Consider the following 55,187-nt stretch of genomic DNA (forward strand, 5'->3'; position numbering starts at 1 on the left):
TCAGGGCAGAGAGGTAATTTTTGTCGGCCGGCAGGGGAAGGGTGCGCTCCTGCAGTTTGTACAGGTCGAAAAAGTGCAGCACATTATCTTTCACGAAGTATAGCTCATTTCCTTTAAAAGCGATGTAAGACACACCCGTGAAAGGCAGCCTTTTCTTATAGTTGCCCAGATTGTCAAATACATAAATACCGCCGTTGTAATCCAGCAGGTATACCATGTTCTGATATTCCCGAATAAACCGTACATCAAAGCGGGCTTTGTCAAGAATGAGGTTGAGCGGAGTTTCGATGATGGGTTTCTGGTAGCGGAGGTCCAGTTTGCTGAGTGTGAAGTCTGATTCGTTGAAAAGCCAGAAGCTATCGTCGGAGGTGAGAGTAGCGGCCTGCACATTACCCATGTAACCCAAGTCTGTCAGGCGTGTGTTGGCGATGGGGCGCATAAAACGATCGAGCAATATGAGCTCCTGCCGGTCTTCGTAAAAGAGAAAGACCTTCATCGGATTCCAGGCTTCAACAGCTGTAATACGACCACGACTTGGCGGCGAAAAAGTGTTGACAGGCTTGCCCAGTGTGTCGAGCACAAACAGATTCTGGCCCGTATCCATCAGGTATACGCTGCCGTTTCGGGCAATCGAAACAGTGGCAGGAGAGGAGATGGCAAAGCTGTGGCTAAAAGTGAGCGTAACCGATGAGTCGGGCTGCTGCGCGGATGCAGGTATAGCCAACACCGCTAGAAGCAGGTATAGCGCTGCGCTCAGGTATAGCCTATTTTTCAAAATACTCCAGTTTAAGGTCCGTACCGTCATATACGCCGTAAGAGCAAAAATTGACCCATTCTCCCAGGTTGACATACCTGCTGTTGCCATTAACCGGCATGTCGAGGGGCAGGTGGCGGTGGCCAAACACGTAGAAATCGTGATGCTGTTCGTTTTCCACTTTTTTGCAGTACTGCATCAGCCATTCTTCTTCGCCAAAAAACTTCTCGTCATCATTGGTGTTGCTGATGCGGCTTCTGCGCGACCACATATTGGCGATGCCTATACCTGCATTGGGGTGCAGCCAGCCAAATAGCCACTGACAGGCTTTGTTATTGAACACTTTCTTGAGCACTTTGTAGGTATGGTCGCCCGGGCCAAGGCCATCGCCGTGCCCGATATAGAATTTGTGACCGCCAAGGTTCGTAGAAATCGGCTCCCGGATAATGGGAATGTTGAGTTCTTCAGGGAAGTAATCGAACATCCACATATCGTGGTTCCCCGTGAAAAAAAGCACCGGTATACCTGCATCAGTCAGTTCGGCCAGTTTGCCTTGCAATCGGATAAAGCCTTTAGGGATAGCATGCCGGTACTCGAACCAGAAATCAAATATGTCGCCTAGCAGCAGGATAGCCGCTGCGTCACGCTTCACGGTGTCGAGCCAGCGTACGATCTTTTTCTCACGGGCAAGGCTCTGCTCGGCGTTGGGCACACCCAGATGAAAATCAGAGGCGAAATATATTTTCTGGCCGGGAGCCAGTTCGTCAATGCGGAAGGTCATCTATCAGAAAAAGTACTAACTGTTTTGGGCCATGAGCGCCCATTACCAATGTTTTTTCGATATCGGCCGTGCGGCTCGGGCCACTCACCAGCGATACCATGGAGGGGAAATTTTCTTTATACTTGTCGCGCACCCGCTGCAGACCGTCTTTGATGTCAGGTACCAATTGGCTGGCTTTTGCCACAATCATGTGCGTTTCCGGATAAATGCTGAGGCGCCTGCCACCGGCATTACCAGAACTCACCAAGATGCTGCCGGTTCTTGTTATAAGTGCTTCGCAGGTAGTGAGGCTAGCCTGGGCCTTTTGTATAAAATCCTCTTCCGTAGAGGTGAAATCTATACCTGCCTGGTAGAGAATGTTCTGCAAGTTAGGTTCCCAAACGTGCAGGAACTCGATCTGTTGCTCTCTTTTTAAATTGAAAAGCTGATCGAAAAAGTCCTCCTCATCTTCGCAGTATACAAACAGGCCACTGTTGGCAATAAAAGCTTGCGCAAAGGCAATAGAATGATCCTCTGCTAGTGGTTGGTGCAGCGGTGAGCTGAAGTCGGGGGTGGGAGGCAGAAAAGGCGCTGACTTAGCCAGCGCCTCTCTAACTCTTCTTAATACAATTTCTTTCGATTTTGCTTCGTACATGCTCGGAGTTTATCAAGCAGTTCTGCTGTTGATGGTATCGTTCGGGTCAGCAGGTGCATCGTTTTGCAGCGGAGTACCTGGCACGCTTCCGTTGCCATTTTGCTCCGGGTGCTCTGACTGTCCAACTTCGATCGGATGCTTCTCCTGGTTTACTTCGCTTTTTGTTTTGCTGCGGTCCGTTCCGGCAGTGTGTGCCTGGTAGGTCGTCAGCGCATCAAAAGGTCGTTTGCCAACCAGTCGCTCTAGATCACTCTGGAACAGAATTTCCTTTTGCAACAGCTCCTGCGCTACTATCTCTAACTCTCTTGCCTTGTCCGTTAGCAACTCTTTGGTGCGTATGTAGGCAGTTTCAATAATGTTGCGTACCTCGTTGTCAATCGTTTCGGCGGTAGCTTCAGAGTAAGGCTTATTAAAGGCCATATCCGTCTGCTTCGAATCGTAGAACGATACATTGCCGATCTTCGAGTTCATGCCATACATTGTCACGATGCTGTAAGCCATTTTGGTAATTCGCTCCAGGTCACTCAAAGCACCTGTCGAGATCTTGCCAAACACGAGCTCTTCAGCGGCACGTCCACCAAGGGCCATGCACATCTCGTCGATCAACTGTTCTGTGGTATACAGGAACTGCTCTTTTGGCAAGTACTGCGCATACCCCAGCGCGGCAACACCACGTGGAACAATACTCACTTTTACCAATGGATCGGCGTGCTCCAGGAACCAGCCGGCAATGGCGTGACCCGCTTCGTGGTAGGCTACAATTTTCTTTTCTTCCGGAGAAATGATCTTGTTCTTTTTCTCCAGACCACCGATCACACGGTCAATGGCATCATTGAAGTCTTGTTGGTCTACTGCCTTCTTATTGCGGCGAGCGGCGATCAGAGCAGCTTCGTTACATACGTTGGCAATCTCGGCACCGGCAAAACCAGGTGTCTGAGCAGCCAGCTTACGGGCATCTACATCAGCAGACAGGGTAAGTGGCTTCAAGTGCACATCAAATATTTCGGTACGGCCATTAATGTCTGGTTTGTCGATACTTATCTGACGGTCAAAACGACCCGGACGAAGCAGAGCTGAGTCGAGTGTGTCAGGGCGGTTAGTCGCTGCCAGGATGATTACACCTGAGTCAGTGGCAAAACCATCCATTTCTACAAGCAGAGAGTTCAGTGTATTCTCACGTTCGTCGTTACCACCTGGCGTAGCGCCACGGCTACGGTGACGGCCAATCGCGTCAATCTCGTCAATGAAGATGATACAAGGCGCTTTGGCTTTTGCCTGCTTGAACAGGTCACGCACACGGGCGGCACCCACACCTACGAACATCTCTACAAAGTCAGATCCTGACAGTGAGAAGAATGGTACGTCGGCTTCACCGGCTACTGCTTTCGCAAGTAAGGTTTTACCTGTACCCGGAGGGCCTACCAGGAGAGCACCTTTCGGTATCTTACCACCCAGGATCGTGAATTTGCTAGGGTTCTTGAGGAACTCAACAATCTCCTGGATCTCTTCTTTTGCTTCTTCCAAGCCGGCCACGTCCTTAAACGTAATCTTAACCTTGTTTTCAGCATCGAACAGGGCAGCTTTTGACTTGCCGATGTTAAAGATCTGACCACCTGCGCCACCCGCTGTTACGCGGCGCATCAGGAACCAGAAACCAAACAGTAACAGGATCAGGAAACCCCACTGGAAGAAGAAATCAGCGAAGCCTGTACGTGTCTCAATGGTATAAGGGACACGGTTCTCGCGCGGAATTTCTGCCTGCAGCTTTTCGTAATCTTCTTTAAAAGATTCTGCCGTGATGATGGTGAAGTGGTAGTGCGGACCTTGGTCCATACTGCCTAGGGTGCCACGGCTGGACAGCTCGCGGCTATACTTCTCATTCTGCAGGGCTTCATCCTTCAGGTATACCTCCACGATCTTGCCGTTCACGATGGTCAGTTTTTGCACATCGTTGCTGAGCAGCATTTCCTCGAAGGTCTGCTGGGTGGTTTCTACAGAGGCGTTGCTCTTGTTAAGCCAGGTAAGTCCGAAAATAAGCAGGATGAGCACCGCCAGCATCCACAACTGCATAGTTGGCCGTGGGGGCGTCGGGGGGATCATCGGCTTTTTCTTTTTATTATTCCCTTTATTATTTTTTTCAGCCATGAATATGTTGTTTCAGGATAAATGAAATACAGAGAGCCGTCCCGTTTTGTTTTAGGAACTCTCTGCTAAGCTTAGGCATCTTCTATACGGCGGATGCCTGCATCGCCCCACAATTCCTCCAGCGCGTAAAACTCGCGTTTATCTTTCAAAAACACATGCGCTACCACATCTACGTAGTCAAGCAGGACCCACTCCTTGTTGGTGCGGCCCTCGCTTTGCCAGGGGTTCTGACGAGTGGCTTTGTATATTTCTTCTTCGATAGACGATGCGATAGCATCCAGCTGTGAGTCGGATGATGCAGATGCGATTACAAAGTAATCAGATACGGCATTTTTGAGGGACTTCAGGTTAAGAACGACGATATCGTACGCTTTCTTTTCCTGCATGCCTTTTACTACAAGCTCTGCCAATATGTCTGAATTGGCCTCAGCCTTGGTTTCTTTCATTTGTACTACTTAATTTTGATTTACAAAAGTACTAAATTCTGTTTAATGTATGGTGCCTAATACGCTGTTTATGGGCCAGCAGCTGTTTTTTCTGCCGGTTTGTAAATCCACCAACTCAGAGGCTCAGCAGCTACTCCTCAAAAATGAAGCCACAGAGGGTTGTGTGGTGCTAACTGACGAGCAGACCCAGGGTCGCGGTCAGCGGGGTAATACCTGGGAGGCAGCTCCCGGCAAAAACATCACACTTTCTGTAATTCTGTCACCCGTTTTTCTGGCTGTCAGGCACCAGTTTCACCTCAATATGGCGATTTCGCTGGCGGTGCTTGACCTGTTACGCGAACAGGGGCTGGAGCAGGCTCGTGTTAAATGGCCCAACGACCTATACTTCGAGGACAGGAAGCTTGGCGGGATTCTGATGGAAAACACAGTTACCAGTCAATCCATACAACACAGTATAGTGGGGATTGGTTTAAACGTAAATCAGCTTCATTTCGGAATCGGCACAGCCACTTCGCTGGCAGCCGAGGTAGGTACGCAACTCGACGTGAAAAGATTGGTGAACAGGCTGCTCGAACTGCTCGAAAAACGCTACTTAGAGCTGCGCAGTGGAAAAATTGACAAGCTCAAGTATGAATACCTGCAGGCGCTTTTCCGCTACCAGGAAGAACACGGGTATCAGATTGGATTGGAAACGGTGCAGGGCCGGATTATGGGAGTGGACGAAGACGGCAGGCTGGCTCTAGAAATTGAGGGCGAGTTGCGCTACTTCGGTTTTAAAGAAATCGCTTACCTTATTTGAAGCTGAACTTTCTGGCGGCCACCATTTGCTGTGGTTCAGGGTCGGCTGGCATAAGTGGCATTTTGAGCGAAACCTTCATGGTGCTGGCGCCATAACCTGAGCTTAATCGGGGAGCCTGTATGTGGTGGTCGGCCAGTTTGACCGGGAAGTCGGTGAGCAGTTGCCAAGTATTTCCTTTCTGTATAAGTGTGCCGGTAATGGTTCTTTTCTTTGCAACGCCATGTATGGTTAGTATACCTGCAGCAGTTACCCTTGCTTCTCCTTTCGCTGAAACCGGGCCTTTTTCGGTGATCCTGCCTACAAAGGTTGCCTTCTGAAAGCGGCCGCTTTGCATGTACTTATCGTTGAAGCGCTCGTGCATGAGCGAGTTCATGAACTGGAATGAGGTGATGGGAACGTCGAATCTGAATTTGCCCGTCTCCAGGTCAATCAACCCGTTGGCGGACTCGGAAGTGCCCTTGATCAGGCTGAGTGGTGCGCCGGCCTCAAACACAATCGTGCCAATGCCCTTATAGGTGCCTGTTTGGGCCTGTGCCTGCGGGAGTAGCCAGTACAGGCTGCATACAACTAGGAGTAGCTTTTTCATACATGCCTCGCCTTCTCTTCGGTTAAGCTTTCCTTCTATTTATTTAACTTATCTGAGCAGAGATAGTTGAACCTGTTTACTAAAAATAATTGCGCTCTGAGCAATTATTCTCTTGTTAGTGTCTTAAGTCGCTGCTCAATTTTTGTTTTTCAAGCACTTCAGGTATGGCTGTCTTACTTGGTTCAAAGGGCAGACTTTTCGCCTTTAGCTATTTATTATAAAAAATATTGGCTCAGCCCGAGTACTACTGAGTAATAGAATTAGTCCAATAAACTGCTTGTTTTTGATGTAACGGGGCATTTTTGCTTGAGTTGCACATTTTCTATAGATAGGGTTATAGTTCAATCAGATTCTTTTTATCTTTATAAATTGCATTTGAGCCTTTTCTGGTTTGTTGGGTTGGTTTTGAAAACATAATAGCACGATGATTGTTTTAAGATTGCTATTGGTTGTGTATAGTATAATAACAATATTCGGCGCGGAAAATGATGTGGGGAGTGACTGGGTTGGGGTTCAATTTAGGTCGTTGTAACACAGGGCCTGCTATAGTTGCTTTGGCTGGATGTGATGCAACCTCTGCTACAGGTATAGGGTCATGGTGGTGCAAAGGGTATTGAAAGGCATGGTTCTTGATAATATCTGAGCACAGCCAAAAACAGTAAAAATTTCAGGTATAGTTATTTGTATTGTGTCCTGTATTTTTAATTAGATTTTTTCTATTTACTATATTTTGGTATATCTTTGACATCCTGCCAGCAAGTGGCCAGGACCTTTTGAAAAGCGAGGTGTGATATATGAGAACTTTTACAAGAATGATAATAGTGGCTGTCTTTGCGGTTTCGCACTTGGCAGCATACAGTGTAATGGCCGACGGTCGCTTAAAAGAGGCAGGTGTGTTTCCGGTAAATACCGGAGGCAACTCAGCCTGGAAAGCTATACCTGAAAAGAAAGCCGAGGCGAATGTACGGGCTGAGAACGCCAGGACTGCTACCTGGGTTAAGAATTATACCAAGAACAAAAGCAGAAGCCTGTACCTGACCGAGACGGCCTATGCCGGTTCTTCACAGTTTGTGATCAATTCTTACATGGCCTTCATACCATCAGCCGAGCGCCAGACGCCTTCGATCAATGCTTACCCGAACCCTTCGCGTGGCATTACCCGGGTACAATTGTCGCAGGTGGGGATGGCCGAAAACTACAAGCTGAAGATCTCGAACACGATTGGGAAGGTGATGGAAACACACGAACTGCCGGTGACGCACTCCAATGTTTTCATCCTCGATATGACAGGATATCCGGCTGGTGTGTATTTTTACAGTCTGCTCGTGAACGATAAGACCGTGGAAACGAAGCGTTTGATCCTTCAGAAATAAAAGGGAGCTATACCTGTTATGAGAGCGGGAGCCAGTTGAGAGACTGGCTTTTTTTTATTGCAGACTCGCCAAAGGTGCGCAGGCACCAATTTATTTAGTATTTTCGACGCTGAATATTTGTAAATTGCTATGACGGATTATCGCAAGATAAACAACCTCGTAGGCTGGCTCGTGTTTTTGATCGCGACCGCCGTGTATGTATTGACGCTGGAACCTACTGCCAGTTTCTGGGACGCGGGTGAATTCATCGCCTGTTCTTATAAGCTCTTAGTGCCGCACCCTCCGGGGGCACCGTTTTACCTGCTGGTAGGCCGTATGTTCTCCATGTTCGCCAGCGATCCAACGCAAGTAGCCTGGTGGGTAAACCTTCTTTCTGCGCTCTGTAGCTCGTTTACTGTCCTGTTCCTGTTCTGGTCCATCACCATTCTGTCACGCCGATTATTGGTGAAGCAAGAGGGTGTAGCGCCTGCTAAAGGACAGACTGTACTCATCATGGGAGCCGGCGCTGTTGGCGCGCTTGCCTATACCTTCACGGATTCTGCTTGGTTCTCAGCAGTAGAGGCCGAAGTATACGCCATGTCGTCTTTCTTTACCGCCATTGTGTTCTGGGCCATGCTGCGCTGGGAATCGAAAGTGGGAGAATCGCTTTCTGACAAATGGCTGATTTTGATCGCCTACCTGATCGGCCTTTCGATTGGTGCTCACTTGCTGAACCTGGTAGCTATACCTGCTCTAGCCTTCATATACTACTTCCGACTGTACAAACCAACCTGGAAGGGCGGAATCATTGCTTTTATGATCAGTGCCGTGATTGTAATGGCTATTCTGTGGGGCATTATACCTGGCCTACCGACGCTGGCGGGTAATGTGGAGGTGTTCTTCGTGAATTCAATCGGCCTGCCTTTCGGTTCGGGTATCATCTTCTTTGTAATCCTGCTGGTGGCAGCCATCATCTATGGCATCCGCTACTCTATCCAGCGCAATCTCCGTGTGCTGAACACAGCTATCCTGTGCTTCACGTTTGTTCTCATAGGTTACTCATCCTACATGATCATTCCGATCAGATCGTCTTACAACCCGACTATTGATGAGAATGAACCGGATGATATCCTTAGTTTCGTGTCTTATCTGAAGCGGGAGCAGTACGGCGACCGTCCGTTGCTGTACGGGCCGCAGTACAATGCTCAGCCGGTTGCCCAGGAAGAAGGAGCGCCACGCTATGTAAAGGGCGAAGACAAATACGTTATGACAGGTCGCAAACTGGAGACAGTGTACGACAGCAAGGACAAAACCCTGTTGCCCCGCATCTACAGCGACAATCCGCAGCACCTGCAGGAGTATAGAAAATGGATAGACTTACCGGAAGGGCAGACGCCAACGTTTGGCCAAAACCTGAGCTTCCTGTTGCGCTACCAACTGGGCCACATGTACTGGCGCTATTTCCTCTGGAACTTTGTAGGTCGCGAGAGCGATGTGCAGCAGTCGGGCGTGCTATGGTTTGGCAAACCGACCGATGGCGTTCCTGACCGGGTGGCCAACAGCAAGGCACGCAACACTTTCTATCTGTTGCCACTTGTTTTGGGTATTATTGGTCTGATCTTCCAGATACGCAAGAACGAGCGCGATGCCTTAATTGTGGGCCTGCTTTTCTTCTTTACAGGTATAGCCATTGCCTTATACCTGAACCAGCCGCCTATTGAGCCTCGAGAGCGAGACTATACCTTTGCGGGTTCCTTCTACGCCTTCTCTATCTGGATCGGTTTGGGTGTGCTAGGTATAGCCGAGTTGCTGAACCGTGGTCTGCGAAACGTGACGACCAGTGGAGCCATTGCAACCATTATAGGTCTGGCAGTGCCAGGCATACTAGCCGCAGAAGGCTGGGACGATCATGACCGCTCCAACCGCTATCACTCCGTAGACTCCGCTAAAAACTTACTCGATTCGGTAGCACCAAACGGCATCTTGTTCACGAATGGCGATAACGACACCTTCCCGCTGTGGTATGCGCAGGAAGTTGAGGGATACCGTACCGATGTGCGCGTAGCCGTACTCAGCTACCTGAACACCGATTGGTACATCGACCAGATGAAGCGCCAAGCATACAAGTCCGAGCCATGGCCGCTGACGTTGGAGAACGAAAACTACCGCCAGGGCACCAACGATTACCTGCCATACGTGGAGCGACAGCAGGTAGCGGCAGGTATAGACCTCAAGCAATTCGTGAGTCTGGTTCGTCAGAACCATCAGGCACTGCAGGTGCAGGCCGGCAGTGGTAGTACGCTACTGAGTTTCCCGACCAAAAACTTCTTCCTGGATGTAGACCAGGCCAAAGTAGCACAGGAAGGCTTTGTTGCTAACGATTACCAGGATCAGATCATTGACCGTATGCAGTGGACCATTAACAAGTCGCTGCTCGAGAAGAAGCACATGATTATCCTGGACTTGTTGGCCACAAACGAATGGGACCGTCCGGTGTACTTCTCCACAACTGTGAACAGCGCCGACTTTATGGGGCTATCGGAGTACTTCCAGCTCGAAGGTCTGGCATACCGCGTAGTGCCTGTTAGAGTGAGCAGCGAGGACGCGCCAGGCTTCCTGAACAAGGAGTTGATGTATAAGAACATGATGAACTTCAGCTTCCGAAACTTCAACGATCCGAGCATCTTCTATGATGAAAACTACTTCCGCTTCGCGGCTAATGCCCGTGACAAGTTCGGCAAGCTGGCTGCTGAGTACCTGATGAGCGGTAACAACGCTCGTGCCAAAGAAATAGTGGACCACTGCTTTGAGCAGCTGCCGCCAAGCACCGTTCCTTACGACTACTATACACCGCAGTTTATTTCCATTATGGCGGATTTAGGAGAAGAAGAGCGTGCGAAGAACCTGTGGGAAGACATGGCCAAAAACTCACGTGAGGCAGTGGACTACTACCTGGAAAAAGGCGCTCTGTTTGACATGGAGATACAAACGAACCTATTTATCATGCAGCAGCTGATTGGCGAGGCCCAGGCCATCGGCGAAGAGGAGAAAGCAAAAGAGTTGCAGGATGTGTTTGTACAATATCTGCAACGCATGCGCCGTTAAACAAAATAGAGAGTTAAACAGTACAAAAGCCGAACCCGTTTCTGTGTTCGGCTTTTGTTATTTCTGGGTACCTGCTTTATCTTCAAGCTAATGAAACAGATAAGTCTTCTTGCCTGCCTGTCAATGCTGCTACTGCTCTCCTCATGCGGCAGTTCAGACATTGCCTATGCGCCAATGTACCGCGACAGTGCGCCCGCTGCCCCCAAAACAGAGCAACCCGAAGTTGTGTTGCAGTATGGCTACTACAGCACACCCGACAGCCTGCACCTCATTCTCCGCTTTGAAGAACTCCGGCAATTGCTCGACCTGACCCAGACTGCCGATCGCGTAGACTTTACTATCCGGTCAGGTAGCACGGAGCGGGATATGCTTCTGCTGCGAGACACAGTGCAGGTACTGCCACAGTATAGAGTGGCTTCAAACGGAACATTGGAAGTGCCGGTGACAGTGCCTGCTAAATATGTAGCAGCAGGAAACTCCATGCAGGTACGGCTCTGGATGAAACTGGCCGGGCAGGAGCGCCTTGGTGTATCGCACCGGTTAGCACTTAAACCTGATATGCTGCAAAAGGATTTTATGCTGCTACAGGTGCGAACGAATGCGCCGGTATTACGTGGTTTTGCCACTACTTCCGACAGCCTATACCTGTGGCAGCACAGCGACACCAATGGTACTGCCACTTTTACGACGAAGCAAGTAGATTATACCTTGCAGCCCGCATTACCCCCAATGTCAACGCGTCAGGAAACTTTGCCTGAAGTGCCTCAGACTACTGGGGACACGCTGTCGATGGCAACGCTAGATACTATTCAGCTGGAGAAGGAAGGGCTATACCTGCTACGCACCGGCTCGGGTGCTACACAAGGCCTTGTGGTACAAGGAGGCACTTTCCCGCTTATTACCCGCGTGCAGGATATGATCACTCCACTCATTTATCTGACTACCTCAGCTGAGCGGGAGGCGCTCTATAATACCCAGGACCAGAAAGCGGCCCTGGATGCCTTCTGGTTGAAAATTTCGAAGGACAAGAAGCTGGCCCGTGAGTTGATCCGGGCGTACTATACCCGCGTGGAGACAGCGAACAAGCTCTATACCTCATTTAAGCCCGGCTGGGCGACCGATCGCGGCATGATCTACATCATTTATGGCAAACCGCATAATGTGAGCATCAGCACCGATTCAGAGACCTGGATCTATCGCGAATCAGAGGCGACGCCCTATGTCAAGTTCGTATTTACGAAAAAAGAGAATAACTTTACCGAAAATCACTTTGAGCTGGTACGGAACCGTGAATACGAGGAGAACTGGTACAGCACTGTAGCAAGATGGAGAGCAGGAATAACAAATTTGTAGGTGGAAACCGCTATGGCGGCCCCAGAACTCCGAAGGAGGATAAAATGGAAATGATCTTTGGCCTCAGACCAATCATAGAGGCCATGCTGGCCGGAAAGGTGCTGGAGAAGATCTTTGTACAGAAGGGCGCCCGTAACACGAACGTGGATGAACTGCTTGACCTGGCGAAAAAGCACGATATACCTGTTGCCAGTGTACCAATCGAAAAGCTCAACAACCTGACCCGCAAAAATCACCAGGGCGCAGTTGCCCTGATCTCAGCGATCACCTACATGCCGCTGGATGAGATTGTGACTTCACTTTTTGAGAAAGGCAAGAGCCCGCTGCTGCTTATACTTGACCGCATCACAGACGTGCGTAATTTTGGTTCGATAGCCCGTAACGCAGAGTGTATGGGCGTGGATGCCATCGTTATACCTAGCAGAGGAGGCGCCCAGATCAATGCGGATGCGATCAAAACTTCAGCCGGAGCCCTGCACCTGGTGCCTGTGTGTCGCGAACCAAACCTGAAACACACGATCGACTACCTGAAGGATTACGGTGTGCAAATCGTAGCCTGTACAGAAAAGACAGAGCATAACCTGACCGATAACACCGTGGACTTCGTTGGCCCGACTGCCATTATCATGGGCAGCGAGGAAGACGGTATCTCGCCGGAGTATCTCAAGCGTGCCGATGCTAAACTGCGTATTCCGCTGATAGGCCAGATCGGATCACTCAATGTGTCGGTTGCCACGGGTATCATTCTTTACGAAGCCATGAGCCACCGTCTGCGCGAAAGCGGTTATTCAAGCCAGAACACTTTTGAACCGAGATAAGGCATAGCTTACCTGAAGCCAATAAAAAAAGGGGAACGCTGACAGCAGCGTTCCCCTTTTTTTATTAACTATACCTCAAGAGGTATAGCAGTAGGTATGCTAAATATATTCAGCGCCTTTTTTTGACTTGGCATCCGACATAAATTCCTTTACTTTCTGCTCTTCGCTCAGGCGGCAGATCATCAGCACATTGTCGTGCTCGGCCACAATATAGCCTTCCAGCCCCTCAACCACCACCAGGCGGTCTTTCGGTGTTTTGATGATACAGTTTTTGGTGTCGTAGAGCATCACATCGCCATCTATCACGTTGCCTGCCTCGTCTTTCTGGTTAATGGTATAAAGGGAGTTCCAGGTGCCCAGGTCGGACCAGCCGATATCGGCCAGCACCACATACACATTATCCACCTTCTCCATAATGCCATAGTCGATGGAAATGTTGCGGCAGTGGGAGTATGCTTTCACAATAAAATTAGCTTCCTGAGGCGTGTGCAGACTTGTTGCGCCTTCTTCAAAAATCTCGCTTATTTCAGGCAGGTATTGTCTGAAAGCCTTCATGATGCTTTGTACATTCCAGATGAAAATACCGGAGTTCCATACGAAGTCGCCGCTGTTGAGGAACATCTGTGCCAGCTCCAGGTTCGGCTTCTCGGTAAAGGTTTTCACCTTTTTGATCGTCTGTGAGTCGTCGTCGATGTACTGGATATACCCGTATCCCGTGTCAGGGCGGCTTGGTGTGATGCCGAGTGTGATGAGCACATCGTCGCTATCTGCTGCTTCCACCGCTTTTTTAATGACCTGAGTAAAGGCATCCTGCTTCAGCACCACATGGTCCGAAGGTGTTACGATCAGGTTGGCGTTGGGGTTGATCTGCGCTATTTTGTACGAAGCGTAGGCAATGCAGGGAGCGGTGTTGCGCCCGATCGGTTCGAGCAGGATCTGGTTATCGCTCAGTTCCGGCAACTGCTCTTTCACCAGATTTTCGTAGTCGCGGTTGGTCACCACAAAAATGTTTTCGGGTGGGCAGATGTCCTTAAAACGATTCATGGTCATCTGCAGCATGCTTTCGCCTACGCCCAGTACATCATGAAACTGCTTTGGGAAATCGGTACGGCTAAATGGCCAGAAGCGGCTTCCGATACCGCCTGCCATAATGACCACATAAGTGTTTTCGTTCATGTCTATATAAGTCCTTCTTTCAGCAAATCGTGGAGGTGCACAAAGCCCTCAAATTTGCCTGCTTTAGTGACAATGAGTTGCGTGATGTTTTTTTGTTGCATGATAGCCAGTGCTTCAGCCGCATAGGTTTCAGGCTCTATGGAGAGGGGAGATGCCGTCATGATATCTGAAGCGCGTATACCGTCTATTGAGTCATATTTGTTCAGCATACGGCGTAAATCGCCATCAGTTATAATTCCCACCAATTCTTCTGTTCCGTCCTTTACCACAGCAGTGGCACCCAGCCTTTTAGATGAAATTTCGATAATAATATCCTTCAGTGCGGCGTTTTCAGAAACCTGTGGGGCCATGTTCTGGCGGAAGATATCATCCACTTTCAGGTATAGGCGCTTGCCCAGTGAGCCACCCGGATGCAGCGTGGCAAAGTCGGCACTGCTGAAACCACGGGCCTCCAGCAGGCTGACAGCCAGGGCATCGCCGAGCGCGAGCGCAGCCGTGGTGCTGGTAGTAGGGGCCAGGTTATGCGGGCAGGCTTCGCGCTCTATAGTAGCATTCAGCACAAAGTCTGCGCTCTTGGCCAGGTATGAGTCGGTACTCGAAACCAGGGCTGCCAGCTGCGCGCCTTTGCGTTTGAGCAACGGAACAAGTACCTTTATCTCAGGCGTGTTGCCGCTCTTGGAGATACAGATCACAAAATCGTCGGGCTGGATCATACCAAGGTCGCCGTGAATGGCATCGGCAGCGTGCATAAAAAGCGCAGGCGTTCCGGTCGAGTTGAGGGTGGCGACAATTTTGGTGGCGATGTTAGCGCTCTTACCTATACCTGTCACCACGACACGGCCTTTGATGTTCAGTATGGCTTTGACACAACTTTCGAAGCTTTCGTCGATAAAATCTGCCAGTCTGGCGATTGCCTCGGCTTCGTCGGTCAATACTTTTTTTGCTGTAAGGGCTATATTATTAAGAAGATTCAATTTAAATTTGTGTTAAAGGTATCCTAAGGGGATACGTTGCTGTACAGTTAAATTTCTGATTTATTACATGTCTACCAAACAGGAGATCAATCTCAAAAACAAATTAAAGGAAGTTTTTGGGTATAATCAATTTAGGGGCAATCAGGAGTTGATAATAAACAACATTATCAACGGAAAGAACACCTTTGTGATTATGCCCACCGGTGCTGGCAAGTCGTTGTGCTACCAACTGCCTGCTCTATCGCTGCCGGGAACTGCCATCGTTATCTCGCCGCTCATCGCCCTGATGAAAAATCAGGTGGATCAACTGAACGCTTTCGGGGTGAATGCCCATTTCCTGAACTCCACACTTTCTAAGTCGGAGATCAACAAAGTGAAGAAAGAAACCCTGGCCGGCGAAGTGAAGCTGCTCTATGTAGCACCGGAATCGCTGACCAAGGAAGAAACGGTTGAGTTTCTGCGCGCGTCTAACATCTCCTTTGTAGCCATCGACGAAGCACACTGTATCTCAGAATGGGGACACGACTTCCGTCCGGAGTACCGTCGCATTCGCGGCATCATCGACCAGATCGGCAACCTGCCGATTATCGCCCTGACGGCTACGGCCACACCTAAGGTACAACTCGACATACAGCGCAACCTGCAGATGGATGAGGCTTCTGTGTTTAAGTCGTCGTTTAACCGTACGAATTTGTACTACGAAGTGCGCCCCAAGCACAACACCAAGAAGCAGGTGATTCAGTATGTGAAAAAGCACAAGGGCAAGAGTGGTGTTATTTACTGCCTGAGCCGCAAAAAAGTAGAAGAGATCGCGGAATTGCTCCGCGTGAATGATATTAAAGCGCTGCCCTACCATGCCGGTCTGGACTCCAACATCCGCATGTCCAACCAAGACGCCTTCCTGAACGAGGACGCCGATGTAATTGTGGCGACCATCGCCTTCGGTATGGGCATCGACAAGCCGGATGTGCGTTTTGTGATTCATTACGACACGCCAAAGTCCATTGAGGGTTACTACCAGGAAACCGGTCGAGCCGGTCGTGATGGCATGGAAGGTAACTGCATTATGTTCTACAGCTACGACGATATTGTCAAGCTGGAGAAATTCAACAAAGACAAGCCCGTAACAGAACGCGACAACTCCAAGCTGCTGCTGCAGGAGATGGCCGCTTATGCCGACTCGGCCGTTTGCCGTCGCAAGCAGCTGCTGCACTATTTTGGAGAAGCCTACGAGAAAGACTGTGGTTTCTGTGACAACTGCCTGCACCCCAAAGAGCGTTTTGAGGCGCAGAACGAAGCCTTGCTGGCACTTAAAACAATTCAGCAGACAGGAGAGCGCTTCAGCATTGAGCATAACACTGCGGTGCTGACAGGCCTGCGCAACCAGCACGTGACAAGCTACGAGCACGATCAACTGGAAGTATTTGGCGCCGGCAAAGCGTATGATGCACAGTTCTGGAGTTCGGTGCTGCGCCAGGTATTGCTGTCGGAGTATCTGGAGAAGGATATTGAGCAGTTTGGTATTGTGAAGCTAACACAGAAGGGTCTCGACTTTATCGCTAACCCGCACCCGATGCAGCTGACCAAAGACCACGATTATGAGCAGGAAGTAAAAGCAGACGAAGAAAAGGAAGAATCGCAGGCTGCTGCCGGCCATGACGAAGTACTGTTCGACCTGCTCAAGAACCTGCGCAAGAAACTGGCCAAGGAGAAGAACCTGCCGCCTTATGTGCTGTTCCAGGATCCGTCGCTGAAGGAGATGGCCACAGTATACCCAACCACCCGCGAAGAGCTGGCACACATTGCCGGCGTAGGTATGGGCAAGGTGCAGAAATTCGGCAAGCCCTTCATGGACCTGATCAGCAAGTATGTAGAAGAGAACGATATAGTAACGGCTGCTGATGTAGTGGTAAAAACCACTGTCAACAAATCGAAAATCAAGATCTACATCATTCAGCAGATAGACAAAAAGGTTGACCTCGAGGAGATTGCCTCTTCCAAGGACCTGACCATGCAGGAGCTGATCGAGGAAATAGAGCATATCTGCTACTCAGGCACCAAGCTCAACCTGAATTACTACATCGACAACATACTGGATGATGAACGCCAGGATGAGATATACGACTACTTTATGAGTGCCAGCACCGACAACATAGCGGTGGCGCTCAAGGAACTTGGTACAAATGACTACAGCGAAGAGGACGTGCGCCTGATGCGAATCAAGTTCCTGTCGGAGTATGCGAACTAAATTGCTGATGGCTGCCAGTTGATCAGGTATAAAAATAATTAGTCGGGAGAGACCGTTGTGATTGTGCAGCGGTCTCTTTTGCTTGTAGCTATACCTGGCAAAAAAGTAAAAACCGTGATTTGTGCTTTACTGCGCCTTATAAATTTATAACTTCGCAACGTCGCTTTTGGTAATGCTGAGAGTGCCGAATAACAACTAGCAATTAGACTATGAACGTACTGATAATAGGTTCCGGCGCGAGAGAGCATGCGCTTGCCTGGAAACTGAGCCAGAGCCCATACGCCCAGCAGATATTTGTTGCCCCCGGAAACGCAGGCACAGACGAGTTTCACACCAGCTGCGGCATCGATATCCACAACTTTGATGAAGTTGCCAAGTTCGTAACCGACTTCAATATCATGATGGTAGTAGTTGGTCCTGAAAACACGCTGGTAGAAGGTATACACGACTACTTTCAGGAGAAGGATTTTCTGCGCGATGTGCTGGTCGTAGGCCCTAAGAAGCTGGGTGCAATGCTAGAGGGCAGCAAAGATTTCTGTAAGGCTTTTCTGCAGAAGCATAATATCCCGACGGCACGTTACGAAACATTTACCGAGGCAAACTACCGCGAAGCCGTAGAGTACCTGCACACGCACAGCTACCCTGTGGTACTCAAAGCCGACGGCCTGGCTGCCGGTAAAGGCGTGATCATCGCGCAGACATTTGAGGAAGCCGTTGACAGTCTGGAGGCCATGCTGCGCAATAACAAATTTGGCAAGGCGGGCAGCAAGGTGGTGATTGAAGACTACCTGCAAGGTATAGAGGTGTCTGTTTTTATATTGACGGACGGCAAAGAGTATGTGCTGCTGCCGGAAGCGAAAGACTACAAGCGCATAGGTGAAGGTGATGCAGGTCTGAACACAGGAGGTATGGGGGCTATTTCGCCTGTTCCGTTTGTTGATGAGGTCTTTATGCAGAAGGTACGCGAGCGTGTAATAGAACCAACCATCCTCGGCATGCAGGCCGATAACCTGGACTATACCGGCTTCCTGTTCATCGGCCTGATGAACGTGAATGGTGACCCTTACGTGATCGAGTACAACGTGCGCCTGGGGGATCCGGAAACAGAGGCAATTCTGCCGCGCATCAAGTCCGATCTGTTTGAGCTTTTCCTGGCGCTGCACGACCATAAACTCGGCGAATTTAAACTAGACATTGATTCACGCACTGCTGCTACGGTATTCCTGGTTTCAGGCGGATACCCGGAAGGTTTCGACAAGGGCAAGGTGATCTCAGGTCTGGGGCAGGTGGATGCTGATACCCTGGTTTTCCATGCCGGAACAAAGCGTGTAGATGATAAAATCGTGAATAACGGTGGCCGTGTGATTGCGGTAACAGGACTAGGCGACACCATGGAAGAGGCACTGGCCAAAGCCAACAAAGCAGCCGAAGCAATTACCTGGACCGACCGTTACTACCGTCGTGATATAGGCTTTGATCTGCAAAAACAAACCATGCGCTAGACAGGCTATACCTGGATGTCTCGTCCTGATATAAGTTGACGGTTTAGAGACGAAATTACTTTTTAATTTAAGACCTCCAATGCGTTTGTGTTGGAGTTTTCTTTTTCCACTGTTTTACCTCTAGTTCCTGCTGGGCGTGCATCTGCTCAGGTGTCAGGAAATGACACGGGAGGTGGGAAATGGCACGAGAGGTGGGGCCTTTGGCGGTTATAGATACCCACTGACTCGGCGATCACCGCCACAGCCTCCAGATGATGAGCAAAGCCCCGCTCGAGGGCGAACTCATCCTTCAGAATACCGTTCACCCGCTCGGCCACCGCGTTCTGGCAGGGGGCGTACTTTTGAGTCATGCTCGGCTTTATCCGGGCCTTTTTTCTCTGCTGCTTTTTCCATATAAGGTTGATTTTAGTGTCAACCTATTTCAGGACGGGGCAGGATAAAAATAAAGGCCGGTGTTTTTCGATACACCGGCCTTTTTGCTGGGATAAGCTAAAAGCTTAGCAGTAAGCTTCGAAAGCGCCTTGCAGGTTGTCTACAATGCGGTTGAGCTCGTTGCCCTCGATGTGGTAACGCTCGATCATGTGCACCAATTCACCATCCTTGAACAGGGCAATAGAAGGAGATGATGGCGGATAAGGTAGCATGAACTCACGCGCTTTGGCCACGGCATCCTGCTCCATACCTGCAAACACGGTGATCATTTTGCTCGGGCGCTTCTCAGAAGAGGCAACAGCCATTTTAAGGGCAGGGCGAGCCTTAGAAGCAGCGCAACCGCACACAGAGTTTACAGCTACCAGCACTGTACCTTCTTTTGACGAAAGTGCCTGCTCAACTTCTTCTGCGGTCATTAGTTGTTCGAAGCCTGCAGAGGTAAGGTCTTCGCGGATCGGGGCGACCATATATTCAGGATACATTCCCATGATTATCAGCTTTAAATTAAAATATAATTAACACTGCAAAATTAAACATAATTCTGCAGAAAGGCTACAGCTCAGAAGTGTAACACTAAATAGGGAACTTAAAATATATCTTATTGTATAGTTTTGAGAATATGCGTTTTAGCTAAACAGAAGGTATAGAAGTAAGGTATACACTGTTATGCCGGCATGCTGCGTTCACAACCAGGTTTGCGTACGTGGCAATCCCGGATTTTGCGCGACCCTTGGCCTGAGACCCTACTATGCAACAACACCCGCACTCAAATCCATTCGGCAAGAAGAGATTCCATCAGGTAGCTTATTTTTACATGCCTGCCAACGATGAGCGACCAGCCGAGCTTATCCAGATCCTGAACTGTGACCAGACTTACATCCATGTGCCTATGCGCGAAGAAGACGTAACGCTTGACGCCTTTTTTGTACGCGATATGACAGAGGCAGAAATCCAGAATTGTAGTGACCGGCAGGTATGGCAGATATTTGTGCACTGGGATGAACTGCACGAGGACCATGTGCGCTACAAGGTTAGTGCAAAGGTGTTGAAAGAGTTGGAGCAGTTCAAATCGAAATTCCCCTTGCCTGAAAGTATGGTTGCCTAGAGTTCTTTATACACAAATACTCTATAGTCAAAACAGGAGTCAACTGTCGCTATTTGTACTTACTGCAAGTATAAATAGCTTACTGCTCGATGTAAAGCTGTATTTTTGTGTATAAAACATGTATTTCTTGCGTTAAAGCCCTCTCTAGTTAAAGCCTCTCTTCCAAAATCAGTATAAGATATTAGTTGGTATCTACTCCTGAGTATCGCTCCGGCCCATGGAAAATCCGAAGGGATATATGCCCTTTTAAAGTGCTGAGCATGGTTTTCTGTCGGAGCTTTTCATTTCCTGGTTAGAACGAAGTTGCACGCGCGTATTAGTTACGAAAATGCCAGCGACAAATAACGGGTGAGTTTGAAGAAAGTGCATACCTGATCCCTGCTCGTGCTTCTTTGCTTTTTTTGGTATATTGGGTTAACTAATCAAGTGAAGTCGTTGTTAATATTTTGGAGTACAAGTAGTTATACCTGTTTCAGTAGAGGGACCTATAGGTCTGGGTGCAACCCGGAATACTTTCATTGTCATTAGTATATAGCATACCTATGGAAGAGCAAAAGCCAATAAAAGTCATTATAACGGAAGATCATATTATCTTACGGCAGGGCCTTATAGCGCTGTTGAACGAGGACAATGAAATAGAAGTGGTAGGAGAGGCAAGTAACGGTGTGAAACTTCTGGAACTACTCGCCCAGGTACCTGCCGATGTGGTGCTAATGGATATTAACATGCCTGAGATGGATGGTTTTGAAGCCACGGAACGGGTTCAGGAGACCTATCCTGAAACAAAAGTTCTTGCGCTTTCGATGCTCAATAGTCTGCCTTATGTGCAGAAGATCATGAGTTGCGGGGCCTCGGGTTATATCCTGAAAACGACCGGAAAAGATGAATTGCGCTCTGCCATAAAACTGATAGCGGGTGGCACAAATTATATCTGTAGCGAACTCTCTATTAAAATGCTTGCCAACTCCATGATGTCAGTTACTCCCAAAAATGAAAAGGTGGAACAGACGGGTTTGTCGAAGCGGGAAATAGAGGTGCTGACCTTAATTGCAGAAGGATTTACAAACGCAGAGATTGCAGATAGGCTTTTTACCAGTAAGCGAACTATAGAAACGCATCGGCAGAACATACTTGAGAAAACCGGAGCCAAAAATACAGCCAATCTTATAAAGTATGCGATCGGGCACAAGATCATTGATGTAGATGTCTCGGAATAAGCAGGCAGGCTCTTTTTAGGGATTATTTGAATTGCCTGTTTTGAGCGCCATCCGCTCTAACGTTGCGTGTGCATTCAGCAAACTCTTCAGCATTCTGTAGTCATAGGAGTTGTATGTAATTCCATCGATATCAGAGAAGAAAATCTGCAGCGTATAAAGCAGTTCAGGCGTGAGGTCTACTGTTTTTAATTCCTCCCCGTCAGCAGGGTGTGGTTCTACAAGTAACCCGTTTGGAATTACCTTAACATGAAAGGTTTCAACCTTGCCTGCAGCTTGCTTATTTTCAAATTCCTGAAGCAAATCCTGCACCTTTTCAATCATCGCACCTCTACATTTAATCGCCTGTTTTGCTTACTTCTACTTTTCCGTAAGGTAGGTTTTGTGACAAGTAACTGTATAAGTAGTAGTACTTAAATGCATCGTTATAAGTGCTCAAATTTTACACTTTCCTTGTGTAAAATCAGAAGTCTCAATGATTTAATGTTAGAGTGTAGGATATACCTTTAAAAAAGAAGGCTGAAGGCGACCTGATCCGGTTTACCTTCAGCCTCCGGCAATGCACACGAAGTAGATCAGCTTGTCTTGTTTGTGTGGTCTTGGGTAAATGTGATCTCAATCAGGCAGCCGTTACCGGCTTTGGTGGCGATTTCAAATTCCCCGTCCAGTAAGTCTATCCGGTTTTTAATGCTTTTCAGGCCAACGCCTTTCTTATTCTGCAGGTCTTTTAGGTCTATACCTTTGCCATTGTCCCGCACGCTCAGATAAATACTTTTGTCGGTTACAGTTAGTGCTACATCCGCTTTCGTTGCACCCGAGTGTTTGATCACATTATTTAAGAGTTCCTGTATAATTCGATATACTGATAAGGAAGTAGAGTAGTCCAGGCTGTTTTCCGGAACTACCAGGTTAGATGTAAGCCGTAACTGAGGACTTGAAAACCTGCTAATGATTTCTCCAATGGCTGTTTTAAGCCCGAATTCTTTCAGAACTGCAGGCGTAAGCTCAAAAGAAATATTCCGGGTAATTTGAATGCCTTCTTTCAGAAACTGGTCTACATGCTCCTTTGTCGTTTTTTGCTGCGCAGTATTGGTTGGCAGATTGTCTAGCTTAAGTTTTGCCGCATAAAGGACCTGCCCAAGGCCATTATGCAGGGCTTCCGAAATACGGCTACGTTCTTCTTCCTGCGTCTGTAAGATCGTGCTTAGCTTTTCGCGTTGCTGTGACAGCTTTATTTTAATAGTGGCTTCGTCTGCATCTTTCTGGTCCTGTATATCGGTGGCAGTTCCGATCCAGAGGGTTATTTTACCATGTTCATCTTTTACAGGCACATCTTTGATCAGGTGCCACCGGTAGGTGTGATCGGCTTTGCGGCGTATGCGTGCCTGTGCATTATGCACCTCTCCTGTCTCCAGGCAGCGTTCGTAATCAGGTATGATCGTTTTCAGATCTTCCGGGTGAAAGGCAGCCTGCCATCCCCAGCCTCCCGATTCTTCTTTGGTGAGACCTGTATACTCGTACCAGAATTTATTGAAGGAGTTGTTCTCGCCGGTTGGTTTGTTTGTCCAGGTAATGTGCGGCACAGCCTCCAGCAGGTTTTTAAACTTGTCGGCATTTTGTCTAAGCTCTTCCTGTTGCTGTTGTACCGCCTTCTCGTTCAGTTTGCGCTCCGTTATATCCTGTAGGGTAAGCACCAGGCCATCGTCAAACTTTACCGCCACTACGTGCAGCCATACCTCTTTCCGGTTTATTTCCTGCAGCAGCTCTGTATCAAGCGGTTCACCTGTTTCCACAACATTTACCATGCTTTCAAACACGCCCTGTTCCATTAGCTTCGGGTAATCGTTCCAAAGCGTTCTGTCGATCAGTTTGTTCTCCGGTCTGTCGAACAGGGCCTTTGCCTGCTGGTTAACCGTGCTGATGCTGAAGTCTGTGATTACATGGGCAGCAGATCTAACCGATTTTAGAGCAAGTATAGCGTTAGGGGAGCTGTGAAGTATACCAGCGTGCAGCAGGTGCATGGTCTTTAGCTCATTTATCTGGATGAAGATGATGATGGCTCCGTCAATCCTGCGTTCCTGCGTAATGTAAGGCAGCACCCGCATCTGGTACCATACCCCGTTCTTATCCTGCAGTTCTTTCTCAACTACCTGGTTGCTGTTTATAACTTGCTTTATGTCTTCTGTTAATTTGTCGTAGCGCAAGTTATTGGAAATATGGTCAATAGAGCGGCCAATATCGCTTTCGATCAGGTTAATCAGGCGCGTAGCCGATGGGGTATATTTGCGGATGATCAGTTTACGGTCCACAAAGATCTGCCCGATGTCGGTGCTTCGGAAGTAATTGTTCAGGTCATCGTCGAGCTCAATCAGCGCTTTTATTTTATACTGATGCTCGGTGTTAATGGTATGCAGCTCCTCGTTCAGCGACTGCAGTTCTTCGTTGGTGCTTTGCAGTTCCTCGTTCGATGACAGCAGCTCTTCGTTGGTGCTTTGCAGTTCTTCGTTGGCAGTTTCAAGTTCTTCTACAACAGCCTGCAGGTCGTCTTTCGTGTATTGCAGTTCCTGTTCCAGCTCATCAACGCGGGTTTTATACTGGCTCTCGCTTACCACTACTACCTGGTCTGGTTTAAGCGGAATACGCGGCTGCTCCTCCGAAAACAGCACCAGGGTATAGCGCTGCAGCTGCTTTTTATCTGTATGGTTTGGTTTTACGACAACATTAATGTAACGCAGGTGGTTGCCATCATGCACCTGTATGTTATGCGCTATTACTTTTTCTTTTTCGATGCCTGCCTTGCGAAGCATAGCACCCAGGCTGACGGCGAGGTCCTGCGGTACCAGTTTCAGCAGGTTAAAGGTAAAGCTCTGCTCCGGCAGGTCCAGGAATTTCTTGAACTTACCGGCGCCATGCAGCACGTCATAGTTCTCGTCTACATACACAGCAGCATAACTGTACTCTTCCAGCACGGTTTCGCTCAGCACTTCGTTAAAGCTATGCTGCAGCACTTGCTTGGCAGTCAGGTCGCGGGATAAGGATGGGAGCGAGGTAATGATCGGGCGCTTGCTCATGCTGCCTGTGAAAGTTTCTGTTATTCCCAGTGAGCGTGCTGGTTCTGTATTCCGGAAGATCTTCCACTTTTTGTTCACCTCCTCAAAGCTCTTTAAATCTCCTACACTCTCGCTGGAACCCAGGAACAGGTAACCTCGCATGACCAGGGCATAATGAAACTTTTCGATCACGCGCTTCTGCAGCATCGGGTTGAGGTAAATGAGCATATTGCGGCAGCTCACCAAGTCTATTCTGCTGAAGGGAGGGTCGTTGGTGACATTGTGAGGCGAGAAGATCACCATGCGGCGCACACGCTGTGCTACCCTGTATTTGCCTTCCTCTTTAATGAAATAATCGTGCAGCCGCTCTTCTGACACTTCAGATAAGCTACTATAGGTATACAAGCCTTTACTTGCAAAATCAAGCGCTTCCCGGTCAATATCAGAAGCAAAGATCTTCACTTCAACCTCTTTTTTTACTTTGTCGAGGTACTCGCGCACGAGCAGGGCAATAGAATAGGCTTCTTCGCCGGTTGAGCAACCCGCCACCCAGATCCGGAGTTGGTCACCGTTCTTTTTCCCTTCGACGATATCTGGAATGACTTTACTGGCCAGGAACTTATAGGCTTCTTCGTCGCGGAAAAACTTGGTTACCCCGATCAGGAATTCTTTGCCAAGCATCTCCACTTCATCGGCATTCATGTTCAGGTAATCGAGGTAATCCGCAAAATCACTGATGCCTTTAATGTTCATGCGCCTGCTGATGCGCCTGATAATAGTGGGTTGCTTGTAGTTGCTGAAATCTATACCTGTCTGCTGGTTTATCATGTCCAGTATCTGGAAGAAAGTAGCTTCAGCTTCGCTATCGGCAAGTTCAATCAGTTTTCCGCTAAAGGGGCCTAATTTTATGTAATCAAATATTTCTGCAGACATCAGCTCAGGAGGGAGAATATGGTCGGCATACCCGGAGTTGATGGCGTTGCGGGGCATACCGTCGAAACGGGCAGTTGTTGGATCCTGCACCAGCACCAGGCCACCTTCTTTTTTAATGGCTTCTATACCTTTTGTGCCATCAGTACCAGTGCCGGAAAGTATAACCCCGATCGCGCGCTGCTTTTTATCTTGGGCAAGAGAAGAAAAGAACGTGTCGATAGTTTGCGAGCGATTCAGGTTGGTTTTGTTGTTGAGCTTAAAGCGGTTATTTTCTATGGTAAGTTCTTTGGAGCTAGGTATAACGTATACCCGGTTAGGCAGCAGCAGTTCATCGTGTTCCGCTTCCTGTACCTTAAGAGCAGAGTATTGTTCCAGTATCTCGGTTAACAGGCTGCGGTATTCTGACGAAATGTGCTGTACAATTACATAGGCCACTTTATCTTGTGGTATGGTACTGAACATGGCCTCCAGGGCCTGCAGTCCACCGGCAGAGGCACCAATGCCTATTACATATACTTCCTGCTCTCCCTTTTTGGTAAAGCTGGTTCCCGAACCGTTTCCTGCTTTAATCGCTTTTGCCATACCTGTTTCTTTAACCCTTTCTTTATCCTGCTTTATAGCATGCCAATTTACCAATTAATACTATAACATAATGCTTGTAAGGAAGGTGCTATGAGGCATAATCCAAGGTTTATTGCAGAACATGTTGCTATCGGGTTTGCATTTATGGTTTAACACTTCATTTTGAAGCCCGTACACAAATTAATAGCAATAGCCTGGGCTCTAGTTGCTTCAGGTATAATGTAATGCCACTATATGTCTGAGAATGAACCTAAAATAATAGTTATCGGAACATCGGCGGGAGGGATGCAGGCAGTAACAAAGCTGCTGTCCCGGTTGCCGGAGCAGTTGCCCGCCTCAATTTTTATAGTGCAGCACCTGAGCCCCGACTCGTCCGCACATTTCCTGGTAGATCGCCTGAACAAGTATACTGACCTGAAGTGTAAAGTAGCGGAGCATGGGCACAAATTTGAGCCGGCTACCGTCTATTTCTCTCCTGCCGATAAGCACCTGTTGATAAGTGGCGACCACATGCTGGTGGTAAAAGGCCCACGCGAAAACCAGTTCAGGCCTGCTATAGACCCGTTGTTCCGGTCGGCTGCGGCGCATCATGGGGGAAACACGACAGGTGTAATTTTAACTGGTTTTATGAGCGACGGGGTGATCGGGATGGAATGCATCAAAAGAAGCGGCGGCACAACTATAGTGCAACACCCGGATGATGCAGAGTTTCCGGTGCTGCCTGAAAATGTAATCCGGAAGGTTGATGCAAATTATGTAGTGCCGCTAAGCGAAATGAGTAACATACTGGAAGAGCTGGCTCAACAGCCGACTCAGCAATCATTAACAATTCCGGCTGATATCCGGCAAGAGGCTTTAATAACAGAACGGGTTATGAGCAATACAACACAAACCAGCATCGAAGAACTTGAAAAAGCCGGCACCCGCACAGCTTATAGTTGCCCGGACTGTGGTGGCGGTTTGTGGGAGCTGGGTCAGGAAGGAACCATAAAACGCTTCAGATGCCATTCGGGACATGCTTTTTCGCAGGATTCGCTGCTGCTGGGTATGTCCAATGCGCTGGAAGAAACGCTCTGGGTGGCGCTGCGGACGCTTGAGGAGCGACGCAACATTTTACTGAACATGTACCAAAGTGAAACCACCAAAGGGAACCACAGGTGGGCCGGCATACAGGAAAAGCGTGTTGAGGAAATGAAGGTGCATATTGAACGGCTACGGGAGCTGTTGTCGAAATCATCTTCTGCGGATGAGGAGCAGATGGGAGAGACGGGGTAGGTATAGTTTTGTGATAACAACAGGTATATAGGTTGCCCGACTTCTTGCTTATGGTGTGCTAGTGTTAATGCGTAGTTAGCTGCGTAAAACCCTTATTATGCCGTTTAAAGTTTGTATTTACGGCCATTTCTGTATTCCTGCTGCTAATCAGGGCGTATAGGATGTTAAATCGTTTCTTAGGAGAGCATACCTGTAAACTGTAGATAAGCCTCTTTGGCCTCTATTCGACAGGTGTGCTCTCAGAAGCAACAGGCAAACAGAATTACGGCAGCCAGAAAAGAAGATTAGCCATGAATACCTCCCAAACCCGGCTTGTAGAGGAGCTGCAAGAGCTTTCTCTTGGTTTACTTGATAGCAACACCCTTATACTCAAACAGATTAACGGTTCTATGTTATGCCAGTTTCTGTCGCATGGCCTTGTAAACTATACTGTTATGGTTACAAGCCAACTGCTGGCCACCACGCTTTGGCAGCTAAGCAGCTTGGGAATTATAGATGGCTCCGACTTTGTAGTCTTCAAAAACGTCTTCAGCAAATTCTGCTTACACGTAAAAGCCAGGCAACTGTACGCCGAACTCGGAGTGCAGCAGCCTAATCTGGATCTTGAACTGCAAAACCTGCTGGCGGCTTAGGTTTTTTCTTCGTGCAAATTGTATGCACATAAAAGAGCCACTTGACGATTTTATTCGTAAGGGGCTTTTTTTCAAGTGGTCGTGAAGGTCGTAAACAAACGCCTCCCTAACCTCTGTGTTAGCATGAACAGGCTGTAGGTTGCGCAGGTCAAACAGGCGGGGCAGATCGAGCTGGTGCAGGTAGCCGCTTGGGTAGTCCTGCCCGTAGTCTAGAGCGTATTGGTGGAAACTGACCCAGAAGGTCCTGAATCGCTTTTCCATAGCACTGGTTTGCTCCAGGACCAGCTGTAGCTGTCTGTGGTTGAGGCTGAGTAGGTCTAGCGCAGCCATTTGGGCAAGGAGTCTGAGTTGGCTCTCGAAGACACCGGCCTCGTCGTAGTGCGTCTCGTGCCTCAGCTCGTAGCTGTTACTTCCTGATGGCCAAAGGGACTTGTAGCCGCTTTTCTTTGGATAAGCTTCAGCTCAAAGGTCTGCAGACGGGTCAGAAACTCCTTTAGGTGCTTCATGGCTTGACTTTTTCAGGTGATATTCTATTGTTAGGGCTCCCCATATTTGCTGGTAGAGATAGCCTATAGAACTTGCAATTAGAAGAAGGCCTCACATATCCAGTAGGCATCAACAGGGTTTTAGAAAGATTCTTATGTACCAGTAATGCCGGATTCTGGTACATATCAGTTCTCTTATGTACCAATAATCACTAATGCTGGTACATACCAACAGCCATATGTCCCAATAAACGACACTTATGGTACAACCTAGGATGCTTACGTACTTATAACAGGGGCGGTAGAAGTGTACTGCTCCTTGGCATTCACAAAAATCTTAATCAGTGGCAGGTTCAGGTATTAATTGCTCGTGCCTATCTTTTCTTATTGAAGCAGTCCTAAATCGGCAAGTGCATTCAGATATCTAGCGGCGGCTTTACGTTCCAGCATGAGGTCCTTCATCACAAATTCAATCTTGGTATAGGGATGCTTGAACAGGTTGTTGAGCAGATCCTGGCTATATATTTTGGGCAGGTCTGTACGAATCCTCTTTTTGTACTGCTGCATAAGGAGGTTGATGCTTTTCACCATCTCAATAGTTTGCTTGGCTGTTTCCTCTACTCCTTTGAGCATGAATAGGAGCCATGCCTCCCATTCACCTGTGTCGCGCACATGCTGCAGCAGGCGGTAATAGTCCGCCTTATTTTCCACCACGTAGCGGCTGAGGTAAAGCACAGGCAGCTGCAGCAGGTCTTTGCATACAAGGTACAGGATATTGATGATACGCCCGGTGCGGCCGTTCCCGTCATAGAAAGGGTGGATGCTCTCAAACTGATAGTGGATGATGGCCATCTTGATCAGCGGGTCGACATCGGATAGCTCGTCATCATTAATGTAGAGGACAAAGTTATGCATGAGGTGCTCTATCTGGTCCGGATGCTGAGGTGGTATATAGACCGTTGCACCTGTTTTGGCATTTTTCAGCGTCGTGCCCGGCAGCCTGCGCAAGCCGGCATTGTTCTGCTCAAGCTCCTGCTGGATTCTGAGAATGTGGCCTAAGCTCAGAATCTTATTTCTACGCACCGCTTCAAAGCCTTCCCGTAAGGCCGTTGCATAGTTCTGCACCTCCTTGGTAGCGGTGCTCAGGGCGTAACCTGCCTGCAGTTCGGCTTTGAAGAGCTCATCCTGAGTGGTGATGATGTTCTCTATGGCCGAACTTCCCGCGCTTCCTGCAAGGTAAGCGTGTTGATCAGGATCTGTTCATTGGGAATAGTTGCTGCTACTCCCTTCAGCTCGGCCAGATAACGGTGGGCTGTCGTAGCCTGCTTCAAGACAGCTTTAGTCTCTACTTCAATATTAACAGGTAATTCAGTTGGCTGCCACATGGCTAGATTGACAAAATATCGTTCTTAATTGAGATGACTTACTTTAATCTTTATATAATTATCGCCATAACTGGCGCAGTAGCGATTGAATTCTCTAAGAAGGTTTCCTACTTTTTAATTTCGGGGAGACTTTGTTTTATCTCAGAGCTCTCCGTTTCTGATAGGCTAGCTGGCAGTGATATACAGGTTTAAGGTACAGCAAGTGTAATCGGCGCTTTAGGTAGTGCCCCCATGTTGCACCATCTGTTATCAAACAAATATGATAAATTATAAATGCTTTAGGGTATTGAAGATTGAAGTACCAACCAGAACCTGAAGTGAGTCGGTTGCTTTAGCGAAAGAAGTCTGAATGGGGCTTAAGTTCCTGAATAGTTCCTAGCTGTATGTCGTGAAGCTAGTCATTTCACTTAATAGCCCCTTCTCTTAACAAAGGACCTTTTCTTACCTATAGCAAGGTGGCAATAAAGGACAGTGTTGGCTCCAAAAAAGAGCCGCGACGAGAATCCGCCATCTCCATCTCTCTTATCTACCTACTCCTTTCAAGCCACCCAGCTACGAGAGTAAGCGCATCAGGTTTCCAGAAAATAGTCCATTCTTCTGTTCTGGAACAGAATTTTCCAAAAAGCCTTCCTCTACCTTTATACTACACCAAAAGGGAAAAGGGACATGAATAAAAAGCTGGTCATAGAGGGAATTACAGCACTGCTGATCCTGCTGTTTCTTTACACGGCGCTGAGCAAACTGCTGGATTTGCAGGCTTTCCGAGGGCAGCTGATGCTGCAGCCTTTCCCTGCGGGTTGGGACAGTGTGCTGCTTTGGGCGTTGCCCCTGACCGAGCTGCTGGCCTGCACCCTGCTTTTCTTTCCGCGGATGCGGCTGCAGGGCCTCTATCTGGCGTCGCTCCTGATGTCGGTTTTCACCCTGTACGTTGCCCTAATCCTTACGCGCGCATTCGGCTATATCCCCTGCAGCTGCGGGGGCGTGTTGGAGCGAATGGACTGGGAGACGCATCTGGTCTTCAACGTGGTTTTCTTGGCTTTGGCGATCACCGGGACAATACTTTACAAACGAACAGAACGGCAGGAGCCTGCTGTGCGGGCTGCGGCTGAGCTGTCTAACGGAAAGGAGGGAAGCGGCAAAGAGTAAGCATGGAAACAGCGCAGCAGGGGAGCCCCGCAGCATGGTAAACGACAGTATAAATTCTCCGACTGGGCAAGGGCTCGGGAGCCAGATGGAGCAGGTGATCGCCTGGGCCTGCCAATCTCAGGCAACTTTAAATTTTTAATACCATGAAAAAGATGAATTTGAGTATGCTCGCCATTTTGCTGGGGACAGCACTGGCGGTTGCCGGAGTCGAGGGGAACTCGCAGCCGGAAGCGCAACAGGAGCAGTGGTTCCTGCTGCAGATGGGAGGTGATCCTTCTGATCCGAATGACTACACCATCACCGGTGGGTCACCGTCCAACTGCGTGGTGGGCGACCACCGCTGCGCTATTCTAGCAGAGGAGGATGCCACAAACCCAGGGAAGCCGACGCAGGATGGTGTAGATGACCCTGCAAGGGAAGTGTTCCGCAGCCAACAGTAGCTAAGGAGACGCTTTGCTGAATAAGAAAAGCCTGATGCGTATGCGCATCAGGCTTTTTGGTGTGAGCTTAGTTCTGCTGGATGCCACTTATTTCTATCACTCTTTGCGGAATCGGGAAAACGTAGCTGGGATTCCCCGGCGGAAGTGTGCGTGTGCCCTCGGGTAGCTCCCGGCTGAGGGAAATGGCGTAGCGGCTGTCCTTGTTGAGGCGGCGCAGGTCAGCCCAGCGCAGGCTTCGGAAGGCCAGCTCTTTTCTGCGCTCCTCCAGGATGATGTCCAATGCTTGGGTGCCGTCAGTAGCTTCCAGGGGCGTGAAGGTACCGGCCTTCCAGCGTTTTTCCAGCAGGACATTGAGCGTGGCCATGGCCGGCCCCGCCTGACCCAGCCGGGCAAGGCACTCGGCGCGGATCAGGTACAGCTCGTCGGTGGCGAGCCCGGTGAAGAGGAGAATGGACCCGGCGTAACTTCCCCGGAAACCGATGTTGCCGGGTTCATACTCGTGGTAAAAGATCTCCCGGCGCAGATCATCCTCCCCATAGAGCGCGTACAGGTCCGGGTTCACTTTTCCCGCCGGGTAGTAAGTGCCGGAGAGCATGAACATGGTGGTATGGAAAATCACCTCTTCGTTCATGCCCGGGATCGGGTTCGCTGTGTTCAGGTCCAGCAGGTTGTAGTCCAGCAGCCGGTCATGCAGACTGAGGGCCCTGTCTGCATAGGAAAGGGCCTCGGCGTAGCGCTCCTGCTGCAGCAGGGTGCGGGCGAGCAGCGCGAAGGCGGCCGGCTTGGAGGGACGGGTCTTGTAGGAGGGCACTTCCGGTAGCAACTCTGTGGCCGTTTTCAGGTCTGCCAGCACCTGGTCGTAACTTTCCTGCACAGATGCCCTGCCAACACGCTCGTTGATGTCAGGGCTCAGTTTGAGTACAATGCCAGGGTCCTGGGCTGCCGTAGCTTCACTGTATGGCACCGCATAGACCTGCAGCAGGTTGTAGAAGGCATTTGCCCGGTAGAAAAGCGCGCTCCCCCTGATCATGTTCCACTCGCTTTTTTGGTGAGGGGCGGGCTCCAGTTTTTCTGTGCCCTCCAGCACTAGGTTGGCGTACAGCACCGCGTTGTAAGACAGAGACCAGTCATTGCGGTCACTGTCATTGTAGACATCCCGCTCCCAGGCGTAGACGTTCCTGACCGTCAGACTGGAGAGGGCGTTCCAGTCCGCAGGTCTGATATATAAGTTGTCGGCGGCGACTTCGCCTGTAAAAGGAGTCTCCTGGTTCAGTGCGTAGTTGTTGTCGAGCAGGCGCAGGAGGTTCTCAAGCCTGTCGGTGGGGATCGCCAGCGACTTGTCAGGCTTTACGTCCAGGAAATGCTCGCAGGACGAAAGCGAAATCGCCAGGAGTAGGGTGAAAATGCATTTTAACTTTTTCATGGTATCGATCTTTTAGAGTTAGAATCCAACCCGGAATCCCATGGAGAGGGTCGGGGGCGGTGTCATGTAACTGGCATGGTCAGGGTCAAGGCCGTGCTTGTTGGCGCGCCACAGGATGCCCAGGTCCCGCGCTACGGCGTAGAGCTGAACGTGCTGTACCATGCGCCGGGAACTGGACGGCTGCAGCACGTCTACCGTCAGGTTGATGTCCTGCAGCCGTATATGGTCCCCTTTCTCCACCAGGGCGGCGGAGTTGGTGTAAAAGGTGTCGCGGTTCACGTTGCCCGGGTAGACCATGGACGGAACAGAAGTGTGCTGCTCGTCTCCCGGCTGTTGCCAACGGCGGGCAAAGTCCGGGTGGCTGACCCAGCCTTGGAACAAGTTGTTGTAGTGGATGGAGGGGCGTCTGAAGTAATACCCGAAGCGGTAGCTGATATTACCCGACAACGTGACGCCCTTGTAGCGGAAGGTGTTCAGAAAGGAACCGAAAACAGGAGGGAGGGCCGGACCATGGAAGACCAGTTCCTCCAACTGCGTATTGCGGGTGATGGCTGTGTAGTCTTTGCTGAGCTCCCCCTCGACAAGTCCCTGCGGATCCCCGGTCTGCGGGTCCAGCCCCTGCCAGGCATAGCTGTAGATGCTATGCGGGGGGCGCCCTTCCACCGGCGTGACGGACAGGCCGGAATTGATGAAGGTGCTGCCGCTGGCTGTGGTGCTTTCATACCGGGTGACCTCGCTCCTGTTATAGTTGAAGAGCAGCGTGCTGCTCCAGTTCAGGCCCCTGTCCAGCAGTTTTCCGGTCAGTGAGAGGTCCACGCCACTTCCTTTCATGGAGGCGACGTTGCGGCGGACCCTGCCGCTTATCACACCGGCCGTCGGGTCCACGAGGGCGTCACCGATCAGGTCTGTGCCCTTTTTGACATAATAGTCCAGCGTACCGTGCAGGCGTTCATTTTTCAGGCGGAAATCCAGCCCCATGTTCCAGGTGGCTGCTTTTTCCCAGCGCAGGTCCGGGTTAGGGTAGGTGCGCACCACAGCGTAAGGGCTGCCGTTCAGATTGCCCGAGACGGAGCTGATGGTGGCCAGCGCGGTGAGGTTGTTATCCAGGTTGCCGTTATAACCAAACGAAGTCCTGGCTTTCAGGTATTCCAGCCAGGGAAGGGAAAAGAATTCCTCCCGGTGGGCGTTCCAGGCCAGTCCGGCCGACCAGAGGGGAACGCCGCGCTGGTTGCTGTTCACCCCAAAGAGGTTGGAGGCGTCCTTGCGGGCGCTCGCGGTGGCGACGTAGCGGCCGTCGAAGGTATAAGTGGCGTTGGCGTAGTAAGAGGTAAAACGCTGGTTCCGCTCCGAGAAGCCGGTGTTGTTTTGTATGCGCCCCCTCGTGGCCGGGTTGAAGGAGAGGGGAAACTGTGTCATGTAGTCAACGGGTACAGAGGTGCCCACGCGATCATCATAGCCATATGCCCGGAACTGCTGACCGGTGCTGCGCTGTGCCTGCCCTTCGGCACCGGCCATGGCCGACAATTCATGCTGGCCGGCTGATAGGTCGTACCGGAGCTGTCCCCGGCCGTTGTGGGACCGGAACTGGCTGTGCCAGGTGTCAATAATGCTGCCCCGGGGAACAGGGAAGCTCAGCGTTCCGTCCGGGTTCACTTGGGTGAAGCGGTTGATCAGGTTGCGCGTCTCGTATGCCTCGGATGTCTGCAGGTTGGTGTTCAGGTCCTGGTTATGGGTATACTGGTACTTCCCGATAAAAGTCAGGCCTTTGAACAGGTCCACGTCCACCCCAGCCGTCACGATGGCCTGCTGCTGCTCGATCGTGTGGTCAATTCCGTCAGCATCCCGCAGCGGCACATACTCCCAGTTGAGCAGGCCGTTGGATGCGGCAGAGGCGGCATAGTCCTGCCGGTAGTCTCGGGGCAGGATCACCGGGTTGCCCTGTTCGTCCGCCAGGCGGGCATAGGGGTAGAGCCTTTTGGACTGGTCCAGGCTGATGTCATTGAAGGCGGGGCGCCCGAAGCGCCTGGTCCCCTGCGCCAGGTTGATGCCTGTGTGCAGCGTCAGTCGTTTGATGGGGGTGTAGCTGTTGTCGGCGCGCAGGCTGATGCGGTGGTTGGGATCACCCAGTTGGCCGGTGGCGGCATCGTAACCGCCTGCCAGGTAATAAGACATGCGCTCGCCGCCGCCGCTCAGGTTAAGGGCGTATTGCTGGTTTACCCCGGTATCGTAGAGATAGCGCTGGAAATCGTCCCGCACGTCGTGGGCGGCCAGGCCCTGCAGGGCCTCCTCCAACTGAGCGTCTGTCAGCTGGCCCTTTCGGTGCAGGATCATCAACTCCACGGCAGGCGAGAGCAATGTGCGGGCGGGACTGTTCTCCTGGCTGTTGTAGTAGCCTCTGCCGAAAAGAAAGCGTTCCACCCCGATGAAGTCAGTCGGGGCCATCATGGGCACCTGGCTGAAGTCCGGCTTTGAGAGCACGCTGACATTGGCGTTGACGTTCACACGCATGGGCTGCTGGAGACGTCCTTTTTTGGTGGTGATCACGATCACGCCGTTGCCGGCGCGGGCGCCCCAGATCGAAGCTGCCGCTGCGTCCTTGAGCACCGTAATACTCTCCACGTCGTTGGGATTGATAGCGTTCAGGCTGCCTTCGTAGGGGAAGTTGTCCAGGATAATGAGCGGTTCGGCATTGCCGTAGATTGTGCTAATGCCCCGGATGTTGACTTTGGGGTTGTTGCGAACGCGCTCGTCAATGTTAAGCCCGGAGGTGACGCCCTTGAGCCGGTCCAGGATGCTGGGACTGACGGAGCGGTCGAGCAGCTCCCAGTCTACCTGCGTAAAGGAGCCTGTCACCCGCTCGGGAGCCAGGCGCTCATAGCCTGTGGAGACGAGCACCTCCCCGAGAGACTGGGAGTTCTCACGCAGGGCAATGGTCATTTCCCCGCCCAAAGGTGGTTTTAGCGGCACCTGCTGTGTGATGTAGCCCAAAAACGAAATCTCCAGGGTGTCGGCAGCCGAGGGAGGGGCTAGTGTAAAGCGCCCCTCGGGATCAGTGGCGGTGGCAGCGCTGGTACCCAGCAGGCGCACCGTGGCACCTGGGAGCGGGTGGTTGCCGGGAAAGGCGATGACGCGGCCTTGTAGCCGCTCCTGCCCCAGAGCAGGGAGCGTGCTGCACAACAGCAGGAAAGCGATGAGTAATTTTGGTTGCATACAGGATTATTTTTTAGGTTCGGGAATACTTATTGGATGATAAGCACCTGGAGCGGGCGCTTTTTCTTCTGCAGCTGGAGGCCATAAGTAGCCAATCGGGTGTTCAACCGGCTGATGTCCTGCAGGTCCCCTTCCGACAGCTGGAGATCAAGGGGGTAGGTGATACCTGTTTTGTCGAGCACCGGAAGGTCTGGGATATGCTTGTTGAGAAAAACCACCAGCCTGTTAATCGGCTCGTTGCGCATGTACTTGTCCGGATCGCTGACGTCGGTGAAGTTGTGGCCGGGCTCACCCCCCGCAGACCGCGGCACTGCTGCTTGGCCCAACAGGGCCAGCTCCCAACAGTCGATGCGCTTTTTGCGGACGCTGGCCTGCAGGCCGAAGAGCCGCTCCATGTCCTGCTGCATAAAGGGGTAGAGCTTGTCGGAGAGGGCGGCGGGCAGCAGCATTTCGTAACAATAGTTTTTGTGCTGGCGCTCTTCCATCAGGTTGTGCACCTGGTGGGCGCGGGCCTTGTCGCTGGCCAGGAAAATCTGCTTCTCCGGGAAGTAGGAGGGCAGGCCGCAGGAAGCCCGGAGGAGTTGCGCCACAGAGGCGTTCACGATCTGCAGGCGCAGGGTGGAGTCTGTCTTCACCTTGCCAGACCCGCCACCCAACCCCGGCACATAAGGGGTGAGGATAGAGCGGTAGCGGGGGAAAGGGGAGCCGCCGTTTCCCTCATGGAAGAGCGGTTTGCTGTAGTCATGATCCATGACGTCCTTCTTGTGGTCTTTGAAATTGCCTTCCTGCCCCCGCAGGAGGCGGCGCACCGTGGCGGGCGTCGCATCGTAAGGGCCAGTCTGGGCAAGCAGCCTGCCCTCCGGGCTGATCCACACGAGATGGGGCACGGTGTTGTATGGGAAGAGCTCCTCCAACTGTTGATTGTCCAGTACGATCGGCAGCTTCATGCGCCGCCCAATAGGGTTGTTGGCGAGAAAGGCCTCCACTTCTTCCCGTTTCTGGGAGGTGACGGTGATCACCTGTAGGCTATCGCCAAAGGTCTGTTTCAGAGCCTCCAGCTTCGGGAGCGCCAGCAGGCTGGAACCGCATGTGGTGGCCCAGAACTGCAGCAGCACGACCCTGCCGCGGAAGTCGGAAAGGCTGGCCGTGCCGGATGGGTAGTGAAGCAGGGTGCTGAGGGTCACGTCGGGTACCTGCTCCCTTGTCTCCAGTTCGGCGGCAGCGTGCTCCTGTGCCTGTCCCCGAACGGTTTGGGAAAGCAGCAGCGCCATCAGAACGAAAGCCAGGCAACACGCATGATGGAGAGTTATTCTATTTAAAAACTGTTTTATTAACGACATGTATTAGTGTTTAAAGGTTTAATTGATGTGTAAGGCCACAGGTGGCCACTGGGCTTTTCTCCGCCTAGCGGCCTGAGAGAAGGTAGCTTACAGGGAGCAGGAAGAGGAGAGGCGGGGGCGACCGGCGTGAGCGAGGAACGGAGAGTTTCGCTCACGGGCGACTGCGGTTACTCACCTTAAAACTATTCTATAACCTATGGAGCAGCCGCCCCCTGCACAGCCAGATAGTGCCGGACGCCCCCGGCCTCCCTTAGTGTAGCATTGGATCGCGGCAGCAGCGGCAGGGTAAGCCCTTCTCTGAAGCGCTGACTGAGTTAATAGACTTTTCAGAATGGTGTGACTGCGGGCTGCCAGCAACTAATCGGGAGGTAGCACACAGGAAAAGTATAGGCATAAGAAGCCCGGGAAGCCAGTTTCTTGGTTTCATTTAAGTATAAATCAAGATGTGATAAATAGTTAGCCGCTAGTGTGGGTGGATCTGTAGGAAACTTTCTAATCAGGCGGGCAGACGAGCAGCATCCAGTTGGCCGACACGCTGGTATGCAGGGATTCCAGGGCCTCGGCCAGCGAGACCTTTTCGGGACAGATTGGTGTGGTGCTTAGTTGTGGCGGGGAGCCGGTTTTATCGGGCAGGTCATGCAGTTGATATAGAGCCGAAACAAGCGTATTAATATCTTCATAAAAGGAAATTAATTCAGTATTGAGAACACAGGAGGACTTGCTATTCTTCAGAGCCAGGATAAACCATTTCCAGAGGCGCTGCTGCGCTTCATGCTTTGGGTGGCGGGCACAGAAGTCCAGCAGGGCCTGGTCGGGTTCGGAGAGTTTGAATTCAGGTAAGGTATAGGGCATGGTTTCCATAGGTGTAATCGGTTAAAGTTTGGAAATGAAGGTTCCTGCCAGCTGCTAAGCAGTGCTGGTCATGCCGGGGAGGGGAAAGAAGACAGCTGCACGACAACACGGGCTAGCTGGTGTTAGCGGGGCAGCGACGAGGAATAATCAGTTCACTCCGGGGGGCACACGAGCAGTACCCAGTTCTGGAGAAGCTGCAGGGGGATAAGCGGCGCAAGGGTGCTGAAAGCCGCCAGTGGAGAAGCAAAAGAGCGGGAATTCAGACTGAATGATGTATGCTGCATAAATCCTAAGCTTTGAATACCAGTGTTGGCGTACGTCCTCTTGCCTTTCTGCTCAAACAACCAGTGTTGCGGCAGCTCAGCCGTATCCCTGTCCGGGAAAACCGAAACCGAGCGCTTTCAGCAAACGTTTGCTTTTACGCTGTTAGCATTGAGCTGGAAAGCATGGTCTTTTGCGAATATGGAGAATACCTAATATCTTTAAGGTATGGAATACGCCTTCCAAGCTGAGCCTTTCGGTAAGACGAAATTGAGGGAAAAGGCACTTGTATCAAATGTGGTATACTTGTATTTAACAAGGGCTGCACTTGTAAAAAACAATGAATTTAAATGGATAAAAAAGATATTTTTTGTAAATTATGCCTATGGAAACAGCAGCCAGAAGAAGACCACTTCACTTGGGCGACCATGTGAGAAGAATGCGCACCGCTTTGGGAGTGAAGTAATCTGCCTTAGCCACGGAGCTGGGCATGACCCAGCAGAACATCTCCCGCATTGAGCAGGAAGAGGAGGTGGATGATGTGACATTGGATAGGATTGCGAAGGTGCTGGGGGTGTCAGCTGAAGCGATTAAGAACTTTGATGAGGAGGCTACAGTAAATATTGTTTCTAACTTTACTAGTCAAGATAGCTCTACAATTAACGCTATCAATATTCAGCCAACATTCAATCCGGTTGATAAAATAGTTGAGCTTTATGAGCGTCTTTTGCAGGTTGAGCGTGAGAAAGTGGAGTTGTTGGAGCGGATGCTTAAAAGCCAAAGTTCCGATGAGTAATAAGATTTATAATATTGTCTCGTACTGAAATAAGTTGACGGTTTAGAGACGAAATTACTTTTTAAATTGAGACCTCCAATGCGTTTGTGTTGGAGTTTTCTTTTTCCACTGTTTTACCTCTAGTTTCTGCTGGGCGTGCATCTGCTCAGGTGTCAGGAAATGACACGGGAGGTGGGAAATGGCACGAGAGGTGGGGCCTGCGGGTGTTGTAGATGCTCACTGCCTGAGCTATCACCTGCACTGCCTCCAGGTGGTGGGCAAAGCCCCGCTCGAGGGCGAACTCATCCTTCAGAATACCGTTCACCCGCTCGGCCACCGCGTTCTGGTAGGGGACGTACTTTTGAGTCATGCTCGGCTTTATCCGGGCCTTTTTTCTCTGCTGCTTTTTCCATATAAGGTTGATTTTAGTGTCAACCTATTTCAGGACGGGGCAAGTAGATAAAAAAGTCCGCTCTGCATGCAGAGGGCACTGAAAAAGTCTCCGTGAAAACTGGAGAATTAAAGGAGCAGGAATTAAGTTTTCTGCTCCTTTTTTCGTATCTCCTGGTGGAATCAGAGAGCATTCAGATGGTAGCGCAACAGCAACAAATTCAACCAAGCCCCTATTCAGGGCTCTATGATCTGATTGTCCCCCAGGACAATCTGCTTCGTAAAATCAACGAGCTGATCGACTTCACTTTCATCTACGAGGAGCTGGCCAGTAAATACTGCACCACCAATGGCCGCAGGGCCGAAAGCCCGGTGCGCATGTTCAAGTACTTGCTGCTGAAGACCATCTACACCCTCTCCGATGTGGACGTGGTGGAGCGCTCGCGCTACGATATGTCCTTCAAATACTTTCTCGACCTCTCACCCGAGGAGGCTCTGATCAACCCCAGCTCCCTGACCAAGTTCCGTAAGCTCCGCTTAAAGGACACCGACCTGCTGAACCTTCTGATCAGCAAGACGGTCGCCATTGCCCTTGAAAAGGGCATCATCAAGTCCCACTCCCTTATCGTGGATGCCACCCACTCGCTCTCCAGGTCAAATCCACAATCCGCCCTGGAGGTGCTCAGGGAACGCTCAAGGCTGCTGCGCAAAGCCCTTTGCAGCATCGATGAAGACATCAAGGGCCGCATGCCCGAACAGCATGACTCGGGCGGGTTGGAAGAGCAGCTGGCTTACTGCCGCAGGCTTGAAAAGCTCGTTGAGTCGGACCAGGCGCTGTGCGTGATTCCCGCCGTTAGAGAGAAGCTCAACCTGCTCAGGGAAACGGTGGAGGATACCCACGAAAGCCATACGCTCTCCAAAGACACGGATGCCAGAATGGGCCATAAATCGGCTGACAGCAGCTTCTTTGGCTACAAGACGCACCTGGCCATGACAGCGCATCTGGCCATGACAGAGGAGCGCATCATTGCCGCCGCCCTTGTCACCTCAGGCGAAAAAGGCGATGGCCCGCAACTGCCAGAGCTTCTGCAAATAAGCCGCGCCAATGGCATTGAGGTGGACACCATCATCGGCGATGCGGCCTATTCAGGCAAGGAAAACCTCAAGCTCCAGGACAAGGAGGGCCGCAGTCTAAAGCTGGTGGCCAAACTCAACCCTGTCATCAGCCAGGGCACCCGAAAGGAGGAAGCCAGGTTTGAGTATAACAAAGACGCAGCTATGTTTGTGTGTCCTGCCGGGCATATGGCCATGCGAAAGGCACGTCAGGGGAAAAAGAACCGTGGCAAGAACCAGGCAACCGTCTACTACTTTGACGTTCAAAAATGCAGGAGCTGCCCCTTAAAAGAGGGTTGCTACAAACCAGGAGCCAAGTCAAAAACCTACGGAGTGACGATCAAGTCGCCTATCCATGTGGAGCAGCAGGCCTTTCAACAGACAGCCTACTTTAAGGAGAAGACCAGGGAGCGCTATAAAATAGAAGCCAAGAACAGCGAGCTCAAAAACGTCCATGGCTATGGCAGGGCCATCTCCTATGGCATCACCAGCATGCAGCTGCAGGGAGCGCTGGCCATCTTCACAGTAAACCTGAAGCGAATCCTCAAGCTAAGCGCTTAAGCCTCGGGAATTCCCCACAAAAGCGCCCAGGCGCCCTTCCTTTCCGACCCTACACACAATTGAAAGTCCGATTGGCTATACAAGTGATCGTTCGGTTGGCCAGCACGACTTCTTGTAATAAAAAAAGCGATCAGGTAAAAACATTTTTTTACCTGATCGCTTCTAAGGGTTGCTCCTAAATGAGGGACTTTTTCAGTGCCCTCGATTGCTCTAGAGGCCTTTTCAGTGGTCGCGAAGGGAGTCGAACCCCTAACCTTCTGATTCGTAGTTTTATCTAAGCACTATATAGTCGATTCCAGATGTTTCGAAATATTCGATTCTAGGCTGTAGAGGCGGTTTTTGACTCTTGTTAGTAATGGTCGTTTCTTGACATTCTAGCGAAATGTATGCAAATTGTATGTACATCGTATGTACAACAACTGTTGAAAAGTATGAAGCAAAAAGTCTCTACTGCCATCATTCTTGACACACGCAGATCGCATAGTGATGGCCACTATCCCGTAAAGCTAAGGATCACCTACCAGCGTAAACAAAAGTACTACCCGGTTATAAACGAGAGGGGGGAGCCCTATCGATACACCTTAGCTGAGTTCGAAAAAATACGCAACCCCAAGGCTCGCGGCGGCTACAAAGAAGTTAGCCTCAGCCTGGACAAAGCAGAACACGCAGCACTAGAGGTAGTCGAGAAGCTGCCGGTCTTTAGCTTTGAGGCTTTCGAGAGTAGATACGTAACAGATTATAAGAAGGGAGATGTATTTGCCGCATACCGATACAAGATTGCGGAAATCAAAAAAGAGGGGCGGGCTGGAACAGCAAGCAATTACGAATGCTCCTACAAATCTCTGCTTGAATTTTGTAAAAATAAACCCCTGCCGTTCACTTCAGTTACAAAAACCTTCCTGCAGGCATACGAGAAATGGATGGTGGGATCTGGTAAATCTTTGACTACCGTCGGCATATATCTACGCCCCTTGCGTGCTGTTTTCAATGACGCCATAGCATCTGGAGAGGTTAATCCTGAAATGTATCCTTTTGGCAAAAGGAAGTATACTATCCCGGCTAGCCGCAATGTTAAAAAGGCGCTTACCCTAAGTGACATTGAGAAGATCGTAACCTATGAGCCCAAGCATGACGGAGAGGCCAAAGCAAGGGACTTGTGGTTTTTCTCCTACCTGTGCAACGGGATCAATGTAAAAGACATGGCTCGCTTAAAGTATGAGAATATCACAGGCGACGAAATTACCTTCGTTAGGGCAAAGACGGAACGAACGAACAGGCAGAATATAAAACCTATCGTTGCTGTCCTGACCCCTGAGATGAAGCAAATCATTAAACGTTGGGGCAATAAACCTGCTAAGAGCGATAGTTACATTTTCCCGATCCTAAAGAAAGGGCTTTCCCCGGAGGAAGAGCTGGCTCAGGTGCGATACGCAACGAAGGCCATAAACAAGTACATTAAGAGGATTGCTGCAGAAGTAGGCATAGAAAAGAACGTGTCTACCTATACTGCACGCCATTCCTTCTCAACTGTACTTAAACGCTCAGGCGCTTCAATGGAGCTTATATCAGAGTCTCTCGGGCACAGCGATATGAAAACAACCGAGAACTATCTGGACAGCTTCGAGAGCGATCTTAAGAAGCATTTTGCCGCCCAGCTAACAGCTTTTAGAAAGGATAAAGAAAAGGCTGAGGTAGGGAAGGTGTAGGGGGCATATATTAAGTGGGGCAGCATAAGAAGTATAGTAGCTGAGCTGCTACAGTTGAAGCTGCAGAACAAACTGTGCCAAAGGATTATTTAAGAATATCTTAATACAGTTAACATGGTAGGCAGAAACGGGCTGTGTATAGGCTACATGAATCATCCCGGAGTTTGAATCAGGGATAAGTAGAGCAGATTCCATAAGTTGGCCAGTGCCAGGCGGATGCGGTAAAGCGGTGTGGGAGTTTTCCTGCACCGCTTTCCTGTTCTATGGCAGCCCTGCCGGAGCAGGTTGGAGACCGCCTGGCGCAGCTCCTTTTCCAGCAGCGAGAGCAGGAAGGCATACACCAGCGTGACGATCTGCAAAAGCTTCATTCTATTGTCCCAGAACCAGAGGCGGCAGCTCTCCATGCCCATCTCTGCCTTGTTGAAGCGGAAGGCCTGCTCGACCTGCCAGCGGCGGGCGTAGGCAAAGACCAACCGCCAGGCGTCCCGATCCGTGTGCACCTCCTCATTGGTGAGCAAATACCAGGGCGGGCGGCCCTTTCGGCCCGGCCGGCAGATGATCAAAGTGAGCGGGCAGTCGGGGTAGTCCGGGTGCAGGCAGCGCTGCCAGAGGAGGCTGCGGCGGTAGGTGAGCTGGCGCACCATGTCGCGCACTACCTTGGAGGAGGTGGCTTTTTTGCCCACCGAAAAGCGGTAGCCATTTTTCAGCAGTCCCTTCACGTCTAGAAGCTTGTAGCGCGAGGGCCAGCGTAAAAGAAAGCGGTCTCCTCGGGCCAAGAGCAGGCCCAGCCACCTAGAGGAGGCGTAGCCGCGGTCAAAGACGTGCAGCACGGCCCTGCCGAAGGCCTGGCGGGCCCACAACAGCAGCCAGAGCCTGACTTGCTCCAGGGAAGTGGCGTTTATCCCCCGGCTGGTCCACCACGTGAAGCGGGCCAGGCGGGGCTGAGCCCACAGGCCGCAGCACAAAAGGCCCACCCAGCGGAAACCCGGCACATGCACCGGCTGACGGGTAGGGGGATCATAATAACCGGGCTTTACGCGCAGCTGCCGCCTGGCCTTCATGCTGCGCACAGCACACAGGCCCTGGCTTTTGATGCTTTCGGTTTTCTCCTGCACGCTCTCGTCCCAGAGCAAGAGGGGCAGCTCCCGCTCCTGCTCCAGGAGCCTATCCACATACGTTTGGGCTTCACCCGTCAGGTAATCAGTGATGGCTTCGGCCGACCATTTTTTGCTCCTCAACAGGTTGGAGAGGCGCTTGGTGCCGGCCGGCGCCTTGTGGGGGGAGAGCAGCACCCCGCCCAGCTCGCTCAAAAGCAGGCCCGAGGAGCGGCTGCGGTGGCGCACCAGTGCCTGGCACAGGGCCTGGAAGGTCAAAACAAGGCGGTGGTCCAGCAGCCGGTCGAGCTGCACCAGGAAGGGAGCGAGGAAATCCTCCAGGCGGTGGGAGAAAAAACGGGCCTGGGAGAGAACCTCAGCCTGGAAAGATGCGTTTTTAGAAGTAGTAAACATAAAAACCTCCTGTTTTTAAATGGTCATACAACCACAAAACAGGAGGTTTTCCTTTTTCATCCCATTCCTAAACTCCGGGATGATTCATGTATATTCAGCTTGCTTTATATGCCTGATCTGGATGGTTTGGCATATCTGGTTCTGTGTATTGCAGCCTGCCTTCTTTTCTTAGGGGTGTAATATATCTATGTAGTAAATGCTTCTCACTTGTTCTGCCGAGTATTTCAGCTATTTCTCTTAGTTTTAGTGGTTTCCATGTGCAAAGTTGCACAATTACGTCTGCAGTATCCCCTTTACTAAACTTCCTCTTGCCCATCTTGTGGATTATCTCCTGCAAGTCGTTTGGTAGCTGGTTCGTTAGTTCCCCAAGAGCTGGTTCGTTATCCTGAGTAGGTGGTTCGTTTGTGTCTTTAACTGGTTCGTTATCACTAGCAGGTAGGTTGGTAACGCCTGTAGGGAATGTGGGGAGGAGCATACTTGGCAGCGTACTAGGAAGTACATTTGGGCTTCCGTGTTCAATATTTTGTGAATTGTTAGATGCCTTTGTAGAAAGAAGGGTGCCCGGAATGTAATATGTAGCTCTTCCTTTTCCTTTTAGTTCAAGTAGTTCGTTATCTCTTAAGGCTCTCAATTCATTACTTGCCTTATTCCCGTCAAAGCCACTCAATTGCCTGTAGGTAGCATTATCTATTGCCCCAACCTCCCTAGCAAAGACTAAGGCTTTCTTTTGATTCTCGCTTAGGTCAAACTGCTTAAAGAGATCAAGCCATTTTAAATCTTCCTCACTTAAGAAATGATGTAAAAGTAGCCTTGCCGTAAATTGGTTGTTGCTATGGCTAGATTCGTAGGTTGGTGGTGCCATTCCTGCCTGCTCCATTAACTTGCGCATTGTTCTGATTCCACTTCCTTTCGTCTCAGCTAAATTTGTCTCATGAAAGATAGCAGCAATGAAAGGATTGCGTTGTTCAGATCCTGGTTCACCAAGATGGTCTTCTGGTTTAAGTGAGAAACCTGGATTGATGATTTCAATACGGTTTCCGTACCTGATGATTTGGGTAGGCTGGTTTGCGCGGTAGGAGCGGTGCATCAAAGCGTTTACCAGTGCCTCGCGCAATACTCTGCCTGGTAAACCAATTGATTCTGCTTGTAGTTGCCCTTCGGGCAATAAAAAACCTTTTGGTAAGTCATCTGCTATGGCATTGTATGCTCTTTGCAAAAGAACGGGCAGCGGGCCACGCATATCAATGGTGGTAAAACGGTTCTCCGGATCAGATACCCACTCATTGCCCGGCACACGGATATAATCTAAGCGAACAGCAGGCATCAGCCTTCTCTGAGCCATTCTACTTCCAAATACAAGTAAGCCAGCATAAGTTAGATGCGGTTTACCGGCCACTTTCTTCATACAGCCTAAAGAAATTAGAAGCTCCTGATCTGTAAAGTTTAGCTCCTCAGCGTAAGGGTTCACTTTGGCCCTCAAAGACCTGTATGTTTCAATAGCATTTTCGTCTATATCTTCCCAAGAGGTATCCGTTACTAAGGCACTATCAAAAGTTTCGTTATGATTAAAAAAGAGAAGCAAGTCATCCTCCGTACAACGCTGGTCAGTTGGACCAATTCTTCTATACGCTCCTTTCGGCAACCCCTCATGTTTGAAGTAAACGGGTTTTTGTGAGGCGGGGAGTTCGGGAACATAAATTTTAAGAATGTTTAACCCGTTTATGCTTTCTACTTCAATTTCTGGCCTAATAGCCTGATTAAAACTTCCTGCGCATTGAGAAGCCAAATCAGACTGGAGTTTATCTGGATTATTAACTCCTGTTACTTCATAGGAAGGAAAAAGCGTATGCTCCTTCCGTTCAACACCTAGTATAATAGAACCACCTTCCAAGCCAGGCTCATTCGAAAAGGCGCAAATCGTTTCCATTATGGAACGATCAATAGCACTTCCTCTTTTAGCTTCTATTTTGGAAGTTTCATCAGAAGTGTTTAGTCGCTCAATAAGCTCTCTTCCTGACTCCATCTGGCAATAAAGTTTAGTATTCCTAAAGTAATTAGTTTGAGGATAGAAGAACAAAGCTCTCCATATTTTCTCTAATTCGCTCCTGCAGAGGTGGATTTCCTTTAAAATGAGTGGCCAGCCCGGCCGTCAGCAGCTTTATCTTCGGTAAATAGTAATACTTGCGTCCTCCTTTGCTTCGGAACCCAAGTAGAGGTTAAATGATATTTACCTTCACTAAATACTGAATCTGGGACTATACAGCGTTGGTTGATCTGGCGCTAGCAACTTTGCAGGCTGTACAATTGGTAGAACGGCTCCTTCCAGAAAAGTACCGCTTGCTTTAGATGCCAAGAGTCCACGTGTGGTAGAATAGGCAATGCTTACTGCGGTTACAGCTATACCCTGCGGAATAGGTTCGTTTGCCTTGCCCTGTAGCAGCTCATCCAACCCAGTGATCTGGAAAAAGCATTCTGTTGTAATGCCCCCTGTCAGTGGTCTTTTTTCAGGGTCTATTGGCTGTGCATCACAGTTTACCTTCAGCAGCACGCGCAACCAGTCGCCTTGCGCAACGCTTAGGCCTGACTGCACTGTAAAATGATACTGTTCTACATCAGCTGGTCGAAGTGGTGCATCTTCATCGTTCTGTACCTGAAAAGAAATTATTCCGCAATAACTTATTTGTAATTGGTCTGGACTAAATGGGGGAGTGGTCATTCGTAAACTTTATTAAGCAAACATTTCCTCAGTATGCTCGACTACAAAGTCATAATCTGTTGTTTTTCCTTGGTCTACGAGTAGGTTCGTCTCAACATCACGTAGCTGGTCATAAACTTCGGGTCTTACTACGGTTTGGTGCAGCACAACTGGTGTTTTGCTGAATCGCTTTTTGGCCTCAAGGTATGGGAGTAATATATCTTCGCCCAACACGTCCTCAATTTCTGTGATCGTCTTAAGTGTGAAATTGTGGAAGCCGGTTAGCCACTTGCTAACCTGCGATTCCTTTTTGCCTAGCGCTTCTGCCAGTTGGCGTTGCGTCATACTTTTTTCTTCGAGCAGACGCACTATTTCGTCACCGATCTGTAGCGACTTGTCGATAAATCGCTTACCGCTTTCGGTTACTTCTACCTGATCGAAATATTGATTAAACATGGGTTTCGAGATTAAGTGTTAGTCGTATAGTTGTGTCGTCATCAGGAAAATCACTGCAGCTAAGACGTCGCCTTTTGATCTCCTTTACTACTGCGTTCATCAATTCAAAATGGGGGTAGCAATCAGGGCTGTCTTTGGCTTTCTGGCTCGTTTTAACCCCTCCGTTGCCTAATAATACGACACTGTCGCTGCAACGCCAGCAATATAGACGGAGGTCGGACGATGGAATAGGGGGTGGAAGTGCATGTGCTCGCTTTTCTGACCTGAAGTAGCGCTCTGAAGCACCGCGTTCTTCACCAATTTTGTCTTTAAGCCAATATTTAATGTTCCCAAGGTCTTTTGCATAGGCACTGTTCATAAAGCGTTTGAAGAACTTGTCAGTTTCTGAAAGCTCTTCTCCCTGAACCCGGATGGTATAATAGGTTACCAACCGTAATTTCAAATAAACTCCTATATCTACGAACAGATTCACTTATAAGTTAAGTTCAAAGGTATATACTTTAGTTATGATTGCAAAATTCACTTGTAAATTAATTTCAACGAGTTGCGTTAAATATGGAGCTCCTCCACATTAACATGGCTGCCTCCTATGCTGTGCTAGTTGTGGCATTAGTTTATGAAATAGGCCACGTTACATAGAATGAATACACATAGGCAATGGAGAGATACTTATACTTTATACAAATGTGTGCTACATGTTAAAGCAGGGTTTAAGATACAGAAATTGTTTAATATTAGATAGCTATATATGTCCTTCTAAACTCTTCATGTACCAAGCCATAGCCTAATAGTTCTACTTGAATGCCAGTGGGGTCATTTATCCTCAAGTATGAAGGGTAACATAAGGAGCCTAGTAAGATCGCTCAGCAATCTTACTAGGTTCCTTGGTACATCATATCACAATTAACAGTATTTAATATACCTTTATATTAGGCTAAATCATCGATCCCCCTTATAAATTAGTGCCCAAAAATAATTTTTCGTAACTGATGCGGTTGCTTGAGAAAGAGAGGGTATAACCTCCAAGAGGGAGTCACAGATGAGAAGAAGTAGGTTTTAAGGCTGCAGAGCCGCATTGTAGCGGAATTTAGCATATGCAGTTACCAAATCTGTGGCTTCTTGTCCTAAGCAGGCTGTGTGAGAGAGGAAGGCAGTGCTCCTGACTTGCAAGTGTACAGTAGAGCATGTGTCAAGGAAGACTAATTGGTCTCTAATCCCAAGACTAATAGGGTACTCTTTAGAGGCTAATGGCAGTTTTAGTGTCATGGGTGACAACCCTGCGGCTATCTTCTGGCCTCCAGTTTGTAGAGCGCGGGTGTATTCAAAAAAAGGTATCCGAAAACACGCCTTACTTACGCTCTCCTGAGGCCGCTCTTTGCTTCAGAAAACTGTATTCAGATAACCACTAGTTTATTTGAATACTTTTGCTATATTAGTCCCTGTTCGGAACTTCTCACGTCAATACCAAGATGACAGCTATGAACAGAGTTGCTATACTGGTCAGGGTGTCCAAGGCAGACCAGAGCTACGACAGGCAGGTGACAGAGCTTACAGAGTATGCCGCCTCACAGGGCTACAAAGTCATAGAGCTTATCACCGAGACCGTCTCAGGAGCTAAAAAGAATACCGAGCGAAAGGGCATACAGCGCCTGCTCAGGCTGGCAGAGGACAGGAAGATCAACAAGGCGCTGGTGCACGAGGTGACCAGACTGGGGCGGGACACGGCGCAGGTGCTGGCCACACTGGAAGCCCTGCACGCGCTCCAGGTGAGCGTGGTGGTGAAAAACTACAATATTGAGACGCTCAACCCTGACGGCTCGGTGAACGCCATGGCTCAGTTCCTACTCACCATCCTGGCCGACATCGGGCGAATGGAGCGCATCACGTTGATCGAGCGGGTGAAGTCGGGGCTTGAGGAGGCCAGGCGCAAAGGCAAAGTACTGGGCAGGCCGCAGGGAAGTACCAAGGATATTGTCAGGTCACACCCGAAGGTGGTCCGCTATCTTAGGGCGGGGCAGTCCATCCGGGAGACGGCCAAACTCTGCGGGGTGGGGGTGAGCACCGTGCAGCGGGTAAAGAAGGCGCTGGCATGCTAAAGGAACTTTTCCTTTTCAGTTAAGGCAACATTAGTACTGGAAGGTAGGGGCTGTCAGGAGTACATCCCGTGCTCGAGGCACACCAGCACGTTTAACACCTGCTTTCTTCTTTCCGGGGTGTCTAGCCAGTCAACAGGTTTCACATTCCCTAAGGCCGTGTTCCTGGTGTTGAGCCACCTCTGAAAATCATCCTCATCCTCGAATACCTCGATTCCTTTTATTGTGATAGGGTCATCCAGCCTTAGAGGTTGGGGCTGTGGTTCAGTCTTAAAGCCAGGTCCCGAAGGCTCTGCAATGAGCGCCTCCAGGGAGAATCCCAACCCGCGGTGCAGGTTGCGGATCATTTCCAGAGACAGTGGGCGTTTACCATTAAGCACCTCCGTGACGCTTTCCTTGCTGCCAATATAGGGCACCAGGTCCTCCTGCCGGAGCCCCAGCTCCTCCATGCGGATCTTGATGTACTCAACTGGATCAGGTCCATCAATAGGGTAATGCTCCTCCTCGTACCTGCTGGCGAGCATGGAGAATATCTCCAGCTTGTCTGCGTCAGGTGTGCCAGGCACAGCATTCCACAGCGCCTTGATCTGCCTAAGCGCATCCTGATAATCGTCTTCGTTGCGGATCAGTTTTATTTCCATAGCTAAATATCCTAAATGACCTGTTATACGACAAATCCTTGAGGTTCTTTATTTAAGCACTGAAGGGCACGTTATAGGAAACTACAGCAGAACCTGGTTTGGAGGAACCACTTAGCTGCAGGCCCCCCCCTATGCGCGAAAAAAACAGGGGGTACCCCTTCCTGGCGGTATGGCCACGTATAAAACCCGCCCCATTTCGACCTTTCCGGCCCTTTTCCGGCCCTCTGAGCGCATTTCCGGGCACTGGACGATGCTTCCCTACGCGCAAACTGGCGACCGCCCCAAACAACCCTTTTTCGGCTGGCATGGGCGCCTGGCATGGCGGCCAATTCGGTCATAGGTCGGCCATAGGTAGGACACGGTTCGGTCACCCCCTGTCCTTTCGGATCCGTTTTTAGGGTTTTTGCGGAGGCGTTTTTGCGTTCCCTGCCCCGGCCCCGATTTAGGTTTTTGCAGCAGGATCTGTTACCTACGAAGGTCTCACAGGGTGATGAAGGACCAAACGTTAAGTTGCCTATAATTCGATAAGGAGGTTCAAACTCGAGAGTTTGCTTGCCTTATCCCAATAGGGCAAGGGCATGGTCGGTGCAAAGAGCGGCTGTGCTATCCTTGACGAACCGCCGTATATGAGATCCGTACGTTCGGTGGTGTGAGGGGTGCACTGGCAGTCAATTGGCTGTCAGCCATCCACTCGATTGGGTGCGGTACTATTTTGTTGATTTGCTCAAGCTATCTAGCTTTATAAAATATTCATCAAGTAAATCATAAATGGCTTTCTGGTCTTTGCCTGATGATTTAGTATCCCAATCTGTGTTAACTATAAAATACCTGCCCATTCTTTTTTCTTTGAAAAACCAAATCACAGAGGACATTCCTGGGTCGCCACCAGTATGACCGAAATTTCCTGTTGAACCAAATCCCATCGTGATTCCCATGTTATACTCGTCGCTGTATTCGCTGGCGCTCCTGTTTATGAAGTTTTCTGCCGTAAGCTGTGGTGTAAAGTACTCTTTGTAACTCTGCTCAGAAAGTAGGGTTCCGTTACCATAGTACCCTTTCATGAGTTCTAAAATAAATTTACCCATGTCTGAACTCGTGGTCAGTAATCCTCCGTCAGGATACCCAACAAGTGAATAGTAGGGATATGGAGTTTGCTTATCCTGATAAGTGGGGGAATAGTTTGAGAATTCAATTGCATCGAAACTCCAGCCCGACGAATTCATCTTCAAAGGACGTAAAATATACTGGGTAGTAAATTCATCATAAGTAGTGCCTACTGCTTTCTCTAAAACCAGTGCGGCAAGTGAAGCCCCAACATTTGAATACTCAAAAGTACTACCAGGCTTCTTTGTTGAGAAAACTTCTTCCGTGTACCATTCTCCTCCGGCATCAAGCAAGTTTTTCAAGAAATCCTCTAAGGAGATTTTAGTTGATGGAGGGTTAAAACGTGTCGGCGAAATGTCTATGCTAAGATTCTGAACTAAATTAAGTGTGTCTTTAAGGATCAAATTTCTGGTAAGGTATTCTTCTGTGTCTACAATAGAAGACGTGTGCGTTACCAAATGCCGGATAGTGATAGGAACTTCCGGGTATTCTGGATTAAATACGTTGAAGGGTATATACTTATTGACTGGCTCGTCTAAGTTCAGATGGCCTAATTCCTGTGCTTTAAGAATGGCAAGACCAATGACAGTCTTAGATACAGAGGCAATATTCTGAACTGTGCTTTCCGTATACCTGGCGTTTTCCCTGATATTAGAAACACCAAAACCGTTTTGGTACAACACCTCTTTGTCGTTCACTAAAGCTACACCGAAGCCGTTAAAACTTGTTGTTTTACTGATTTGGGTTAATTTCTCTGTCAACTCTTGTTGAGTTCGCAGAAATTCCTTTGAATGTAAACTCCTAGTCTTGTTACAGGAAACAGCTACTAAAGAGACAACTACAAGTGCAAATAAATGCTTAATATTTTTAATCAATGTACATTCTCTTTTGAGGTTTCATATTGAAGTATTGCACCCAACGGATTAGGCTATGCAGTGGCGTAGCTACTGTATAGATAGGGTGTGCGCCCAGTATGGGCACCTGATACTAAAGGTATCATATTATTCCAGAGGGTGCAAGTCCCTTACAGGCGAGTTGGTGAAGCCTGTTAGCAAGCCGCAAGCTGGCCGGCCGTGAGGCGGCAGTGAAGAAAGCGGGACTGCAAAATCCGGTACTGACGGACAGAAACTGCATAAGAGGCAGAAAGTCGTGGGTAAGCAAGCACCCCTTTGCGATGCCCCTGACCAACAAACGACTTTGTGTAGATGCAGCAGGAATCGGAGGAAGGAAGGTGCTCTTACCTGGGGAGGTCTCCCGGTGTCGTGAACACAGGGAGAAGTCAGCAGCGGTCGTAGTAGGTAGCGGCAACGAGCCGGGAAGAACCCGGAGGCCTCACAGGCTACTCAAGGACCAAACGTTAGGTTTTCCCAAATTCGGCAGGGAGGTTTTAGCCAGCCCTGCCTTAAGCGGGAGAAGAGATTAACAGTATTGTAGTACAAGCAGAGATGATAGAGAAGATACTCCACCGGGGCAACATGCTTAAAGCATACACACACGTTGTGGCCAACAAAGGTTCGGCGGGCGTGGACGGTATGCCCGTGGAGCAGCTGGCTGCGCACCTGAAACAAAACAGGGACGCCATCGCCACTGATATTTGCAACGGCAGGTACCTGCCTTCTCCTATCCTAGGAGTGGAAATACCCAAGGGCAACGGTAAGATTCGCCTGCTGGGCGTTCCCACCGTCACCGACCGGGTACTGCAACAAGCCGTGAATCAGGTGCTCACTCCGCTCTTTGAACTGGAGTTCAAAGAGCGCAGCTACGGCTTCCGCCCTAACCGCAGCGCCCACCAGGCCCTGCAGCAGGCGCACGGCTACATCCACGAAGGCTATCAGCACATCGTGGACATCGACCTTGCCAACTTCTTTGACGAGGTGGACCACTGCCTCTTGCTGCAACTGCTCTACCGGAAGGTAAAATGCCCGCTTACCCTGCGCCTGATCCGCAAATGGCTACGGGCTCCCATTCTTATCAAAGGGAGACTGGTCAAGCGCCGGAAGGGCGTGCCGCAGGGAAGCCCGCTCTCGCCACTGCTCTCCAACATCACGCTCCACGAGCTGGACAAGGAGCTGGAGCGGCAACAGCTGCGCTACGTGCGCTATGCCGATGACTTCAGCGTCTACACCGAAAGTGAAGACACTGCCCGAAAGGTAGGCAACGCCGTGTTCCTGTTCCTGCGGGACAGGCTGCGCTTGCCCATCAACAGGGGGAAGTCGGGCATCAGGCGACCTGTGGATTTCCAGATGCTGGGCCACGGCTTCGTGCCCACCTACAGGAAAGGCGACAAGGGCCGCTACCAGCTGGTGGTGGCAAAGAAGGGATGGGACAGGCTAAAGCAGAAGCTGAAGGCCATTACACACAAAACCACGCCCTGCTCTTTTGAGGAGCGTGTCCGGGAACTGAAAGAGGCGCAGCGAGGCTGGGTCCACTACTTCCGTATGGCAAGTATACAGGGCAAGCTCAAAGAAGTGGACAGCTGGATACGCAATCGGCTCCGGCACTGCATCTGGCACGACTGGAAACGACCGGAACGGAAAAGGAAGAACCTAATTCGGCTGGGTGTCCCGAAGGGTCAGGCCTACGCCTGGAGCAGGACCAGGAAAGGGGGCTGGGCGGTGGCTCAAAGCCCGATGCTGATCACAACAGTAACGGTGAAAAGGCTTGTCCGCAAGGGGTATGAATCATTGCTCGACTACTACAGGAAGGTAGCTCCACAACTTAACGAACCGCTGTATGCGAGACCCGCTTGTACAGTGGTGTGAGAGGCGCACCCCGTCAGCGTTAGCTGACGGGGCCGTCTACTCGATTAAGGAAATTAATTTTTATCTGTCACTGCACTTCCAAGTTCTAAGTCAATTTTACGACACAGCTAAATTGCTGCATAATTCCACTTAGATATGTTGTTAATAGGCCTAATATGTGAACAATAAATCAAAACGGCCATCAGTGACACGGGCAGTATCGCAGCTTTCTGTAAGAAATGTCGCCCAGAAAGTGCCTGCCATGATGCGCTTTTGATAGTCGTAGTGGGTAATAAGCAACTCACCCTCCAGAACAGCGTCTTCTTCGAATACGCAGAAGAGTGTTCTCTTAACGCCATCATCTATTGACATACTTGATGAGGCTGTATCATTCTGGGCTAGGTTATAGGGTTTGCTGATTCGCAGAGGGGGGTATATGTTAATGTTCATTCCAAAGCCTACCTGTAGGCCATCAACTTCGCCGCCTCCTCCGATGCTAACAATAGACTGTGTCACTGCCCCGAATCTGATTGAGGAGCGAGGAATCCATGCTCTCCCGTTGAGCAGGAAGCCCATCGTGTGCTTTCCCTCGTGGGTAGCGGCAGGAAGCTTCTCAAGCTCAGAAAGATGCGGTTTTGGTTCATTCTCCCTGCAGCCTTGCACTATGAAGACAGTTAATAAGACAAGAGCTAACTGCCTAGCTTTTAATCTAAATTGCATAGCGCTTCGGATGTGGTTGGCTAATTTAACAGGAACCATTCATCATATCTTTTATTCTCCTTAACGTGCTCGTGTATACCATGTGCAAGGCATTCAGCCGAAGCATAGGGTATAAACCTTGTTGCACTAAACCTTCGGTAGCTGGTTTTAAAAAGCAGCGGATAAGCGTTACCTTTTGATTCAAACTTATTCCTTACATAAAGATGAAAAAAAAGAGCCTACCCTTATCCAGACTGCCTGTACTAA

The 55,187-nt window shown here is 49.9% G+C and carries 46 protein-coding genes and 1 pseudogene (1 of these 47 only partly in view); 19 read left to right on the top strand and 28 right to left on the bottom strand.

The annotated features are described in order from the left end of the window. The 5 genes from K3G39_RS16320 to rsfS form a co-directional block, all read right to left on the bottom strand. Positions 1-775 carry the 5' portion of a hypothetical protein gene (locus tag K3G39_RS16320; protein ID WP_220627247.1) on the bottom strand. 65 nt of this gene lie to the left of the window's left edge, so only the first 775 of its 840 coding nucleotides appear in the window; it begins with the start codon at positions 773-775; its stop codon lies beyond the left edge, outside the window. Then, a complete protein-coding gene (locus K3G39_RS16325) occupies positions 765-1,535 on the bottom strand; it encodes a UDP-2,3-diacylglucosamine diphosphatase (RefSeq protein WP_220627248.1) in 771 nt (256 codons plus the stop codon). Before K3G39_RS16325 ends, K3G39_RS16320 begins: the two co-directional genes overlap by 11 nt. Continuing rightward, complete coding sequence (locus tag K3G39_RS16330; protein ID WP_220627249.1) at positions 1,519-2,169, bottom strand: LUD domain-containing protein; 651 nt, start codon at positions 2,167-2,169, stop codon at positions 1,519-1,521. Before K3G39_RS16330 ends, K3G39_RS16325 begins: the two co-directional genes overlap by 17 nt. A 12-nt stretch (positions 2,170-2,181) precedes the next feature. Beyond that, on the bottom strand, positions 2,182-4,314 hold the full coding sequence (gene ftsH, locus K3G39_RS16335) for an ATP-dependent zinc metalloprotease FtsH (RefSeq protein WP_220627250.1): 2,133 nt from the start codon (positions 4,312-4,314) through the stop codon (positions 2,182-2,184). Between the two features lie 71 nt (positions 4,315-4,385). Beyond that, positions 4,386-4,760: a ribosome silencing factor gene (gene rsfS / locus K3G39_RS16340; RefSeq protein WP_220627251.1), complete on the bottom strand. Its 375-nt coding sequence runs from the start codon at positions 4,758-4,760 to the stop codon at positions 4,386-4,388. 49 nt (positions 4,761-4,809) lie between these two features. Between rsfS and K3G39_RS16345 the strand changes: the two genes are divergently transcribed. Next, positions 4,810-5,559 carry a biotin--[acetyl-CoA-carboxylase] ligase gene (locus K3G39_RS16345; protein ID WP_220627252.1) on the top strand — a complete coding sequence of 250 codons (750 nt, stop codon included), beginning with the start codon at positions 4,810-4,812 and terminating at the stop codon, positions 5,557-5,559. On the opposite strand, the gene K3G39_RS16350 is transcribed toward K3G39_RS16345, so the two are convergent. After that, complete coding sequence (locus K3G39_RS16350) at positions 5,552-6,145, bottom strand: YceI family protein (RefSeq protein WP_220627253.1); 594 nt, start codon at positions 6,143-6,145, stop codon at positions 5,552-5,554. The two genes, K3G39_RS16345 and K3G39_RS16350, sit on opposite strands and share 8 nt — an antisense overlap. A gap of 845 nt (positions 6,146-6,990) precedes the next feature. On the opposite strand from K3G39_RS16350, the gene K3G39_RS16355 reads away from it, so the two are divergent. From K3G39_RS16355 to rlmB, 4 genes are all read left to right on the top strand, one after another. After that, entirely contained in the window at positions 6,991-7,518 is a 528-nt protein-coding gene (locus K3G39_RS16355; RefSeq protein ID WP_255594422.1) for a T9SS type A sorting domain-containing protein, read from the top strand. Between the two features lie 129 nt (positions 7,519-7,647). Further along, positions 7,648-10,602 carry a DUF2723 domain-containing protein gene (locus K3G39_RS16360; protein WP_220627255.1) on the top strand — a complete coding sequence of 985 codons (2,955 nt, stop codon included), beginning with the start codon at positions 7,648-7,650 and terminating at the stop codon, positions 10,600-10,602. Between the two features lie 90 nt (positions 10,603-10,692). Beyond that, positions 10,693-11,955, top strand: a complete 1,263-nt coding sequence (locus K3G39_RS16365; RefSeq protein WP_255594423.1) for a GWxTD domain-containing protein — start codon at positions 10,693-10,695, stop codon at positions 11,953-11,955. Then, on the top strand, positions 11,928-12,773 hold the full coding sequence (gene rlmB, locus K3G39_RS16370) for a 23S rRNA (guanosine(2251)-2'-O)-methyltransferase RlmB (RefSeq protein ID WP_220627256.1): 846 nt from the start codon (positions 11,928-11,930) through the stop codon (positions 12,771-12,773). The genes K3G39_RS16365 and rlmB overlap by 28 nt, the downstream gene beginning before the upstream one ends. Positions 12,774-12,872: 99 nt before the next feature. Here the strand turns inward: rlmB and K3G39_RS16375 are convergent, their stop codons facing one another. Further along, positions 12,873-13,949 (bottom strand): mannose-1-phosphate guanylyltransferase, encoded by a 1,077-nt coding sequence (locus K3G39_RS16375; RefSeq protein WP_220627257.1) that lies wholly within the window; start codon positions 13,947-13,949, stop codon positions 12,873-12,875. Between the two features lie 2 nt (positions 13,950-13,951). Further along, positions 13,952-14,923, bottom strand: a complete 972-nt coding sequence (locus tag K3G39_RS16380) for an SIS domain-containing protein (protein ID WP_220627258.1) — start codon at positions 14,921-14,923, stop codon at positions 13,952-13,954. A gap of 67 nt (positions 14,924-14,990) precedes the next feature. Between K3G39_RS16380 and recQ the strand changes: the two genes are divergently transcribed. Further along, entirely contained in the window at positions 14,991-17,171 is a 2,181-nt protein-coding gene (gene recQ, locus K3G39_RS16385; RefSeq protein WP_220627259.1) for a DNA helicase RecQ, read from the top strand. A 209-nt stretch (positions 17,172-17,380) separates the two neighbouring features. Next, positions 17,381-18,673, top strand: a complete 1,293-nt coding sequence (gene purD / locus K3G39_RS16390; RefSeq protein ID WP_220627260.1) for a phosphoribosylamine--glycine ligase — start codon at positions 17,381-17,383, stop codon at positions 18,671-18,673. A gap of 146 nt (positions 18,674-18,819) precedes the next feature. Here the strand turns inward: purD and K3G39_RS21200 are convergent, their stop codons facing one another. Then, positions 18,820-19,077 carry an integrase core domain-containing protein gene (locus K3G39_RS21200; RefSeq protein ID WP_370627270.1) on the bottom strand — a complete coding sequence of 86 codons (258 nt, stop codon included), beginning with the start codon at positions 19,075-19,077 and terminating at the stop codon, positions 18,820-18,822. Positions 19,078-19,170: 93 nt separating this feature from the next. Further along, positions 19,171-19,587 carry a BrxA/BrxB family bacilliredoxin gene (locus tag K3G39_RS16400; protein ID WP_299704628.1) on the bottom strand — a complete coding sequence of 139 codons (417 nt, stop codon included), beginning with the start codon at positions 19,585-19,587 and terminating at the stop codon, positions 19,171-19,173. A gap of 266 nt (positions 19,588-19,853) precedes the next feature. Between K3G39_RS16400 and K3G39_RS16405 the strand changes: the two genes are divergently transcribed. Further along, positions 19,854-20,210, top strand: a complete 357-nt coding sequence (locus K3G39_RS16405; RefSeq protein ID WP_220627263.1) for a hypothetical protein — start codon at positions 19,854-19,856, stop codon at positions 20,208-20,210. 542 nt (positions 20,211-20,752) lie between these two features. Next, complete coding sequence (locus tag K3G39_RS16410) at positions 20,753-21,427, top strand: response regulator (protein ID WP_220627264.1); 675 nt, start codon at positions 20,753-20,755, stop codon at positions 21,425-21,427. 15 nt (positions 21,428-21,442) lie between these two features. On the opposite strand, the gene K3G39_RS16415 is transcribed toward K3G39_RS16410, so the two are convergent. Both K3G39_RS16415 and K3G39_RS16420 read right to left on the bottom strand, forming a co-directional pair. Beyond that, positions 21,443-21,748, bottom strand: coding sequence for a hypothetical protein (locus tag K3G39_RS16415; protein WP_220627265.1), 306 nt, complete (start codon positions 21,746-21,748; stop codon positions 21,443-21,445). Between the two features lie 251 nt (positions 21,749-21,999). Continuing rightward, positions 22,000-25,989, bottom strand: coding sequence for a chemotaxis protein CheB (locus tag K3G39_RS16420; protein ID WP_220627266.1), 3,990 nt, complete (start codon positions 25,987-25,989; stop codon positions 22,000-22,002). Positions 25,990-26,223: 234 nt separating this feature from the next. Between K3G39_RS16420 and K3G39_RS16425 the strand changes: the two genes are divergently transcribed. Beyond that, on the top strand, positions 26,224-27,264 hold the full coding sequence (locus K3G39_RS16425; RefSeq protein ID WP_220627267.1) for a chemotaxis protein CheB: 1,041 nt from the start codon (positions 26,224-26,226) through the stop codon (positions 27,262-27,264). A 233-nt stretch (positions 27,265-27,497) separates the two neighbouring features. Then, positions 27,498-27,896, top strand: coding sequence for a hypothetical protein (locus K3G39_RS16430; protein WP_220627268.1), 399 nt, complete (start codon positions 27,498-27,500; stop codon positions 27,894-27,896). Positions 27,897-28,765: 869 nt separating this feature from the next. Here K3G39_RS16430 and K3G39_RS20970 read toward each other — a convergent pair. Together K3G39_RS20970 and K3G39_RS20975 are read right to left on the bottom strand one after the other, a co-directional pair. Beyond that, positions 28,766-29,506 carry a Fic family protein gene (locus K3G39_RS20970; protein WP_370627271.1) on the bottom strand — a complete coding sequence of 247 codons (741 nt, stop codon included), beginning with the start codon at positions 29,504-29,506 and terminating at the stop codon, positions 28,766-28,768. Positions 29,507-29,527: 21 nt separating this feature from the next. After that, positions 29,528-29,766: pseudogene (locus K3G39_RS20975) on the bottom strand (Fic/DOC family N-terminal domain-containing protein); the annotation flags it as partial. Between the two features lie 666 nt (positions 29,767-30,432). Here K3G39_RS20975 and K3G39_RS16440 point away from each other — a divergent pair. Further along, on the top strand, positions 30,433-30,912 hold the full coding sequence (locus K3G39_RS16440; protein ID WP_220627269.1) for a MauE/DoxX family redox-associated membrane protein: 480 nt from the start codon (positions 30,433-30,435) through the stop codon (positions 30,910-30,912). A gap of 152 nt (positions 30,913-31,064) precedes the next feature. Further along, positions 31,065-31,352, top strand: coding sequence for a hypothetical protein (locus K3G39_RS16445; RefSeq protein ID WP_196114295.1), 288 nt, complete (start codon positions 31,065-31,067; stop codon positions 31,350-31,352). A gap of 67 nt (positions 31,353-31,419) precedes the next feature. Here the strand turns inward: K3G39_RS16445 and K3G39_RS16450 are convergent, their stop codons facing one another. The 5 genes from K3G39_RS16450 to K3G39_RS20980 form a co-directional block, all read right to left on the bottom strand. Next, complete coding sequence (locus tag K3G39_RS16450; RefSeq protein WP_220627270.1) at positions 31,420-32,775, bottom strand: RagB/SusD family nutrient uptake outer membrane protein; 1,356 nt, start codon at positions 32,773-32,775, stop codon at positions 31,420-31,422. A gap of 18 nt (positions 32,776-32,793) precedes the next feature. Further along, the gene (locus tag K3G39_RS16455) at positions 32,794-35,985 is read right to left on the bottom strand and encodes a SusC/RagA family TonB-linked outer membrane protein (protein ID WP_220627271.1); all 3,192 of its coding nucleotides are present in this window, start codon (positions 35,983-35,985) and stop codon (positions 32,794-32,796) included. 29 nt (positions 35,986-36,014) lie between these two features. Continuing rightward, a complete protein-coding gene (locus tag K3G39_RS16460) occupies positions 36,015-37,325 on the bottom strand; it encodes a redoxin domain-containing protein (RefSeq protein ID WP_220627272.1) in 1,311 nt (436 codons plus the stop codon). A gap of 492 nt (positions 37,326-37,817) precedes the next feature. Then, complete coding sequence (locus K3G39_RS16465) at positions 37,818-38,186, bottom strand: hypothetical protein (protein WP_220627273.1); 369 nt, start codon at positions 38,184-38,186, stop codon at positions 37,818-37,820. 143 nt (positions 38,187-38,329) lie between these two features. Beyond that, positions 38,330-38,461 (bottom strand): hypothetical protein, encoded by a 132-nt coding sequence (locus K3G39_RS20980; RefSeq protein WP_255594424.1) that lies wholly within the window; start codon positions 38,459-38,461, stop codon positions 38,330-38,332. A gap of 205 nt (positions 38,462-38,666) precedes the next feature. On the opposite strand from K3G39_RS20980, the gene K3G39_RS20985 reads away from it, so the two are divergent. Next, positions 38,667-38,957 (top strand): hypothetical protein, encoded by a 291-nt coding sequence (locus K3G39_RS20985; protein WP_255594426.1) that lies wholly within the window; start codon positions 38,667-38,669, stop codon positions 38,955-38,957. Then, positions 38,929-39,234, top strand: a complete 306-nt coding sequence (locus K3G39_RS16470) for a transcriptional regulator (protein ID WP_255594427.1) — start codon at positions 38,929-38,931, stop codon at positions 39,232-39,234. Before K3G39_RS20985 ends, K3G39_RS16470 begins: the two co-directional genes overlap by 29 nt. Before the next feature lie 145 nt (positions 39,235-39,379). On the opposite strand, the gene K3G39_RS16475 is transcribed toward K3G39_RS16470, so the two are convergent. Beyond that, positions 39,380-39,637, bottom strand: a complete 258-nt coding sequence (locus tag K3G39_RS16475; RefSeq protein WP_370627272.1) for an integrase core domain-containing protein — start codon at positions 39,635-39,637, stop codon at positions 39,380-39,382. 164 nt (positions 39,638-39,801) lie between these two features. Here K3G39_RS16475 and K3G39_RS16480 point away from each other — a divergent pair, with 164 nt between their 5' ends. Both K3G39_RS16480 and K3G39_RS16485 read left to right on the top strand, forming a co-directional pair. Continuing rightward, positions 39,802-41,277, top strand: coding sequence for an IS1182 family transposase (locus K3G39_RS16480; RefSeq protein WP_220627288.1), 1,476 nt, complete (start codon positions 39,802-39,804; stop codon positions 41,275-41,277). 431 nt (positions 41,278-41,708) lie between these two features. Then, positions 41,709-42,983, top strand: coding sequence for a site-specific integrase (locus tag K3G39_RS16485; protein WP_220627275.1), 1,275 nt, complete (start codon positions 41,709-41,711; stop codon positions 42,981-42,983). Between the two features lie 152 nt (positions 42,984-43,135). Here K3G39_RS16485 and K3G39_RS16490 read toward each other — a convergent pair whose 3' ends face one another. The 5 genes from K3G39_RS16490 to K3G39_RS16510 form a co-directional block, all read right to left on the bottom strand. Then, positions 43,136-44,491: a transposase gene (locus K3G39_RS16490; RefSeq protein WP_220624162.1), complete on the bottom strand. Its 1,356-nt coding sequence runs from the start codon at positions 44,489-44,491 to the stop codon at positions 43,136-43,138. A 94-nt stretch (positions 44,492-44,585) separates the two neighbouring features. Further along, on the bottom strand, positions 44,586-46,514 hold the full coding sequence (locus K3G39_RS16495; RefSeq protein ID WP_220627276.1) for an ATP-binding protein: 1,929 nt from the start codon (positions 46,512-46,514) through the stop codon (positions 44,586-44,588). 213 nt (positions 46,515-46,727) lie between these two features. Beyond that, positions 46,728-47,207, bottom strand: a complete 480-nt coding sequence (locus K3G39_RS16500) for a hypothetical protein (RefSeq protein WP_220627277.1) — start codon at positions 47,205-47,207, stop codon at positions 46,728-46,730. A gap of 12 nt (positions 47,208-47,219) precedes the next feature. Beyond that, positions 47,220-47,642 (bottom strand): helix-turn-helix transcriptional regulator, encoded by a 423-nt coding sequence (locus tag K3G39_RS16505; protein WP_220627278.1) that lies wholly within the window; start codon positions 47,640-47,642, stop codon positions 47,220-47,222. Continuing rightward, the gene (locus K3G39_RS16510; protein WP_220627279.1) at positions 47,635-48,114 is read right to left on the bottom strand and encodes a hypothetical protein; all 480 of its coding nucleotides are present in this window, start codon (positions 48,112-48,114) and stop codon (positions 47,635-47,637) included. Before K3G39_RS16510 ends, K3G39_RS16505 begins: the two co-directional genes overlap by 8 nt. Before the next feature lie 1,006 nt (positions 48,115-49,120). Here K3G39_RS16510 and K3G39_RS16515 point away from each other — a divergent pair. Further along, positions 49,121-49,738 carry a recombinase family protein gene (locus K3G39_RS16515; RefSeq protein ID WP_220627280.1) on the top strand — a complete coding sequence of 206 codons (618 nt, stop codon included), beginning with the start codon at positions 49,121-49,123 and terminating at the stop codon, positions 49,736-49,738. 53 nt (positions 49,739-49,791) lie between these two features. Here K3G39_RS16515 and K3G39_RS21205 read toward each other — a convergent pair whose 3' ends face one another. Together K3G39_RS21205 and K3G39_RS16525 are read right to left on the bottom strand one after the other, a co-directional pair. Next, positions 49,792-50,376, bottom strand: coding sequence for an antitoxin Xre/MbcA/ParS toxin-binding domain-containing protein (locus tag K3G39_RS21205; protein ID WP_220627281.1), 585 nt, complete (start codon positions 50,374-50,376; stop codon positions 49,792-49,794). 707 nt (positions 50,377-51,083) lie between these two features. Further along, positions 51,084-52,241, bottom strand: coding sequence for a serine hydrolase (locus K3G39_RS16525; RefSeq protein ID WP_220627282.1), 1,158 nt, complete (start codon positions 52,239-52,241; stop codon positions 51,084-51,086). Between the two features lie 684 nt (positions 52,242-52,925). On the opposite strand from K3G39_RS16525, the gene ltrA reads away from it, so the two are divergent. Beyond that, a complete protein-coding gene (gene ltrA / locus K3G39_RS16530) occupies positions 52,926-54,242 on the top strand; it encodes a group II intron reverse transcriptase/maturase (RefSeq protein WP_220627283.1) in 1,317 nt (438 codons plus the stop codon). 150 nt (positions 54,243-54,392) lie between these two features. Here the strand turns inward: ltrA and K3G39_RS16535 are convergent, their stop codons facing one another. Then, complete coding sequence (locus K3G39_RS16535) at positions 54,393-54,941, bottom strand: hypothetical protein (RefSeq protein WP_220627284.1); 549 nt, start codon at positions 54,939-54,941, stop codon at positions 54,393-54,395. Positions 54,942-55,187 lie beyond the last annotated feature (246 nt).

The organism is Pontibacter sp. HSC-14F20 (assembly GCF_019599265.1).
Classification (GTDB): Bacteria; Bacteroidota; Bacteroidia; order Cytophagales; family Hymenobacteraceae; genus Pontibacter.

Coding starts and splice junctions, on each gene's coding strand:
- K3G39_RS16350 (WP_220627253.1), bottom strand. CDS start 6,145: ATGAAAAAGCTACTCCTAGTTGTATGCAGCCTGTACTGGCTACTCCCG.
- K3G39_RS16505 (WP_220627278.1), bottom strand. CDS start 47,642: ATGTTTAATCAATATTTCGATCAGGTAGAAGTAACCGAAAGCGGTAAG.
- K3G39_RS16345 (WP_220627252.1), top strand. CDS start 4,810: ATGGTGCCTAATACGCTGTTTATGGGCCAGCAGCTGTTTTTTCTGCCG.
- K3G39_RS16515 (WP_220627280.1), top strand. CDS start 49,121: ATGAACAGAGTTGCTATACTGGTCAGGGTGTCCAAGGCAGACCAGAGC.
- K3G39_RS16455 (WP_220627271.1), bottom strand. CDS start 35,985: ATGCAACCAAAATTACTCATCGCTTTCCTGCTGTTGTGCAGCACGCTC.
- K3G39_RS16415 (WP_220627265.1), bottom strand. CDS start 21,748: ATGATTGAAAAGGTGCAGGATTTGCTTCAGGAATTTGAAAATAAGCAA.
- K3G39_RS16400 (WP_299704628.1), bottom strand. CDS start 19,587: ATGTATCCTGAATATATGGTCGCCCCGATCCGCGAAGACCTTACCTCT.
- K3G39_RS20985 (WP_255594426.1), top strand. CDS start 38,667: ATGGAATACGCCTTCCAAGCTGAGCCTTTCGGTAAGACGAAATTGAGG.
- K3G39_RS21205 (WP_220627281.1), bottom strand. CDS start 50,376: ATGGAAATAAAACTGATCCGCAACGAAGACGATTATCAGGATGCGCTT.
- K3G39_RS16330 (WP_220627249.1), bottom strand. CDS start 2,169: ATGTACGAAGCAAAATCGAAAGAAATTGTATTAAGAAGAGTTAGAGAG.
- K3G39_RS16365 (WP_255594423.1), top strand. CDS start 10,693: ATGAAACAGATAAGTCTTCTTGCCTGCCTGTCAATGCTGCTACTGCTC.
- rsfS (WP_220627251.1), bottom strand. CDS start 4,760: ATGAAAGAAACCAAGGCTGAGGCCAATTCAGACATATTGGCAGAGCTT.
- K3G39_RS16480 (WP_220627288.1), top strand. CDS start 39,802: ATGGTAGCGCAACAGCAACAAATTCAACCAAGCCCCTATTCAGGGCTC.
- ltrA (WP_220627283.1), top strand. CDS start 52,926: ATGATAGAGAAGATACTCCACCGGGGCAACATGCTTAAAGCATACACA.
- K3G39_RS16450 (WP_220627270.1), bottom strand. CDS start 32,775: ATGAAAAAGTTAAAATGCATTTTCACCCTACTCCTGGCGATTTCGCTT.
- K3G39_RS16375 (WP_220627257.1), bottom strand. CDS start 13,949: ATGAACGAAAACACTTATGTGGTCATTATGGCAGGCGGTATCGGAAGC.
- K3G39_RS20980 (WP_255594424.1), bottom strand. CDS start 38,461: ATGCAGCATACATCATTCAGTCTGAATTCCCGCTCTTTTGCTTCTCCA.
- K3G39_RS16535 (WP_220627284.1), bottom strand. CDS start 54,941: ATGCAATTTAGATTAAAAGCTAGGCAGTTAGCTCTTGTCTTATTAACT.
- K3G39_RS16495 (WP_220627276.1), bottom strand. CDS start 46,514: ATGGAGTCAGGAAGAGAGCTTATTGAGCGACTAAACACTTCTGATGAA.
- K3G39_RS16360 (WP_220627255.1), top strand. CDS start 7,648: ATGACGGATTATCGCAAGATAAACAACCTCGTAGGCTGGCTCGTGTTT.
- purD (WP_220627260.1), top strand. CDS start 17,381: ATGAACGTACTGATAATAGGTTCCGGCGCGAGAGAGCATGCGCTTGCC.
- rlmB (WP_220627256.1), top strand. CDS start 11,928: ATGGAGAGCAGGAATAACAAATTTGTAGGTGGAAACCGCTATGGCGGC.
- K3G39_RS16445 (WP_196114295.1), top strand. CDS start 31,065: ATGAATTTGAGTATGCTCGCCATTTTGCTGGGGACAGCACTGGCGGTT.
- recQ (WP_220627259.1), top strand. CDS start 14,991: ATGTCTACCAAACAGGAGATCAATCTCAAAAACAAATTAAAGGAAGTT.
- K3G39_RS16440 (WP_220627269.1), top strand. CDS start 30,433: ATGAATAAAAAGCTGGTCATAGAGGGAATTACAGCACTGCTGATCCTG.
- K3G39_RS16325 (WP_220627248.1), bottom strand. CDS start 1,535: ATGACCTTCCGCATTGACGAACTGGCTCCCGGCCAGAAAATATATTTC.
- K3G39_RS16465 (WP_220627273.1), bottom strand. CDS start 38,186: ATGGAAACCATGCCCTATACCTTACCTGAATTCAAACTCTCCGAACCC.
- K3G39_RS16485 (WP_220627275.1), top strand. CDS start 41,709: ATGAAGCAAAAAGTCTCTACTGCCATCATTCTTGACACACGCAGATCG.
- ftsH (WP_220627250.1), bottom strand. CDS start 4,314: ATGGCTGAAAAAAATAATAAAGGGAATAATAAAAAGAAAAAGCCGATG.
- K3G39_RS16420 (WP_220627266.1), bottom strand. CDS start 25,989: ATGGCAAAAGCGATTAAAGCAGGAAACGGTTCGGGAACCAGCTTTACC.
- K3G39_RS16425 (WP_220627267.1), top strand. CDS start 26,224: ATGTCTGAGAATGAACCTAAAATAATAGTTATCGGAACATCGGCGGGA.
- K3G39_RS16500 (WP_220627277.1), bottom strand. CDS start 47,207: ATGACCACTCCCCCATTTAGTCCAGACCAATTACAAATAAGTTATTGC.
- K3G39_RS16470 (WP_255594427.1), top strand. CDS start 38,929: ATGACCCAGCAGAACATCTCCCGCATTGAGCAGGAAGAGGAGGTGGAT.
- K3G39_RS16410 (WP_220627264.1), top strand. CDS start 20,753: ATGGAAGAGCAAAAGCCAATAAAAGTCATTATAACGGAAGATCATATT.
- K3G39_RS16460 (WP_220627272.1), bottom strand. CDS start 37,325: ATGTCGTTAATAAAACAGTTTTTAAATAGAATAACTCTCCATCATGCG.
- K3G39_RS16405 (WP_220627263.1), top strand. CDS start 19,854: ATGCAACAACACCCGCACTCAAATCCATTCGGCAAGAAGAGATTCCAT.
- K3G39_RS16490 (WP_220624162.1), bottom strand. CDS start 44,491: ATGTTTACTACTTCTAAAAACGCATCTTTCCAGGCTGAGGTTCTCTCC.